General features: G+C 72.0%; 55 protein-coding genes and 2 pseudogenes (1 of these 57 cut by a window edge). 30 read left to right on the forward strand and 27 right to left on the reverse strand.

The genetic code is table 11. The features are described from left to right. The first annotated feature begins 493 nt into the window (after positions 1-493). Together ACZ5WK_RS33225 and ACZ5WK_RS33230 are read left to right on the forward strand one after the other, a co-directional pair. The gene (locus ACZ5WK_RS33225; RefSeq protein ID WP_465553106.1) at positions 494-928 is read left to right on the forward strand and encodes an FtsX-like permease family protein; all 435 of its coding nucleotides are present in this window, start codon (positions 494-496) and stop codon (positions 926-928) included. Continuing rightward, on the forward strand, positions 925-3,819 hold the full coding sequence (locus tag ACZ5WK_RS33230) for a hypothetical protein (protein WP_465553108.1): 2,895 nt from the start codon (positions 925-927) through the stop codon (positions 3,817-3,819). Before ACZ5WK_RS33225 ends, ACZ5WK_RS33230 begins: the two co-directional genes overlap by 4 nt. Here ACZ5WK_RS33230 and ACZ5WK_RS33235 read toward each other — a convergent pair. From ACZ5WK_RS33235 to ACZ5WK_RS33250, 4 genes are all read right to left on the reverse strand, one after another. Continuing rightward, the gene (locus ACZ5WK_RS33235) at positions 3,737-4,423 is read right to left on the reverse strand and encodes a DegT/DnrJ/EryC1/StrS family aminotransferase (protein ID WP_465553227.1); all 687 of its coding nucleotides are present in this window, start codon (positions 4,421-4,423) and stop codon (positions 3,737-3,739) included. The genes ACZ5WK_RS33230 and ACZ5WK_RS33235 overlap by 83 nt on opposite strands. After that, complete coding sequence (locus ACZ5WK_RS33240) at positions 4,420-4,641, reverse strand: hypothetical protein (RefSeq protein WP_465553110.1); 222 nt, start codon at positions 4,639-4,641, stop codon at positions 4,420-4,422. Before ACZ5WK_RS33240 ends, ACZ5WK_RS33235 begins: the two co-directional genes overlap by 4 nt. Further along, on the reverse strand, positions 4,641-5,039 hold the full coding sequence (locus ACZ5WK_RS33245; RefSeq protein ID WP_465553112.1) for a carboxymuconolactone decarboxylase family protein: 399 nt from the start codon (positions 5,037-5,039) through the stop codon (positions 4,641-4,643). Before ACZ5WK_RS33245 ends, ACZ5WK_RS33240 begins: the two co-directional genes overlap by 1 nt. An 812-nt stretch (positions 5,040-5,851) precedes the next feature. After that, the gene (locus tag ACZ5WK_RS33250; protein ID WP_465553114.1) at positions 5,852-7,000 is read right to left on the reverse strand and encodes a lactonase family protein; all 1,149 of its coding nucleotides are present in this window, start codon (positions 6,998-7,000) and stop codon (positions 5,852-5,854) included. A gap of 839 nt (positions 7,001-7,839) precedes the next feature. On the opposite strand from ACZ5WK_RS33250, the gene ACZ5WK_RS33255 reads away from it, so the two are divergent. Then, positions 7,840-9,030: an NAD(P)/FAD-dependent oxidoreductase gene (locus tag ACZ5WK_RS33255; protein ID WP_465553116.1), complete on the forward strand. Its 1,191-nt coding sequence runs from the start codon at positions 7,840-7,842 to the stop codon at positions 9,028-9,030. A 10-nt stretch (positions 9,031-9,040) separates the two neighbouring features. After that, on the forward strand, positions 9,041-9,979 hold the full coding sequence (locus tag ACZ5WK_RS33260) for a sigma-70 family RNA polymerase sigma factor (RefSeq protein ID WP_465553118.1): 939 nt from the start codon (positions 9,041-9,043) through the stop codon (positions 9,977-9,979). Positions 9,980-10,061: 82 nt separating this feature from the next. Here the strand turns inward: ACZ5WK_RS33260 and ACZ5WK_RS33265 are convergent, their stop codons facing one another. Both ACZ5WK_RS33265 and ACZ5WK_RS33270 read right to left on the reverse strand, forming a co-directional pair. Next, positions 10,062-11,282: an alpha/beta hydrolase family protein gene (locus ACZ5WK_RS33265; RefSeq protein WP_465553120.1), complete on the reverse strand. Its 1,221-nt coding sequence runs from the start codon at positions 11,280-11,282 to the stop codon at positions 10,062-10,064. A gap of 44 nt (positions 11,283-11,326) precedes the next feature. Continuing rightward, positions 11,327-11,731: a nuclear transport factor 2 family protein gene (locus ACZ5WK_RS33270; RefSeq protein WP_465553122.1), complete on the reverse strand. Its 405-nt coding sequence runs from the start codon at positions 11,729-11,731 to the stop codon at positions 11,327-11,329. Between the two features lie 118 nt (positions 11,732-11,849). On the opposite strand from ACZ5WK_RS33270, the gene ACZ5WK_RS33275 reads away from it, so the two are divergent. The 4 genes from ACZ5WK_RS33275 (at position 11,850) to ACZ5WK_RS33290 (ending at position 14,915) form a co-directional block, all read left to right on the forward strand. Continuing rightward, positions 11,850-12,305 carry a MarR family winged helix-turn-helix transcriptional regulator gene (locus ACZ5WK_RS33275; protein ID WP_465553124.1) on the forward strand — a complete coding sequence of 152 codons (456 nt, stop codon included), beginning with the start codon at positions 11,850-11,852 and terminating at the stop codon, positions 12,303-12,305. A gap of 310 nt (positions 12,306-12,615) precedes the next feature. Continuing rightward, entirely contained in the window at positions 12,616-12,873 is a 258-nt protein-coding gene (locus ACZ5WK_RS33280) for a hypothetical protein (RefSeq protein ID WP_465553126.1), read from the forward strand. Positions 12,874-13,390: 517 nt separating this feature from the next. Beyond that, positions 13,391-13,702 (forward strand): DUF1232 domain-containing protein, encoded by a 312-nt coding sequence (locus ACZ5WK_RS33285; RefSeq protein WP_465553128.1) that lies wholly within the window; start codon positions 13,391-13,393, stop codon positions 13,700-13,702. Positions 13,703-14,747: 1,045 nt separating this feature from the next. After that, the gene (locus ACZ5WK_RS33290; RefSeq protein WP_465553130.1) at positions 14,748-14,915 is read left to right on the forward strand and encodes a hypothetical protein; all 168 of its coding nucleotides are present in this window, start codon (positions 14,748-14,750) and stop codon (positions 14,913-14,915) included. Between the two features lie 239 nt (positions 14,916-15,154). Here the strand turns inward: ACZ5WK_RS33290 and ACZ5WK_RS33295 are convergent, their stop codons facing one another. Together ACZ5WK_RS33295 and ACZ5WK_RS33300 are read right to left on the reverse strand one after the other, a co-directional pair. Beyond that, complete coding sequence (locus ACZ5WK_RS33295) at positions 15,155-15,295, reverse strand: hypothetical protein (protein ID WP_354642928.1); 141 nt, start codon at positions 15,293-15,295, stop codon at positions 15,155-15,157. Positions 15,296-15,316: 21 nt separating this feature from the next. Next, on the reverse strand, positions 15,317-15,559 hold the full coding sequence (locus ACZ5WK_RS33300; RefSeq protein ID WP_465553132.1) for a hypothetical protein: 243 nt from the start codon (positions 15,557-15,559) through the stop codon (positions 15,317-15,319). Positions 15,560-16,278: 719 nt separating this feature from the next. On the opposite strand from ACZ5WK_RS33300, the gene ACZ5WK_RS33305 reads away from it, so the two are divergent. Both ACZ5WK_RS33305 and ACZ5WK_RS33310 read left to right on the forward strand, forming a co-directional pair. After that, positions 16,279-16,443 (forward strand): hypothetical protein, encoded by a 165-nt coding sequence (locus tag ACZ5WK_RS33305; protein WP_465553134.1) that lies wholly within the window; start codon positions 16,279-16,281, stop codon positions 16,441-16,443. Positions 16,444-16,495: 52 nt separating this feature from the next. Then, positions 16,496-17,731: an SPFH domain-containing protein gene (locus tag ACZ5WK_RS33310; RefSeq protein WP_465553136.1), complete on the forward strand. Its 1,236-nt coding sequence runs from the start codon at positions 16,496-16,498 to the stop codon at positions 17,729-17,731. Between the two features lie 460 nt (positions 17,732-18,191). On the opposite strand, the gene ACZ5WK_RS33315 is transcribed toward ACZ5WK_RS33310, so the two are convergent. Then, the gene (locus tag ACZ5WK_RS33315; protein WP_209415310.1) at positions 18,192-18,419 is read right to left on the reverse strand and encodes a hypothetical protein; all 228 of its coding nucleotides are present in this window, start codon (positions 18,417-18,419) and stop codon (positions 18,192-18,194) included. Between the two features lie 502 nt (positions 18,420-18,921). On the opposite strand from ACZ5WK_RS33315, the gene ACZ5WK_RS33320 reads away from it, so the two are divergent. The 3 genes from ACZ5WK_RS33320 to ACZ5WK_RS33330 all read left to right on the forward strand — a co-directional run bounded on the left by ACZ5WK_RS33320 (position 18,922) and on the right by ACZ5WK_RS33330 (position 21,557). Continuing rightward, a complete protein-coding gene (locus tag ACZ5WK_RS33320; protein WP_030918248.1) occupies positions 18,922-19,125 on the forward strand; it encodes a cold-shock protein in 204 nt (67 codons plus the stop codon). A gap of 365 nt (positions 19,126-19,490) precedes the next feature. Then, the gene (locus ACZ5WK_RS33325; protein WP_465553139.1) at positions 19,491-21,017 is read left to right on the forward strand and encodes a DEAD/DEAH box helicase; all 1,527 of its coding nucleotides are present in this window, start codon (positions 19,491-19,493) and stop codon (positions 21,015-21,017) included. Between the two features lie 159 nt (positions 21,018-21,176). Then, on the forward strand, positions 21,177-21,557 hold the full coding sequence (locus ACZ5WK_RS33330) for a CBS domain-containing protein (RefSeq protein WP_465553141.1): 381 nt from the start codon (positions 21,177-21,179) through the stop codon (positions 21,555-21,557). Positions 21,558-21,842: 285 nt separating this feature from the next. Here the strand turns inward: ACZ5WK_RS33330 and ACZ5WK_RS33335 are convergent, their stop codons facing one another. From ACZ5WK_RS33335 to ACZ5WK_RS33345, 3 genes are all read right to left on the reverse strand, one after another. Beyond that, the gene (locus ACZ5WK_RS33335) at positions 21,843-22,124 is read right to left on the reverse strand and encodes a helix-turn-helix domain-containing protein (protein WP_465553229.1); all 282 of its coding nucleotides are present in this window, start codon (positions 22,122-22,124) and stop codon (positions 21,843-21,845) included. 1,323 nt (positions 22,125-23,447) lie between these two features. Further along, the gene (locus ACZ5WK_RS33340) at positions 23,448-23,603 is read right to left on the reverse strand and encodes a hypothetical protein (RefSeq protein ID WP_465553143.1); all 156 of its coding nucleotides are present in this window, start codon (positions 23,601-23,603) and stop codon (positions 23,448-23,450) included. Positions 23,604-23,736: 133 nt separating this feature from the next. Next, complete coding sequence (locus ACZ5WK_RS33345; RefSeq protein WP_465553145.1) at positions 23,737-23,943, reverse strand: IS3 family transposase; 207 nt, start codon at positions 23,941-23,943, stop codon at positions 23,737-23,739. A 229-nt stretch (positions 23,944-24,172) separates the two neighbouring features. Here ACZ5WK_RS33345 and ACZ5WK_RS33350 point away from each other — a divergent pair, with 229 nt between their 5' ends. Further along, positions 24,173-24,496 (forward strand): hypothetical protein, encoded by a 324-nt coding sequence (locus ACZ5WK_RS33350; RefSeq protein WP_465553147.1) that lies wholly within the window; start codon positions 24,173-24,175, stop codon positions 24,494-24,496. Positions 24,497-24,619: 123 nt separating this feature from the next. Here ACZ5WK_RS33350 and ACZ5WK_RS33355 read toward each other — a convergent pair whose 3' ends face one another. Then, positions 24,620-25,429 carry a CAP domain-containing protein gene (locus ACZ5WK_RS33355; RefSeq protein WP_465553149.1) on the reverse strand — a complete coding sequence of 270 codons (810 nt, stop codon included), beginning with the start codon at positions 25,427-25,429 and terminating at the stop codon, positions 24,620-24,622. Between the two features lie 359 nt (positions 25,430-25,788). Here ACZ5WK_RS33355 and ACZ5WK_RS33360 point away from each other — a divergent pair. Both ACZ5WK_RS33360 and ACZ5WK_RS33365 read left to right on the forward strand, forming a co-directional pair. Next, a pseudogene (locus ACZ5WK_RS33360) lies at positions 25,789-25,869 on the forward strand (BBE domain-containing protein); the annotation flags it as partial. Between the two features lie 51 nt (positions 25,870-25,920). Further along, complete coding sequence (locus ACZ5WK_RS33365; RefSeq protein ID WP_465553151.1) at positions 25,921-26,745, forward strand: glutamate racemase; 825 nt, start codon at positions 25,921-25,923, stop codon at positions 26,743-26,745. A gap of 219 nt (positions 26,746-26,964) precedes the next feature. On the opposite strand, the gene ACZ5WK_RS33370 is transcribed toward ACZ5WK_RS33365, so the two are convergent. Together ACZ5WK_RS33370 and ACZ5WK_RS33375 are read right to left on the reverse strand one after the other, a co-directional pair. Next, the gene (locus ACZ5WK_RS33370) at positions 26,965-27,810 is read right to left on the reverse strand and encodes an alkaline phosphatase family protein (RefSeq protein WP_465553153.1); all 846 of its coding nucleotides are present in this window, start codon (positions 27,808-27,810) and stop codon (positions 26,965-26,967) included. Positions 27,811-27,894: 84 nt separating this feature from the next. After that, a complete protein-coding gene (locus tag ACZ5WK_RS33375; protein WP_465553155.1) occupies positions 27,895-30,012 on the reverse strand; it encodes an alpha-galactosidase in 2,118 nt (705 codons plus the stop codon). A 171-nt stretch (positions 30,013-30,183) separates the two neighbouring features. On the opposite strand from ACZ5WK_RS33375, the gene ACZ5WK_RS33380 reads away from it, so the two are divergent. From ACZ5WK_RS33380 to ACZ5WK_RS33415, 8 genes and pseudogenes are all read left to right on the forward strand, one after another. Next, entirely contained in the window at positions 30,184-31,341 is a 1,158-nt protein-coding gene (locus tag ACZ5WK_RS33380) for an ROK family protein (RefSeq protein ID WP_465553157.1), read from the forward strand. A gap of 182 nt (positions 31,342-31,523) precedes the next feature. Further along, complete coding sequence (locus ACZ5WK_RS33385; protein WP_465553159.1) at positions 31,524-32,792, forward strand: ABC transporter substrate-binding protein; 1,269 nt, start codon at positions 31,524-31,526, stop codon at positions 32,790-32,792. After that, positions 32,792-33,778 carry a carbohydrate ABC transporter permease gene (locus tag ACZ5WK_RS33390; RefSeq protein ID WP_465553161.1) on the forward strand — a complete coding sequence of 329 codons (987 nt, stop codon included), beginning with the start codon at positions 32,792-32,794 and terminating at the stop codon, positions 33,776-33,778. Before ACZ5WK_RS33385 ends, ACZ5WK_RS33390 begins: the two co-directional genes overlap by 1 nt. Positions 33,779-33,785: 7 nt before the next feature. Further along, positions 33,786-34,625: a carbohydrate ABC transporter permease gene (locus ACZ5WK_RS33395; RefSeq protein WP_465553163.1), complete on the forward strand. Its 840-nt coding sequence runs from the start codon at positions 33,786-33,788 to the stop codon at positions 34,623-34,625. Positions 34,626-34,807: 182 nt separating this feature from the next. Further along, positions 34,808-36,787: a glycoside hydrolase family 5 protein gene (locus ACZ5WK_RS33400; RefSeq protein WP_465553165.1), complete on the forward strand. Its 1,980-nt coding sequence runs from the start codon at positions 34,808-34,810 to the stop codon at positions 36,785-36,787. 37 nt (positions 36,788-36,824) lie between these two features. Then, positions 36,825-38,579 carry a glycoside hydrolase family 35 protein gene (locus ACZ5WK_RS33405; protein ID WP_465553167.1) on the forward strand — a complete coding sequence of 585 codons (1,755 nt, stop codon included), beginning with the start codon at positions 36,825-36,827 and terminating at the stop codon, positions 38,577-38,579. 118 nt (positions 38,580-38,697) lie between these two features. Continuing rightward, positions 38,698-38,871 (forward strand): annotated as a pseudogene (locus ACZ5WK_RS33410) (PHP domain-containing protein); the annotation flags it as partial. Positions 38,872-39,129: 258 nt separating this feature from the next. After that, entirely contained in the window at positions 39,130-39,663 is a 534-nt protein-coding gene (locus ACZ5WK_RS33415) for a hypothetical protein (protein WP_465553169.1), read from the forward strand. A 161-nt stretch (positions 39,664-39,824) separates the two neighbouring features. Here the strand turns inward: ACZ5WK_RS33415 and ACZ5WK_RS33420 are convergent, their stop codons facing one another. Then, positions 39,825-40,850, reverse strand: coding sequence for a YihY/virulence factor BrkB family protein (locus ACZ5WK_RS33420; RefSeq protein ID WP_465553171.1), 1,026 nt, complete (start codon positions 40,848-40,850; stop codon positions 39,825-39,827). A 395-nt stretch (positions 40,851-41,245) separates the two neighbouring features. On the opposite strand from ACZ5WK_RS33420, the gene ACZ5WK_RS33425 reads away from it, so the two are divergent. Then, positions 41,246-41,413 (forward strand): hypothetical protein, encoded by a 168-nt coding sequence (locus tag ACZ5WK_RS33425; RefSeq protein WP_465553173.1) that lies wholly within the window; start codon positions 41,246-41,248, stop codon positions 41,411-41,413. Between the two features lie 115 nt (positions 41,414-41,528). Here ACZ5WK_RS33425 and ACZ5WK_RS33430 read toward each other — a convergent pair whose 3' ends face one another. The 8 genes from ACZ5WK_RS33430 to ACZ5WK_RS33465 form a co-directional block, all read right to left on the reverse strand. Beyond that, positions 41,529-41,933: a gas vesicle protein K gene (locus tag ACZ5WK_RS33430; protein WP_465553175.1), complete on the reverse strand. Its 405-nt coding sequence runs from the start codon at positions 41,931-41,933 to the stop codon at positions 41,529-41,531. Next, entirely contained in the window at positions 41,930-42,172 is a 243-nt protein-coding gene (locus ACZ5WK_RS33435) for a gas vesicle protein (protein ID WP_465553177.1), read from the reverse strand. The genes ACZ5WK_RS33430 and ACZ5WK_RS33435 overlap by 4 nt, the downstream gene beginning before the upstream one ends. Beyond that, on the reverse strand, positions 42,169-42,969 hold the full coding sequence (locus tag ACZ5WK_RS33440) for a GvpL/GvpF family gas vesicle protein (RefSeq protein WP_465553179.1): 801 nt from the start codon (positions 42,967-42,969) through the stop codon (positions 42,169-42,171). Before ACZ5WK_RS33440 ends, ACZ5WK_RS33435 begins: the two co-directional genes overlap by 4 nt. Continuing rightward, complete coding sequence (locus tag ACZ5WK_RS33445) at positions 42,966-43,442, reverse strand: gas vesicle protein (protein ID WP_465553181.1); 477 nt, start codon at positions 43,440-43,442, stop codon at positions 42,966-42,968. The genes ACZ5WK_RS33440 and ACZ5WK_RS33445 overlap by 4 nt, the downstream gene beginning before the upstream one ends. 41 nt (positions 43,443-43,483) lie before the next feature. Continuing rightward, positions 43,484-43,735, reverse strand: a complete 252-nt coding sequence (locus ACZ5WK_RS33450; protein WP_465553183.1) for a gas vesicle protein GvpG — start codon at positions 43,733-43,735, stop codon at positions 43,484-43,486. A 12-nt stretch (positions 43,736-43,747) separates the two neighbouring features. Continuing rightward, positions 43,748-44,461, reverse strand: coding sequence for a GvpL/GvpF family gas vesicle protein (locus ACZ5WK_RS33455; RefSeq protein WP_465553185.1), 714 nt, complete (start codon positions 44,459-44,461; stop codon positions 43,748-43,750). Between the two features lies 1 nt (position 44,462). Continuing rightward, entirely contained in the window at positions 44,463-44,912 is a 450-nt protein-coding gene (locus tag ACZ5WK_RS33460) for a gas vesicle structural protein GvpA (RefSeq protein ID WP_465553187.1), read from the reverse strand. A 72-nt stretch (positions 44,913-44,984) separates the two neighbouring features. Beyond that, positions 44,985-45,383 (reverse strand): gas vesicle protein GvpO, encoded by a 399-nt coding sequence (locus ACZ5WK_RS33465; protein ID WP_465553189.1) that lies wholly within the window; start codon positions 45,381-45,383, stop codon positions 44,985-44,987. 542 nt (positions 45,384-45,925) lie between these two features. On the opposite strand from ACZ5WK_RS33465, the gene ACZ5WK_RS33470 reads away from it, so the two are divergent. The 4 genes from ACZ5WK_RS33470 (at position 45,926) to ACZ5WK_RS33485 (ending at position 49,335) form a co-directional block, all read left to right on the forward strand. Then, positions 45,926-46,765, forward strand: a complete 840-nt coding sequence (locus ACZ5WK_RS33470) for a histone protein (protein ID WP_465553191.1) — start codon at positions 45,926-45,928, stop codon at positions 46,763-46,765. A gap of 3 nt (positions 46,766-46,768) precedes the next feature. Next, entirely contained in the window at positions 46,769-47,803 is a 1,035-nt protein-coding gene (locus tag ACZ5WK_RS33475) for an SRPBCC family protein (RefSeq protein WP_465553193.1), read from the forward strand. Between the two features lie 212 nt (positions 47,804-48,015). Next, positions 48,016-48,189 (forward strand): CsbD family protein, encoded by a 174-nt coding sequence (locus ACZ5WK_RS33480; RefSeq protein ID WP_465553195.1) that lies wholly within the window; start codon positions 48,016-48,018, stop codon positions 48,187-48,189. A 297-nt stretch (positions 48,190-48,486) separates the two neighbouring features. Then, positions 48,487-49,335 carry an aldo/keto reductase gene (locus tag ACZ5WK_RS33485; protein WP_465553197.1) on the forward strand — a complete coding sequence of 283 codons (849 nt, stop codon included), beginning with the start codon at positions 48,487-48,489 and terminating at the stop codon, positions 49,333-49,335. 86 nt (positions 49,336-49,421) lie between these two features. On the opposite strand, the gene ACZ5WK_RS33490 is transcribed toward ACZ5WK_RS33485, so the two are convergent. From ACZ5WK_RS33490 to ACZ5WK_RS33500, 3 genes are all read right to left on the reverse strand, one after another. After that, on the reverse strand, positions 49,422-51,698 hold the full coding sequence (locus ACZ5WK_RS33490; RefSeq protein WP_465553199.1) for a S9 family peptidase: 2,277 nt from the start codon (positions 51,696-51,698) through the stop codon (positions 49,422-49,424). A gap of 171 nt (positions 51,699-51,869) precedes the next feature. Then, on the reverse strand, positions 51,870-53,090 hold the full coding sequence (locus ACZ5WK_RS33495; RefSeq protein ID WP_465553201.1) for a glycosyltransferase: 1,221 nt from the start codon (positions 53,088-53,090) through the stop codon (positions 51,870-51,872). 148 nt (positions 53,091-53,238) lie between these two features. Next, complete coding sequence (locus ACZ5WK_RS33500) at positions 53,239-54,240, reverse strand: GNAT family N-acetyltransferase (protein ID WP_465553203.1); 1,002 nt, start codon at positions 54,238-54,240, stop codon at positions 53,239-53,241. Between the two features lie 127 nt (positions 54,241-54,367). On the opposite strand from ACZ5WK_RS33500, the gene ACZ5WK_RS33505 reads away from it, so the two are divergent. Beyond that, a protein-coding gene (locus ACZ5WK_RS33505) for an AAA family ATPase (protein ID WP_465553205.1) crosses the window boundary here: on the forward strand, positions 54,368-55,543 show its 5' portion. Its footprint extends 1,539 nt past the window's final position; only the first 1,176 of its 2,715 coding nucleotides appear in the window; its start codon is at positions 54,368-54,370; the stop codon falls past the right edge of the window.

A 55,543-nucleotide genomic window follows, 5' to 3' on the forward strand; every position in this document is an offset into this window, starting at 1 on the left:
GTCATCCGGCACAAGATCAACAGGCACCCGGACAGCCTGCCGACCAAGATCGCCAGGCGCAAGAGTGCAGTTCAACTCATTCTGAAACGATCAGTTAAGCGGCTTCCCCTGCCACCCGTCGTCGTGCAGCGCCTGGGCCGGCACCTCGTCCTGGCCACGAAGTAACTGGTACACCACACCGCGTGCAGTACTTCGGTTCTTCGGCTCGGTGGTGCTGTGGTCAGGGATTGCCATTTGTGCTGTGTTCATGACTTACAGACGGTGTGTCACGTCAGCGAGAACGTTCAATGCGGAGAATTTGCTCACCAGTTACATGATTCGCGCAAGTCCCTTCCGTTCTGAGTACGGATCTGACAGCATCGTCCGCTATCCGGTGATCAAGCGCCGGTGATCACCACCTCGGCCCGTGACGGGTGTTCATCCCTGGCCGGCCCCTGATGGGGTGGCCTCGCAGGCGTACGGGGACCGGGGCGTCATCAGGGGGAGGAACGGGATGCTCGGCTTCGTCGTGCGCCGTCTGCGCGGGCGACTGCCGCTGGCCGGTGCCGTCCTGGCCGCGATCGGCTTCGCCGCCGCCGCGGCGGCCTCCGCCCGGGAGCGTGCCGCCGACTTCACCGCGCTGCTCGCCCTCGGCACCCCGCGGAGGCGGCTGGTCCGCACCGCCGCGGCCGAGCAGGCCGTGCTGGTCCTGCTCGGCAGTCTGGTCGGCCTCGGCCCGGGCTCCCTGATCATCCGGCTGATCGTGCCGCTCGTGGTGCACACCCCGGCGGCCCGCCGGCCGACGCCCGAGGCGCTGGTCGTCCTGCCGCTCGGCTGGTCCCTGCTGCTGGCGGCCGCGATCGCCGCCGTACCCCTGTTGTCGGTCTTCCTGATCGGACGCCGTCGTCGAGACGTGGCCGCCCGGCTACGGCACGTGGAGGAGATGTGACCACCCCGGCCGACACCCGCACCCCCCGCTCCGGCGGGGCCCGGCCGACCGCCGGGCTCCGGCCCGCGCCGTGGGTCCGCACCCGGCTGCGGTCGGCGCCGCTCGCCGCCCTGCTCATGGCGGCCCTCGCGTTCGGCACCGTCTTCCTGGCCGCCGCGTTCCCGCGCGCCCTCGACCGGGGGACGGACGACGCGCTGCACCGGTTCCTGAGGGACCGCGGACCCGCCTGGAACACCCTCGTCGCCACCTCCAACGACCGGTTCGACGCCGCCGACCTCGACGAGGTCGCCCGGAAGCTCGGTTCGCGGCACGGCAAGACGTTCCGGTACGCCGGGTCGGGCCCGGTCTACGGGGCGCGCGGCGACAAGTTCCGCGAGATCGCCAACCCCGGCTACGCCAGCCCCGACGGCCTGAAGCCGAGGGTCGGCCTGATGTACCTGCAGGGCATCACCGACCGGGTCACCCTGGTGGCCGGCAGCTGGCCGACGGGCCCCGGCGGCCAGGACGGCCCGGTGCCGATCGCGCTCAGCAAGGCTGCGGCCGACACCATCGGCATCCGGCTCGGCGACGTCCTGCGGGGCGGCGAGGGCCCGGGCCCGGAACTGGCCGAGGTGGTCGGCCTCTACACCGTCAAGGACCCGCACGACCCGTACTGGTACGACCTCGGCTGCCTCGACCGCGCCTGCGTGGAGGGGAACCCCCACGTCGCCCTCAAGGCCGATGGCCTCGTCGCCGCCGGCGCGCTGGAGCGGCTCGCCCAGTGGGGCGTCCACACCACCGACTTCTGGCGGCTGCCCGTCGACACCGGGGCGCTGCACGCCCGCGACCTGCCCGCGACCGGCCGGGAGCTCACCGGCTTCGTGGCCGGCCCCGGCGCCGTCGCGCTGGCCGCCTACACCGGCCGGGACGACCTCAGCCTCCGCTCCCAGCTGCCCATCGCGTTCAACCAGGCCATCGCCCGGCAGAACGCCGCCGCGCCGCTCGCCGCGATCGGCCCGGCCGGCCTGGCCGCGGTCGGCGCCGTGGTGCTCTTCCTGGCCGCCGGACTCACCACCGACCGGCGCACCGCCGAGCTGCGGCTCCTCCAGGCCCGCGGCGGCTCACGCGGCGGCGTCCTGCGGCGCCTGCTCGGCGAGGGCGCGGTGACCGTGCTGCCCGCGGCCGCGGCCGCGACCGCACTCGCCCTCGTGCTGGTGCCGACGCCGCGCTGGACCGAGGCCGTCCTGGCCGCCCTCGCCGCCACCCTGGTCGCGCTGCTGGGCTTCCCCGCCCGCGCGGCCCTGTTCTGGTCCCGGCCGCGCCGGCGGAACACCGGACGCCGGCTGGTCGGCGAACTCCTGGTGCTGGCCGTCACCGCCGCGGCCGTGCTTGAGGTCCGCCGGCGCGGCGTCGCACCGGCGGGCCAGGAGCCGGACCTGCTGCTCGTCGCGGCCCCGCTGCTGCTCGCCGTCACCGGCGGCCTCGTGCTCGCCCGGCTCCAGCCGGCCCTGGTCGGGGCACTCGCCCGCGCGGCCGGGCGGCGCCCCGGCCTGGTCGGCTTCCTCGGCCTGGCCCGCGCCGCTCGCGGCAGTAGCGGCCGGACCGGCCCCTCGCTGCTGCCGATGGTCGCACTCACCCTCGTCGTCACCACGGCCGGCTTCGGGGCCACCGTCCTGGACGCCGTCGACGGCGCCCGGCTGCGCGCCGCCCGGGCCGTCGTCGGCGGGGACGCGGCCGTCGCTGCCCCGACCGGCACCACGCTGCCGACCCGGTTCACCGAGGCGGCCGGCGCGATGCCCGGCGTCCGGCTCGCCACCAGCGTCTGGTGGGAGAGCGAGGCGTTCCTCCTCGGCAGCGGCGTCGCGCCGACCCGGGTGAGCGCCCTGGTCGTCGGCCCCGCGGCCTATGCCGAGCTCTCCCGGAGCGTCGGCCGTGGCGGGTTCGACCCGGGGCTGCTCGCCGGCGGCGCCGGCGGGGGCGGCGGGGGCGACGCGTCGGTGCCCGCCCTCTTCAGCACAGCGCTGGGCGACCAGCTCACCTCCGGCAGCTACCGCCTGCGACTGCCCAACGGCTGGGAGCTCAACGCCGCGGTCGCCGGCCGGATCGGCGCCACGCCCGCACTCGTCGGCGACGACCGCAAGTTCGTCGTGCTGCCCTCCGGCCCCGCCGTCGCCCCGCGGCCCGAGCTGGGCCGGCCCAACCTCTGGTTCGCGGTCGGCGACATCGACGAGCGGCAGCTGCAGGGGCTGGTGCGCGAGCTGGCGCCGCCGGTGGGATGGCGGGTCACGTTCGGCGAGCACCCCGGGACGGTCCTGCCGCCCGACGCGGCCGGGGTCGTGTCGCCGCAGCCGTCCGCGCCGTCCGCGCCGTCGGCGGCAGCGGCGGCCGGTGCCGACGGCGCGGACGACGACGCCCTGCTGAGCGGCTACCAGGTGCGCACCAGCAGGACGCTGGCCGCCGAGTTCGCCGACGACCCGCTCCAGCGCTCGGCCGGCCGCCTGTTCTGGGCCTCCGTGATCGGCGCCGGCGGGTTCTCCCTGCTCGCCATCCTGTTGACGCTGGTGCGGACCGCGCCGGAACGCGTCGCCCTGCTGGCCCGGCTGCGCACCATGGGCCTGCGCCCGCGGCAGGGCCTCGCCCTGATCCTGGCCGAGGCCGTCCCGCAGGCCATCGTCGCGGCGGTCGGCGGCGGACTGGTGGCCCTGGCCGCGACGGCGCTGCTCGGGCCGGCGTTCGACCTCTCCGTCCTGGTCGGTGCCGAGGTGCCGCCGGGGCTGGACCCCGCGGTGGCGCCGGTCCTGCGCCAGGTGCTCGGACTGGTGGCCCTGGTCACCGCGGGCGTGGTGGCCGAGGCGCTGATCTCCGGGCGGCGCCAGATCGCGACCGAACTCCGGGTGGGGGAGCAGCGTTGACGGACAGCGGGCGGGCCTGGCGGCACGAGCGGCACGAGCGGTACGGGAATCGGCTCGTGGCAACCGCGAGCAGGAGCGCACCCAGGCGCAGCGGTGACTGGAGATCAGTGGTGAACAGCGCCGCCAGAACAGTGGCCGCAGCTGCTGGCGGGCGATGACGGCGGACAGGGCGGGCATCGGGTACTTGTAGGCGGCCCCGGTGGTGGCGAACGGCTTCGGCTCGGGGTGACCTCGGCGGCGAGCCTGGCGCGGTGGTGGCCGAGGGCGAGGGCCCGCTCGTGACCTCCCGGTCCATGATGGTCAGGACGCCGCCTGCGCCGCCGGAGACGCCCTTGGACTCCTGGAGGCTGAAGCATCCGGCTACACCCCAGGAACCGGCCGACCGGCTCTGGTAGGGGGCTCCGTGGGCGTGCGAGCAGCCCTCGACGATCGGCAGCTCTGGTGTGGCCGATGTGATCCGTCCGACGGAGGTTACGTGAAGGCGACCTCTCCCGCTGCGCCCTCGCGGTGGCGTCGCGTGCGATGGGTCCGCGCAGACCGCGCCAGGTCGGCCAGGGGCGTCCTCGGTGGGCAGGCCAGCGCCAGGGTGAGGCGGAGCCGTCAGGGCCGCAGCCCGCCCGCAGTGCGGTCGGCTGGGGCGGTGAGGTGGCGGACCTGCTCGTCGTAGTCGGCGAGCAGGTGCTCCAGCTGTTCGAGCGACTCGGCGGGTATGTCGGCTGGCGCGGTCTCGACCACGTAGCGGGCGGCCGCGGTCAGGGCGGCGAGCTCGTAGGTGTGGAATGTGCCGCGCAGCACCGTCGCCCGCAGTCTCTCCAGTTCCATCACACGGCCTTGGACCGGACGTAGGCAGTGACCTGGTCGAGTTCGGCCTTGAACTGGTCGTAGTCCTCCTGCATCCCATTGATGTAGGCGCTCCAGCCCAGGCTGGCCTTGGCGTAGTGGACGGCCTCCTGGATCTCCTCGTCGGTCGCGCCGAACAGCTTTGCTGCCTCGGCGTGGAAGAGGGAGCAGTAGCGGCACTTGGTCTCGGCGTGCAGTCCGACGCCGATCAGTTCCTTGTACTTGTTCGGGATCAGCGTCTCACCGAGTTCGATGCGCTTGAAGATCTCCCATTCGGGGCCGAGGAGCTCGGTGGGGATGCTAGTGAAGAAGTGAGGGATGAGGCCCAGGGTCTCCTTGATGTCGGCCTCGATCTCGGCCCGGGTGACCGGGGTGGCCATGGCGTGACCTCCTTCTTGTGGGGGCCCGCGTGCGTCGGCCTGGTCCGCGTGGATCGTGGGCCTGAGGAGGCCGGCACCTGCCACAGCCAGTACCGCCGCTTCGAACGCAAGCCCCGGGGCCGTCGCAATCGGCGGCTGCGGGCGGTGACAGCAACGGGCCCTGTCTCCACCTTAGGCGGCCCGGCTCCACACCGGCCACCTGCCCGAAGGACGCCCGCCATGTCGCTCTGCGCCCCACAAATGACCCCGTACCGGCCGCTGAACCCGTACCGGCCGCGCGACCGGAAACGCACTCCCGACGCCAGGCCGACAGGGCGGCCGGCCTTCGGTGCGCTGAGTCGTCGGGTCGACGGCGTTGCCCTGCCGCTATTCGGTTGCCGCTGCAGCCGACGATCAGCGGCGGGCGGGCGGGCGGACCGGCCAGCCCTGCCCCGGCCGCTGGCGCACCGCTGACCTTGCACAGGACGGCGGCGCAAAAGGCGGGGGCAGGACAGGTGACCGTGGTCATGTTCGGCGTGACACCGAGCGACTTGTGCACTGCCGCCAGCAGGTCGGCGGTGGGGCCCTGAGCGTGGGCGGAACCAGGACGACCGGGCACTGACGCCTCGGCGGACGGAGGCAGTCCCAGGGTCTGCCGGGCGACAGGACAACACTCTTTCGGGGAGAGGACCTGTGCCTGTGCTGTGCTGTTCGCGAGGCCTGCCGTGGCTGTCCGTGACCGGTGATTGCCGGCCAAGGCGAACTACTGCGGGCAGCAGTCGGCCCGGGCCGCGTACCGGGGGCCCGCGCCGACTGCCGTGGGCGGTGGGCTGTCAGAAGGCGACGATGCCTTCGCCACCGGCGCCGCCGGGGACGGTCTGGGAGCCGATCCGGGTGAGGGAGCCGTCGTCGTTGATCGCGAACTCGTCGACGATGCCGTTGAGGCCGGTCTGGGCGTAGAGGTAGCGCCCGTTCGTGGAGACCGCGGCGTCCACGGTGCCGGGGTCGGTGGGCGTGTTGCCCAGCACGGTCAGTCGGCGGCCGCGGTCTGCGGTGCGCAAGCCGGTGAGGGTGGAACTGCCCGCGTTGGAGGCGTAGAGCAGATCGCGCACACCGACGATCCAGCAGGTGGCCGCCTGGCCGGTGGCTGCGAACGCCTCCTGCGTGGCGGTGCCGTCACGGTGGATCGTGAACGTCGCGACGGCGTTCGTGCCGGCCTCGGCCAGGAACAGGCCGTGCCGGCCGTTGGGCACGAACGCGAAGGGCACGGCCCCAGGCAGGCTGGTTGTCACGGGGGTGTCGGTGGGAGCGCCGAGGCGGTCGAGGTTGAACACCAGGAGGCTGCTGCCGTTCGCCTTGGTGGTGACCACGAGCTGGGAGCCCTCGCCGGTGAAGCCGACCTGCCCTGGTGTGTTGGTGAACTGGGGCGTGGCGTTCGGGTCGAGCCCCAGGTCGCGGTTCCAGCCGGCCTCTTCCCGGAGGCGTCCGTTGTGGACGGTGTAGCCCTGGATCGAGCCGCCATCGAGGGCGTTGAGCACGTACACAACGTCGTCGTGCACGGCGACGCTGACGGGGAAGCGGCCGCCGGAGCCCACCACCTGGCGCAGCGCGAGCCGGTCGCCGTTCACGGAGAAGACGGACACGGTGTCGCTTCCCGCATTCACCGCGTACAGGAGGGCGTGGCGGGGGTCATAGGTCAGGGAGCCCTGGGAGGCGAGGTGGTCGACGACCGATCCGGCCAGGACACCGCCGAGGCCGTTCGTGTCATAGCTGCCGGCCGGGGTGAGCTGCCCGTCGTCCGCCCGCCGGTAGGCGATGACCTGATTGCCCGCCGGATTGTCGGTCTGGACGAACACCGCGCGGTGTCCGCCGCGCGGGTGGCCGCCTTCGCTGCCGTATGCCGCTGCGGTCGACGGGGCGCCCGCGGCTGCCGCGGTGAGCGCGGTCGCGAGGGCCACGGCGAGCCGAGTGATCTTCTGCATGAGGTTCTGCCTCCTGGAGTCCGGGTCCGATCCCACCCAGTTCTTGCGCGTTATGGCCTGAGGCGGGGAGCGACATGTGCGAGGGCTGTGGCGGGAACCCCGTCGACGGTGACCGGCGCGAGAAAGCCCGCGACATTCCCACGTGGCACGGTATGTGACGTTCTGCCGGAAACCGCTGAAGGCAGCGATCCCGGCCGTGCCGGGGAGCGCGCGGCCGTTGTCCTGGACCGGGTTGGAGCCGCCGGCCGCCCAGCACGGCCGATGGCCCCAGCCGCGGGGTCTGTCCCAGGGCACCCACGCCTGGTGGACTGTGCAGGACCGTGCCCGCCCGGCAGCCGGAGGCGCACCCCTGCCGGACACCGCGACGTCCTGCACCGACCTGCGCGCCGGTGTGAGAGGCCGGTCGACGAGACGCGGCCGAGCGGGTGATCCCGCAGCCGGTGGAGCAGGTGGCCGCGTACGCCATGGACGGGCGGCACGATCACGAGTGACGCAAGGCATCAGCCTCCAGGCGGCCGCGTACGAACCCGGGCGGCTGCTCGACATGGTCTCCGTGGTCACCCGGCCTGGCGCCCGGCTGTTCGTTTCACCGGCCGTCCGATGACCGGCTGGATCACCGTGGCCCCCAGCTTCTTGGCCGAGGACGGCACCCTCGCGGAGTGGATCGACCGCGGGCTTGCCTTCGCGGCCGGGCTGCCGTCCAAGTGAGCCGGTGGAGCGCGACAGGCGCGGGCCCAGCCGCTCGTCCTGGCCGGGTGACCCGCGTCACATCCGGCTTCTGTCAGCAATCGGGGCGCCGTCTCGTTCAAAGGGCACGCGAACGAGACAGGAGCAACGCCATGAAGCACCGCATCGTCGTCCTCGGCGCCGGATACGCCGGGGCCTTCGCCGCCGGGAACCTGGCCCGCCGGCTCTCCCCCGCCGACACCGAGATCACCGTCGTCAACGCCGCGCCCGAGTTCGTCGAGCGGATGCGGCTCCACCAGCTCGCGGTCGGCGAGGACCTCGCGTTCCGCAAGCTCGCCGACGTGTTCGCGGGCACCGGGGTGCGGCTGCGCCTGGCGCGTGTCACCGGCGTCGACCCCGAGCGCAGGACCGTCGCCGTGGCCGGCGAGGACAGCGAGGGCGAGCTCGCGTACGACACGCTGCTCTACGCGCTCGGGAGCTCCGTGGCCGACCACGGCGTCCCCGGCGTGGCCGAGTACGCCTTCGACGTGACCGGCCTGTCCTCGGCGCTGCGGCTGCGTGAGCGCCTGGCCCAACTGGGCTCGGGCGGCACCGTGCTGGTCGTCGGCGAGGGGCTGACCGGCATCGAGACCGCCACCGAGCTCGCCGAGTCGCGGCCCGACTTCTCGGTCGCGCTCGTCGCCCGCGGCGAGCTGGGCGCCTGGCTCTCCCCGAAGGCCCGCCGTCACCTGCACCGGGCCTTCGACCGGCTGGGCGTTGTCGTGCACGAGCACACCACTGTCCAGGCCGTCGAGCCGGCCCGGGCGATCACCGCCGACGGTAGGTCCGTCCCGGCCGACGTGACCGTGTGGGCGGCCGGGTTCGCCGTGCACCCCATCGCGGCCGCCAGCGGCCTGGAGGTTGCCCCGACCGGCCAGATCGTCGTCGACCGCACCATGCGCTCGGTCTCGCACCCGGACGTCTACGCCGCCGGTGACTGCGCGTACGCGATCGGCGAGAACGGTCGGCCGCTGCCGATGTCCTGTGCCTCGGCCGGCTTCACCAACATCCAGGCGACCGCCGCGATCACCGCACGCCTGACGGGCAGTGAGGCCCCGACCACCGGGCTGAAGTACTACGGCAACCACATCAGCCTGGGGCGGCGGGACGCCATCTTCCAGATGGTGGACGGGGACGTCCGGTCGAAGTCCTGGTACCTGGGCGGCCGGACCGCCGCGCGGCTCAAGTCGGGTGTGCTCAAGGGGTCCGCCTGGAGCATCGCCCACCCGACCTTCGGCATGCCGACTCGCAGGCGCCGCCTGGCCACCGCGCCCGACCGGGTCGGTGCGAGCGTCACCGCATAGGTTGTTCCGCATGGACAGTGCAGCCATCGATCGCTTCGAGGCCGGCCGGAACCGGCTGGCCTCGCTGGCATACCGCCTGCTCGGCTCGGCGGCCGACGCCGAGGACGCCGTGCAGGACGCGTTCCTGCGCTGGCAGGCCGCGGACCGGGAACGCGTCGAGGTGCCGGAGGCATGGCTGGCCAAGGTCGTCACCAACCTCTGCCTCGACCGGCTCCGCTCGGCGCAGGCCCGCCATGAGCGCGCCGCCGGGGACTGGCAGCCCGAGCCCCTCCTCGAGGGCGACCCGATGCTCGGCCCCGCCGAGACCTTCGAGCAGCGCGAGTCGTTGTCCCTGGCCGTCCTGACCCTCATGGAGCGCCTCTCGCCGGTCGAGCGGGCCGCCTACGTCCTGCGCGAGGCCTTCTCCTACCCCCATGCCGAGATCGCCGGGATCCTCGGCATCACCGAGTCCGCGAGCCAGCAGCACGTCCACCGCGCCCGGCGCCGGGTCGCCGCCGAACGCCGCGGCGGCGACGAGGTGGACCGCGCGGCCGCGCGACGGGTCGTCGAGGAGTTCCTCGCCGCCGCCACGTCGGGGCGCACCGAGCGGCTGGTGGCGATGCTCACCGCCGACGTGACCATGGTCTCGGACGGCGCCGGACTGGCGAAGCGGCTGCTGCGGTACCGCACGCCCGAGCGCGTCGCCGCCCTCGTGCGGGCCGGCTTCAAGCCCACTCCGGCGAAGCGGCGGCTGGCCGGCGGCGCCCCCGCCTTCCACGTCGCGCTGGTCAACGGCTCCCCGGCCGTCCTCGCCGTGGTCGAGGGCCGGGTCGTGGGCGCCGTGGCGCTCGAGCTCAGCGGCGGCCGGGTCGCGTTCCTGCGCGGCATCGCCGCCGCCGACCGGCTGACGCGCCTCAACGAGGCCTGGCGGCAGCACCAACCTGACGCACCGGTCATCACCGCATGGTGATCACCGCCCAGTGCCTGCCGCTCGTCGACTTCCTTGCACCGCTGCCCGCCCGGTCACCGTCCCGGGCTGCGCCGCGCACCGGTCACGGGGTGGTGGTGAGGGTGTCGTCGAGCCAGTCGAGGATGCGGGCGAGGGTGTGGCGCATGGCGCCGGGGTGGCAGTGGGCGCCGGCTCCCTCCTCGGGGGTGAATGTCATCAGGGTCCTGGGGCAGGTGAGGTGGTCGTAGAGCTGCTGGGGCTGTCCGTTGAAGAACTCGTCCTCGGCGGCGTCGCACACGAGGGTGGGGCATTGGATCTGTTCGGCGATGCCGCCCTGGAGGGTGTAGTCGAGGTAGGCGGCGCTGAAGGCCCGGGGGGTGTCGACGCCCATCACGTACATGCCGTGGTTGATCGCCCACCGTGCGGTCGCGTCCTGGGCGGTGATCTGCTGGAAGCGGGCGTCGAGCTCGGGGTCGGAGCCGGCGCGCAGGCGCTGCTCGGCTTCCGCGCGGTCGCCGGGGATGTGCCGGGTGGATATCGCGCCGAGGTCATAGACGCCGTCGACGGCGATCAGGGCGGCCAGCCGGTGTTCGAATGCCGCCGCCCTCGGGGCGAGCAGGCCGCCCATGCTGGAACCCAGCAGCGCGATGCGGCTGTTGTCGACCTCCGGGAGGCGTTCGGCGAAGTCCACGGCGGGGGTGATGACGTTCTCCCAGTCGGCGCGGAAGGCGAGGCCCTGGTGGTGGCGCGGTCCCGGTTGCCCGGGTCCGTCGAAGGTGAGCACGGTGTAGCCGCGTTCGAGGGCCGCCAGCGCGCCGCTGAAGTGCAGTTCCTCGGCGGTGCCGTCGAAGCCGCTGTGCATGATCAGAGTGGGGCGGGGTGTTCCGGTGCCGTCGGCGCGGTAGAGGTAGCCGGGCAGGGTGGTGCCCTCGTAGGGGATGGAGACCGGTTCGATGCGGGGGGTGTACAGGGCTGCCGCCGCCCGGAAGCAGGCCACGCTGCGGTCGTAGGCGTGGTCGTGGCGGGGGTCGCAGGGACGGCCGTGGAGGAAGAACTCGGCGGAGCGGTAGTAGTTGGAGGCCCGCAGGAAGCCGTCCCGGGCGCTGATGGTGTGGCCGCCGTCCAGGGCCTGCTGGGCGTGGCCGGCCACCCGGTCGGCGGTGGCGAGCCATTCGTCGTGCCAGCTGTCGTAGTCGCCTTCCTTGATGCGCTCGCCGGTGGAGACCACCTCGCCGAAGTCGGCGCCGCCGTAGGCGATGTGGCTCATCGAGCGCAGAGTCTCGTACCAGAACTGGGGGTTCTCGGGGAACAGCAACTGCTTCACGGGAGGTCTCCTGGGGTGTGGGGGCGGGCCGGGTGGTGGGGGCTTCAGCGGGCGCTGCCGAGGTTTCGGTCGCTGTCGGCGCCTTCGAGCAGAAGGGTGGTCTCCTCGATGCGGCGGAAGCGACCGTCGGGGGCGAACTCGGCGAAGACGTAGACCTCCATGCGGACGGTGGACCCGTCGGTCTTGACGACCTCCATCGTGTGGCGGTCGGCGTACCGGTCGCCGGAGGTGAGTTCGTCGTGGACCTCGACCGAGCCGCCGGCCACGACCGTGCGCAGGTGGGCGATGTGGGCGAGGAACTCCGTGCGGTTCGCCCAGCTGCCGTCGGTGCGCTGGCGGTAGTCGGGGGCGAAGTGGCGGTCGGCGGCCTCGTCCAGGTCGAGACCGGGGGTGAGGAGCAGGTCGGTCAGGGCGGTGCGGATGTCGGTGTGGATGGCGGTCCGGTTCATGATGATTCCTTCGGCTTCGTGCGGGAGTGTCCCGCCCTGAGTGGAGCGGAGTTGCGTGCCTTGAGCACGCTTATGACTGTAGCGGATAAGCGTGCTCGGCGCACGCTAATCTGGAGGGGTGAAGCACTCGACAGGACACGACATCGCCGACGCCCTCGCACTGCTCCTGCGACGGAGCACCCGCGCACGCCTCTACACCCGGCTGACCGAGGGGCTGGGGGAGGCGGTCGACGACCTCACCTATCCGGTCCTCAGCGGCCTGGCCCGCACCGGCTCGTGCAGCGCCGCCGACCTGGGGCGCGAGGTCGGACTCGACCGCACCACCGTTACCCGCCGCGCCGACCGCCTCGAACGGGCCGGTCTCGTCGAGCGCCGGCCCGACCCGGCCGACGGCCGCGCCACCCTGCTCGCCCTCACCGACGACGGACGCACCGTCATCGCGGCGACCAGGCGGCAGCTGGCCATGGGCATCGAGCACGCGCTGGAGGCCTGGCCGGAGGCCGACGCCCGGGACTTCGCCCGCCTCCTGCGCCGCTTCGTCGACGAGGGGCCCTTCGCCGCCGGTCGCGACTGACCGTCACGGGCGGCAGGGCGGCAGGGCGGCAGGGCGGCAGGGCGGTACGGGCGGCAGGGCGGTTCGGGCGGGCGGGTCTACCAGTCGCCACCGCGGTGCCGGCCACCATCGGGGCCGTCGCCACCGATCGAGATCACGGTGCAGGGCGCCGGCAGGGACGCCGTGGTGCTGTCGGGCCTCAATGTCCGGATCGCCCGGATCGCGGCCCCCCTCGCCTGGAACGCCTACTCCATGGGGGAGGGCTGCGGCGGAGGCGTCGACGTCCACTCCCTACGACCTCGATCTGGACGCGGCCCGCCCGCGTCCGGTCGTGACCGAGCGCAGTACCGGCCTGCCGGTCAAGGTGAGCGAGGGCGACCCGGAGGTCATCGAGGTCACCGCCGAGACGGCCTCCCACAACGTGAGCTGGTACCTGGAACCGGAGTGGTCCGGCGGCAACCGGAAGGGGGTACTCCCCATCGGCCTCGGCCACGGTACGCCGTTCCGCACCAGCGCAGTGAAGGGGAGGCCGCTGTACGTCTACCCGATCGGCGGACAGGCCTGGGAGCCGAGCCCGTTCCAGCGGTGACGCGAAGCGGCGCCCGGCCCGGGCGTCCGGTGCCCAGCGCCCGGATCACCCCTCCGCCTCACGGTCGTATCAACGACTCGAACGATCGGCAGGGCTCTGCCCCAGGGGTGGAGCCGCCCGCGCCGGGTGGCGCGGGTGACGGCGTCGCCGGCTGCGGTGGTGTCGGGAGGTGATGGCCGACGACACGGCCGTCATGCACGGCGCGCACAGCCACCGGTTGCCGCGGTCGCCTCTCAGCAAGGGCGTCCTGAACGTTGCCAAGACAGTAGAGCTGCTCCCCGGCGTCGCGGAGCGGCTCACCGGCGAGATCGCCGAGATCGCCGAGATCGGGACGCGGTCGGGCGACTTCGGCCCGCAGCCGGGCCCGGCGGCGTGCCCCTGCCGCCGTGGGGCCGGGCACGGACCCGCGGTTCCCTGGCCACGGATGCGAAGCTTGAGTCTGTCCGGAGGTGTGCACGGTCTCCCGAGAACGGGGCAGGCTCCCGGGCAAGCACCGGTTCGAGCGGGAGGTGGTCACGTGGACGGCAGCGTGTTCTGGTGGGTGACCGCGGGAGTCGTCGCGGCCAGCCTGGCGGTTGCGGCCGTCCTGGTGGTCAAGCTGGTCCGGGCCAGGAAGCTGCTGGTGGCCTCCGGCATCCCGATGTCGAACAAGGTGCTGTTCTGGGCGTCCATCGTCTACCTGGTCAGTCCCGTGGACCTTCTGCCCGACCCGGTCCTGTTGGACGACATCGCGTTCCTCCTCGTGGCCCTGCGCTCGCTGACCAAGGCCGGCGCCAGGCTGGGCATCGGGCCCGCCGGGCACCGGACGGGTGGGCCCGAAGCCCCGTAGCGGCCGGAGCACGTGTGCAGTGCGGCACGTCGTCCATGACGGGCCCTCACTCCTGAACGGCCTGCCGGCGGCGGTGGAAGCCGCACTGAAGGGCTACGGACGAGAGCGCACCACACTGAAGATGCAGACGGGCCCGTCAACCGGCTCTGGTCGCAGCGGTCGGTGACGGTGACGGCGGCCGGTGTCAGCGGGGCACGGTGCTGGGCAGCACGTTCGGCTGCGGCGGGACGGTCATCGGGGGCATCGTGATCACCGGACCGAGGGGGTGGCAGGATCCGTCCCAGGTCGGCGGGAGGTATCCGGGCGGGCAGCCGGCCGGCCGTGGCGGCAGCGTCGGCTCGGGCCTGGGCGGAATGGTCGAGCCGTTCGGCAGATCCGGGCTGGCCTTCGCCGACGCACGAGGCGAAGGCTTGGCCGCGGCGGGCGAGTTGGTGGGCGCGGCGGAGGCTCGGCCCTGCGCGGCCGTCGCCCGCCCGGCCGCGGGAGGGGTGGGAACGGGCGGCGCCGGGCTCGAGGGAGCCCCGGTCGGCGACGCGTCCTCGACGGCGGACGCGGTGGGCGACGGCTCCTGCGGCAGAACGGACTCCGACGGCGAGGGGCTCGCCGGTACGGACGGGGCCGGGGCCGGTGGCGTAGGTGACGAGAGGCCGGCCGGGGCACCGCTCGGCGCGCTGTCGTGTCCGTACGTGAGGATCAGTCCACCGGTGCCCGCCAGCCCCAGCAGGCACGCCCCGGCGGCGATGCCGACGACGATCCTCCGGCGCCGTGCCGGCACCTGCGCCTGCTCCTCGGCTCCGCCGTGCTGCATCCTGCCCCGCCCCTGTCCGCCTTGATCAACTGTTCGAGCTCCGCGGATGCTAGCAGCGGGCCCGGCCGGGACCGGCGGCCGGGCCGGCCGACGGGCGGCCGCTCGACCGGGCCTCAGACAGAGTGGCGGTCCGTCACCGAGTGGAAGGCCGGCCACAGGGACCTCAGTGCCGGCTCACTGCGCCACCTCGACTCTCGGCTGGAGCACCATCTCTATCCGGCGTTCCGGAGCCGCCGGATGGGTACCTTCGACCACAAGGTCGTCGAGGCGATCTCGGCGGAGAACCGGCCCACTCAGGACACCTTCCACTGCGTCGCCTGCGACCACCGCGCGCACGCCGACACGGTGGGAGCCATCAACGTTCTACGGGCCGGGCTGGTCCGTCGCGAGGCCAACCCGGCTTAGCGAGAAGCCCCCCGGATTCATCCGGGGGAGGAGTCACGGCCATTACCGCCGCGGTCGGGCAGATCGCCAAGGTCTCCGGCGTCTGACCGGAGCAGCGGACGCCCACGCAGCTGCACACTGGTCGGCGCGGACGGCGTCGCAGGTCAGCTCAATGTGCCCGGTCCTGCGGGCACCAGCCCCGGCCCGACTGCCACCGGTCGACCACCACGACCGCGCAACCGCGCACGCCCTGGGGCCGCTCACCCCGGGCCGGCGCCGGACGAATGGCCGTGGCCGTCCTGCCAGGCGACCGCCCGCATCATCTGTTCCTCGTCGAGGCCGGTCATCACGACCACACGGTCGTACATCTCTTTCTCGTCCAGCGGGCCGAGCAGACGCACCGCCCGGGTGATCTGCCCCGCTCACAGCTCCTCAACCACGAACGGACGGCGCCGGTAACCGGCGGTGAGCCGCACCAGGTCCGGCTCACAGTACGCGCGCAGCAGCCGCTCGCCGTCGAAGCGCGGATCGGTGTCCACCGCGGAGGAGTCCGGCACCCGCAGCACCACCAGTTCCCGCGCTGGGGCCAGCAGCCCGCACTCGTCGCACAGCTCCGGCGCGTCGTCGCCGGAATCGGTTCTCGCGGTGCCGTCGGCGCGGGCCATGTGTCCGGTGTGCGCCCCCCGCCGCGACCCGCGCGAGCCGAGCCGTCGAGAGGCAGTGCGGCCGCCCCGGTCCACCCGGCGGGCAGTGCCGGGCAGGCCCGGTTCCGCGGCGGTCACAGTGAAGCCCAGCCACCCGGGGGAGGGCAGTTGGGCTGGGGCCGGGACCGGATCAGCGTGGACACCGGTCTGCGACCTCGACCGTACGACAGGCCCACTCGACTGGACCGCAGGCACACGCCATCGGCGCGCCGGGGCCGCCGGCGTCAGCAGCAGGGCCTGGCGCGGCCGGAGGTCACGCACCGAACGACGGGGGCAGCGTTGTGTAGCGCTCGCCCGCCGCCTTGACGACGGTGTCGACGTCATTCGGGTGGCCCGGAAATCCGCCGATCCGGGCGGTGGGTGGCCCAGCCTCCGAGTCGAGCCCGGTCGGCTCCGGGCCGGGCTCCCGGGTCGGAGATCCGGGCCGGGTGCCCGAGAAACGCCTCCCTGCTGCGGCCGGAGTACCGTGGGAGGGGTCGGGGCGGTCGCGCCGCGCGCGCTGCTCGCAGGCATTTTTCCGAAGGACTCGACCGGGGGCCCGGTGCCTCCAGGAGGGGTGCCGCCCGTGGCCGTTCGTGTTTCGGCCGCCCACTGCGCCGTCGTGTCGCACGGCACGGGGTGTCATGTACGCGGCCGATGAGTCCGGGCAGAGCCCGGTCGGAGCCGTCGGGAGGGTGACGGTGCCGATCCCGACGGACGGGCCGGGCGAGGTGCTGGTCGGCCTGCGCGGCGGGTCGGAGGTGTTCGCGGCTTGGTCCGCCGGGCCGATCGCGGTCAACACCCGGGTGGTCGTGACCGACACGATCTCCGCCCGGTCGGTGCTCGTCGAGCCGTTGCCGCCCTGAGTCCGGCGGCCCCGCGGCCCTCGTCGAGCTGTTGCAGGTCAGGTGGTTCGTCATGTTGTTCTGGCACGTGCCCGCGCCCAACGAGGCCATGCTCATCTCCGGTTCCAAGCGGCAGTCGCAGGACACCCAGTTCCGGATCGTCACGGGCCACGGGAGCTTTGTCGTTCCCGTCAAGCAGAAGGCCCGCATGCTGTCCCTGGCCCTGCAGGAGGCGGAGATCGCCGAGGACTGCGTCACCCAGCAGGGCATCCGGCTCACCGTCCGCGCGGTCTGTGTCTTCAAGGTCGGCGACGACGCCGTGTCGATCGCCAACGCGGCCCGGCGCTTCCTGTCCGAGCAGAACCAGATGCAGGAACTGGTCGGACGGATATTCGCAGGCCACCTGCGCTCCATCATCGGTGGGCTGACCGTGGAGCAGATCATCAGGGAACGCAGCCGGGTCGCCCAGGAAGTCATGGCGGGCAGTCACGGCGAGATGGAGAAGCTCGGCATCGTGGTGGACGCCCTGCAGATCCAGGAGATCGAGGACGCCACCGGCTACATCAACAACCTCGCCGCCCCGCACGCGGCGGCGGTGGCCAGTCAGGCCCGGATCGCCCAGGCCAAGGCCGACCAGGAGGCGAGCGAACGGGAGCAGCAGGCCGCCGCGCTCAAGGCCGAGTACGAGCGGGACACCGCGATCAAGCGGGCCGGCTTCCTCGCGGAGACCGAGCAGTCCAGGGCGCGCGCCGCCCAGGCCGGGCCGCTCGCCGAGGCACGGGCCACCCAGGAGGTCACCGAGGAACAGACCGCCCTCGCGCAGCGCAATGCGGCGCTCACGGCGCAGCGGCTGGAGGCGGAGGTACGGCGCCCCGCCGACGCCGAGGCCTACCGGAAGCGGACGCTGGCCGAGGCGGACCGCGACCGGGTGAAGTTCGAGGCCGACGCCGGCGCCTACACCGAACGGACCCTGGCCCAGGCCCAGGCGGACGCCAACGCCGCCCGCGCGGCGTCACTGCGGGACGGCAACCAGGAGCTGATCGCGGCCAACCGGATCGTGGAGGCCCTCCCAGCACTCGCCGACGCGGCGGCCCGGGGTATGGCGGGCGCCGATCTGACCGTCCTGAACGGCACCGATGGGGTGAACCAGATCGCGGCCGGCATCGCCAGCCAGGGGCTGGCCATCCTACGGTCCCTCCAGCACTCCGCGGCGCCCACAGCGACTTCGACGGCTTCGACGACCGGCGCACCGGTCGCAGACCCGAACGTCAACGGCCGCCCCACGCCCCGCCTCCCCGACCGGAGCTGACCCGGACACTCCGCCGAGAGAGTCGTCGAGGACAGCTCGCAGTGAGCCGGCCAGGCTGGGCACGGTCAGCGCGGCCGCCCCGATGCCCGCCCCGATGACGGTCTGTTCGTCGATGCGGTGAGGAGGTCCACGATGAGGCGCCCGAGCATGCGTGTGGATATAGGCCGGGCGACGCCGGGCGTCCGGCCTTCGCGCGGCGGGCAGAACGGGGGCGCCACCGAGCGGTGGCGCCCCCGTTCGCCTGCGGTCGGGACACAGACCGAAGCAGTGACGGTGGGTCCGGGCGGAAGCCGGCTGCGTCGTCCATGATGATGCCGGCCTGGTGGACCTGCGGGACGATCACCCCGGCCTGCGCGGGGGCGGACAAGAGGAGCGCGGCGCCGAGCTGCTGCTGCGCGCGGCGGTGTCTCCGCGCCATGCGTGGCGCGGCGCGCTCGGCCGAGAACGCGTGATTCCTGGGTCAGAGTTTGAACATGGCGGCGTAGGGCTGGGTGATGCGTTCCCGCCGCGATCCGAAGTCGACGAGTACCGCGATGTCGCTGTCGCCTTCCACGCCGATGGCCCGGCCGAGGCCGTACTGGTCATGAGTGACGCGGTCGCCGACGGCGAAGTGCTTGCGCGGTGCTTCGATCCGGGCCTTGAAGGGGCTGGTGGGCAGGACGCGGCGGACTGCTGCAGATTTCGTCATTCCCTGCAGTATGCACCGGAAATTGCGGGGGCGGGTCCTTCCGGCGCATTCCATTTCGGGGTTCGACAGGAATGCCGCGTGCGCTGTCCAACGGGCCCCCGGATGGCGCCGGCGGGCGTGGCGCCTCGCTGTTCGCGGTCAGGGCAGGCGCTCCGCGCCCGCGTCGGCCGCCCTTCCCTCCCTGGCGTCGGCGGCGCCGACAGGGCGGGAGGCATGTTCAACGAGGCTGCTCTCCATGTGTGTTGATGGTCCCGGTGCCTCGCGATCGGCGGCCCCGGGGAAGGGGCCTCGCGGAACCGGGAGTGAAATATCCGCCCGTGGCAGGCTGGGGCCTGCTAGAGTCGTTTTAGTTGCAGTAGTGGTTCCCATGAACTTTGTGTGCGCCTGCTGATGTTTCGCAGGCGCCTTTTTGTTTCCCGGCTTCCCCGGGTGGGTGCTCATCGCGGCGACTCGAAACGCGCGCTGTGCGGGTTTCGGACAGCCCCTTGAAGGAGATTTCTTTATGGCTAATGGCACTGTGAAGTGGTTCAACGCGGAAAAGGGCTTCGGCTTCATCGAGCAGGAGGGTGGCGGTCCTGACGTGTTCGCCCACTACTCGAACATCAACGCCAACGGCTTCCGCGAGCTGCTCGAGGGCCAGAAGGTCGAGTTCGACGTCACGCAGGGCCAGAAGGGCCCGCAGGCCGAGAACATTCGTCCGCTGTAGTTTCTGCCACGGCACCCGCCTGGTAGCGAGGGGCCCGCACCGCGTACATGATGCCCGGTGCGGGCCCCTCGGCATTGCTCCACCACGCATTCCCCGGCCGTTCAGGCCCCCTGGCTCCGCCACCGGCGGCCATCCCCACGCGAGACGCCCAGCGCCGCGTCCGGATCGGCGCCCTGCCGTGACATCCCACGGTTCGAGGATCTTCGCTCCCGCCCTCCGCGGTGAGCGTCGACCTGAGGTGACGTGCCGCACGGTTTCACCGTCCACGCCCCGCTCTTCACGCTTCGGCCCGTTCCTTGCGGCTTCCTGCCGGCGCCTCGCGCTGCGGAGCCTCCTTGCGACGCGCCGTCCCAGGAAGGTTTCACATGAACCGCTCCAGTCGCTCCTCGTACCAGAACGCCAACTCCCGCTCCTCGGCGTCCTCCCGCTCCGGCGGCAGCCCCTTCTACGGTGATCGGCCCGCCGGGAGCCGGATCTCCCGTCAGGGCTCGTCCGTTCAGGGCGAGTTCGCGATGCCGGTGAGCACCACCCCGGCTCTGCCGGCCGTCGAGGCGTTCGACGAGCTGGACATGCCGAAGGCGCTGCTGTCGGTGCTGACCCGGCAGGGCGTCACCGCGCCGTTCCCGATCCAGGCCGCGACGCTGCCGAACTCGCTGGCCGGCCGTGACGTCCTCGGACGTGGCCGTACCGGCTCCGGCAAGACCATCGCGTTCGGTCTCGCCGTGCTGGCCAGGACCGCCGGGCAGAAGGCCGAGCCGCGCCGGCCGCTGGCCCTGGTGCTGGTTCCCACCCGTGAGCTCGCACAGCAGGTCACCGATGCCCTCACCCCGTTCGCCCACGCGGTTCGGCTGCGGATGGCGACGGTGGTGGGCGGGGTGTCGATCGGCCGCCAGGCGCAGGCGCTGAACCGGGGTGCGGAGGTCGTGGTGGCCACCCCCGGCCGTCTCAAGGACCTGATCCAGCGGGGCGACTGCCAGCTGGACGGGGTCGGCATCACGGTGCTCGACGAGGCCGACCAGATGGCCGACATGGGCTTCCTGCCGCAGGTCACCGAACTCCTCGCCCAGGTCGCCGAGGGCTGCCAGACGATGCTGTTCTCCGCGACCCTGGACCGCAACGTCGACCGCCTGGTGCGGCGCTTCCTGAAGGATCCGGTCACGCACTCGGTCGACCCGTCGGCGGGCGCGGTCAGCACCATGGAGCACCACGTGCTGCACGTGCAGAACTTCGACAAGAACGCCACGATCGCCCACATCGCCTCCCGTGACGGCGGGGTGATCATGTTCATCGACACCAAGCACGGCGCGGACCGCCTGGTGGAGGACCTCCTCGCGAACGGGGTGAAGGCCGCGGCCCTGCACGGCGGCAAGTCCCAGCCGCAGCGCACCCGCACCCTGGAGCAGTTCCGCAACGGCCAGGTCACCGCGCTGATCGCGACCAACGTCGCCGCACGCGGCATCCACGTCGACGGGCTCGACCTGGTCGTCAACCTGGACCCGCCGGGCGACCACAAGGACTACCTGCACCGCGGCGGGCGCACCGCCCGCGCGGGGGAGTCCGGCACCGTCGTCACGCTGGTGCTGCCCAACCAGCGCCGCGAGATGGCCCGCATGATGACCACGGCCGCCATCACCCCCGTCACCACCCGGGTCAGCGCCGGCGACGAGGAACTGGCCCGCATCACCGGCGCCCGCGTGCCCACCGGCATCCCCACCGTGATCGCGGCCCCCGTCGTCGAACGCCCCCGCCGCAGCGCGTCCACGAGCCGCGGCCGCCGCAGCCGCCCCGCCTACGCGGGAGCCGACGCCCGCGCAACCGCCACGGGCCGCGACAACCAGGGCTCCTCCGGCCGCCGGCGCCGGGCACCCCGCCGCGTCGCCCTCGCCGCCTAGCGCGTACGTGGGGGACCGGACTGCCGCCGCAGTCCCGGGCCCCACCGCGCACCAAGCGCAGAGCAGTCTCGGCCCGATCCGGCGCACCAGCCGGCCGTTCCACCGCCAGTGCCCTGACTACCGCCGGTCCCGGCGGTGGATACGCGAAGGAGTCTGCCCATGACCATCACCCTCGAACGCCCCGCGACCACCGCCACGGTCGGCGACCTCATGAATTGCCCGGAGCTGCAGATCAGCGACGACGTCATGGTCGACATGGCGATGGACATCCTGCAGAGCTCCGGTGCCGACCACCTCCTGGTCCGCGACGACGACGGCCGCTGCGCGGGGCTGCTGACCCGCCTGCACCTGGCGCCGTTCCAGACCCGCTCCCCGTCCACCGAGCGCACCCCGGTGCGCGACATCGTCCTCGACCGGGCCCCGTTCGCCACCGCCGACATGCCCGCCGCCACTGCGGCCGCCGCCATGCGTTCCCGCGGCCTGGCCGTGTGGCCGGTGGTGGACCACGACGGCCACGCCATCGGCCTGCTCAGCTTCTAGGCCCGGCGCGTCGGCGCCGACGCGCCGGCCATCGCGGTATCCGCCCCCAGCGCGCTTCGCCCCTACCAGCGGATGCGCCGGGCCGGTGCGGCCTCAGGCGCACCTGGAATCCCCCTGCGCGGAAGCGGTCTGCGTGGTCCGCGCCGTGAAGCAGGGTGTCGGGCGGCCGGGCCGGTGGAGAACGGTCGGCCGGCGAACCGGAACCGAGGGGCTCGTGTCCCGGGCGGCCTGCGGTGAGCACCTGCTGCTCACCGCGGGCCGGTTTCGTCGGCCTGGATGGCTGGGTCAGGTGTCGGCGGCGGGTTCCTGGCCGTGTTGGGAGCGGCGGAGCTGCTCGTTGATGCGCAGGGCTTCCTCGAGTTGGTCTTCGAGGATGATGATGCGGCAGGCGGCGTCGATGGCGGTGCCCTGGTCGACGAGGTCGCGGGCGCGCATCGCGATCCGAAGCTGATAGCGGGAGTAGCGGCGGTGGCCGCCATCGGAGCGCAGGGGGGTGATGAGGCCCTGCTCGCCGAGCGAGCGCAGGAAGCCGGGGGTGGTGCCGGTCATCTCGGCGGCGCGGCCCATGGTGTAGGCGGGGTAGTCGTCATCGTCGAACGAGCTGACGGCGTCGGGGGTGTGGGGTCGGATGGTTGCCGTGGTCACTGCACCTCTTCTTGTTGTTGTGTCCGGGGACGCGCTGAGGGGCCCCGGGGCCGTTGCGGCTCCCGGGGCCCCGAAGGGTTTTACACCATCTGCCGGCCTGTGGCCGACTTCCTCATGTCCGCCTCGCCCCCGGGGGAGGGGGCGTGCGGGGATCGCGTATGCGTGACCGGAAACCACCGTCCTTGCCTTGGGGTCTTCGGAATCCGCCCGGGTGATGCCTCACGGGCCGGGCGATCCTGATGGCGCTCTGTCCCCTCCGTTCATCTTCTGTACTGACCGATTACTGCGAACTGCGGGTACTTCCAACTGCCGGGTACTGCGAACTGCTCGGAACTGCGGTGCTGCTGGTACTGCGAACTGCGTGGTAGTGCCAACTACCCGGTGCTGCTGTGGCGGTCCTGGTGGTCCGCCGGTTCCGGCAGCCAGCCCCGTCGCCCGTCCTGCTCAACCGCTCGGCTTGGAACCCCACTGCCGGACTCCCAGCACGCGCGCCCTCAGTCTTGGGCGCCTTCACTGGGATACCGCGTACTGCGACTGCCGGTACTGCGCAACTCAACTTCACCTGCTGGTAATGCACTTACCGAACTGCGGTACCGCTCGGTGGTGGCCCCTGATACCTGCGGGCCGCCCGGCCCGGTCGCTAGTCCCGTCGCCGTCCTGCACCTGCTGTGGCTCCGGAACTCCGCTACCGCGCCGTCTTTGCGTCACCTTCTTCACGCCCACCTGCCCGGCGCGTCTTTTGAACTGCGGTACTGCTGGGCGGCGGCCCCTGATACCTGCGGGCCGCCCGGCCCGGCCACCGGTCCTGTCGCCTTACTGCATCATCCGTGGCTTCAGGGCCCTGCAACCGCGCCGACCTGCGAACTTCTTTCCTGCTGCCCGCCAGTTCGTGTCTGGCGGGTACCGCTCGACCTCGTCTACGAGAGAAACACTAACCACGGTGTGCGGCAATGTCTACTCCGGCGGACATAGATTTTGCGATGTCGGTCGGGGAGATAGTCTTCGCCCCGGACAGGGCGGGGCGGCCCGTCGCCGCAGCCGCGCCAGGACGGAGGACGCCGCGCCCGGCGGCCAGGACGACGAGTGAGCGGGAGGCGAGCGGTGGAAGGGCCGCAGGTAGTGGGGCGGATGCGCACCCCCGAGCCCCATACCCAGGCGTCGCTGGCGGTGGCCATCGCCGAAGCTGTCCGCGACCGGTACGAGCGGGTCCTGTGAAGTTACCCCCTGATCTTGGACAGCGGGTTTCTACGCTGTGGGGGTGAAGTCGTGCTGCAGTCTGGCCCTGGTTTCGAGCGGGGTGACGTACCCGAGCTCGGGATGCCTGCGGAGCCTGATGCGGGTGTACTCGACTTCGATGAAACGGAAGACGTCGGCGCCAGCCTCGGCCCGGGTGGTCCACACGCTCGTGCCGATCTCGGCCTTGAGCAGGGCGAACCAACTCTCCGCTGCGGCGTTATCCCGGGCCTCGGCGCGGTGAAGTCCCGGCCGATGAGATCCGCGGCGAACACCGCCCGCGTCGCCTGGCGGGGTAGCCTCACCGTCGGCGCCGGGTGATCCCGCCGTTCACGCGCATCAGCCGCTCAACCCGCGTGCGATTGACCACGCGCCCGGCCCGGACGAGGGCCGCATGGATCCGGGGAGCGCCGTAGGCGCCGCGCGACCCCGCGTGCAGCACCCGGATCTCCCACACCAGCGCCTCCTCGGCCCGGTCGCGCCGTCGGCGGGCGGGCCGTGCGGCCACGTGAGCGTAGTAGGCGGACCGGGAGATGCCCCAGCGTGCGGCAGAGGAAGGCCACGCTGTACCCGCCCGGGTTCGTCTCGCCGGCCTTCTCCACGTCGATGAACGCGTAGCGCGCGGCTACCGGGTCCTGCGATTCGCGAAGAAGACGGTCGCTTTTCCCAGGACCTCCACGGTCTGCTCCAGCTCGCGGACCTGGCGGCGCAGTCGCGCCAGTTCCTCGCGCTCGGCCGTGGTCAGCGCACCGGCCGGCCCCTGTCCCCGGTCGGTCTTCTACCGGGACGGCAAGATCACCCGCCGTACCGGCGGCACCATGGGCAAGGACAAGCCGGTCGACCTCGCCCCGTACGACTGGAACGTCCTGCCCGACCTCCTGAAGGCGGCCGGTGACCTCCTCAACGTCCCTGACCCGACAAGCCGTTACCTGATCATCGGCCCCGACATGTTCGACGGGTCCCCGTCCATCCGGGTCTACCTCTCGGGCGACCACGGCCACTCCGGCTACTTCTGGGCCGACCCGAAGGGCAAGATCGGCCGCACCTACCCGGCCGACTGACCCCCCTGGCCAGGCGGGCCGCCGGTACCAGCCGCCCCGGGTTCTCGGTGGCCGTGCTGACCTGTCAGGTTCATCGTGCACCGTGGACGTCGCCCTCACCCCGGCCGGCCCGTCCCGGCGGCTTCAGCCAGCGAATTCGTGCACGCCCCACCAGCCGGTGGAGTCGTGGAAGAGGCCGACGCCGATCTCCTTGTACTTGGGGTTGATCTGTGCCGCGTGGTGCCCGGGCGACTCGGTCCACATCTTCTGGAACTGCTCGGCGGCCTGTTGCCCGGTCAGGGAGGCGCCGCTCCACATCACGATGCACTCCCCGGTCAGCGTCCGGCTGCCGGTGAGGCTGGGACCGGCACCCGAGGCGTTCGCCGAGTGGGCGAAACCGGTCTCGCGCATGTGCTGGGCCCACTTCACCGCGAAGTCCGTCAGGTCGGCCTTGACGACCAGGGCCGGGACGCCGTTGCGGGCGCGTTCCTCGTTGATCAGCCGCAGCGAGAGCGCCTCGGCGCTGCCGGCCGAGTAGTCCGACGCCGAGGTGTCGGGGCTCGGTACGGTCCTGGGCGGCGCCGTGGTGTCGGGTCGCGCTGTGCCGGCGGTCGGCGCCTTGGTGACGGGGCTCGGTGCGGCGCCGGCCGGCGGCTTGCCCGGGGCCTTCGCCGCGGTGGGGCTCGAAGGAGCCTTGGTGGCCGGCACGGTCGACGCGCCGGCGGTCGCCGTGCTCGCAGCCGGGGACGGGGTGGCCGAGGCCGTGGCGCCGGCCTGCTCGGGTGCCGAAGGCGACGCGACCGCCGCCGAGGAGACGGCTGCGGACGGCGAGTTGCCGGCGCCCGTCGCCGTTGCTGCCACGACACCGGCCCTGCCTGCGGCCGTCTCGTCGGCCTCCGGACCGCATGCGCTCAGCGCGGCTGCTATCACCCCGACGGTCACGACAACCGCCATTCCCTGCTTGCGACGTATGGATTGCATGAGCGGAGACGGACTTCCCTGGTTTCGCCCGGCGGCTGGGAGCGGCACCGCGGTTGTTGACACCGCACCTGCTGTCCCGCCGGTCGGCGCCTCGTGCGCCGACACCAGAGGAGACCGGTGGCCTCGGTGGCGATAACACTTAGTCGGATCGCTTCAGAATGAGCCAAGCCGGAGGCCGTGCGCTTGGCGATCTTGGTCGGCGAGGTGTCGGGGCGCCTGCTGATCTTGTTCCGGACGACCTGTGGGGGCGGGTGGCTCCGCTGCCGCCACCTCATGGTGCATGCCCCTGAGCCGGGCAGAAGCGTCGGCCTTCTGATGACGAGCAGAACCACGCGCGCCTGCAGAAGGCCAAGAAGGCCTGGGACGACCAGAACGCGTTCCACCACGCGCAGTCGATCACGCTGCCGACCTGACGGTCCTGGCCGCCACCTGTGCGGCGAGACCCGACTGGTACGTTGGCCCCCATGACGGTGGCGTTGATCGATTCGGGATTCGGCCTTCTCCATACGGCCGGCTGGCTTCGGCATCTTGCCCCGGACCTCGATCTGCTCCTGCTTCTGGATCCCGAGGGCGCCCCCTGGGGACCCAAATCCGCCTCCTTCGTCACGGACCGTCTGCTCACCGCCGCGGATCTGGCCACGGAGCGCGGCGCGGAGGCCATCGTGGTGCCCTGCAATACCGCCACCGTCACCGCGATCGACGCCCTGCGCGAGAGGTTCGAGCCCCGCATTCCCGTGATCGGGACCGTCCCCGCCGTGAAGCCGGCCGCGGCGACCGGTCGGAACCTCGCCGTATGGGCGACCGTTCGGACCACCGCGAGTGACTACCAGGAACGGCTGATCGCAGACTTCGCGAACGGCGTGCCAGTCGCACGGGTCGCGTGCCCCGGCCTGGCCGAAGCGATCGACCACGGTGACGTGGCCGCCGCAGCGGAGGCGATCGCCGACGCAGCCGAGCGAACCCCCCGGAACTGCGACGCCGTGGTGCTGGGATGCACGCACTACCCCTTGGTGGCTCCGGAGATTCTGCAGCGCCTGCCCGCCGGAACCATCCTGTACGACAGCGCGGAAGCAGTCGCCCGCCAAGTACTGCGACGACTGGACCGCACGAGGGAAGGGCGTAGCGTCCTGGGCTCCATCGACGTGGTACTCAGCGGTCGCCCCGGCCGCCTTCCGGCAGCCGCGCACGCCTATCCGGTGGGCCGTGCCCTGGCCGCCGCAGCGGGAGTACCTCGCGAAGCTCTCCTCTCCGCCACCACCCGAGCCTCGGTGTCTGCCCTGGTCGTCTGAGCGGACCCCCCGGTCCCTGTCCGCTGCACGCCTGTCTGCGCGAGCTCTCGGGTATGCGCGCATCTGTGCGGGTGGACTCGGGCCGATGCTGACCCTTGCCGGCCAGGGCTGATGAGACGTCAGGTGTGATCGGCGTCGGGGGAGGCTGTTCACGCAGCAGCCGCTCCGAGGATCCGGGCGAGGTCGGGAGGCCGCCGGGTTCGGCCCGCCTCGGTCGGGTCAGCGGGCGGCGAGAGCGGTTCCGTCCAGGGTCCAGTGGGGGTCGGCCGGGATGCCGAGGGCGGCGTAGGCGTGGGCGGCGACATCGGCGTGGCGGAGGCCTTCCGGCCGGCTGAGCGGGGTGATGCCGGGCCCGCAGGCGGCTATCCAGGCGGTGCGCTCCTGCTCGCTCCGGCCGCCGTGGCCGCCTTCCTCGCGGTGGCCGTGATCGGTCACCGCGATGACGGTCCACTCCTCGGAGTCGGCGTCGGGACGGCCCCGTACGGCGGCGAGGAGCTCTCCGAGCCGCCGGTCGGCGGCCTCGATGGCGCGCCGGTACTCGGTGCCGCAGCCGAGGAAGTGGGCGGTCTCGTCGACGGCGCCGAGGTAGACGAAGGACGCGGCGAGGTCCTCGCCGGAGCCGAGAATCCTGACGGCCTCGGCGGTCACGCTCTCGTCGCACTCCTCCCAGGCCTCCGGGGTGTCCTCACGCGGGGCGATGTAGGCGAGCCTGCTCGGCGCGGCGAAGACCGGACCGCCCTGTCGGGCCAGGAACAGGGGTTCCCAGCCGCCGACGGCGAAGGTCCGCAGCCCGCGCTCGGCGGCCAGCCGGGTGGTGAAGTCGGGGAAGACGTCGAGGCGGTGCCCGGAGAAGTTGTTGCCCCAGACGCCGTGCTTGGCCACGCCGACACCGGTGACGATCGTGGTCCAGCAGGGGCCCGACATGGTCGGCGTGTCGTCGTCGATGTGGACGGGCGCGAGGAAGCCGGCGTTCGCGAGGTCGTCGAGGTGGGGGGTGTCCAGCAGCGCCAGCAGGTCGAGGCGCACGCCGTCGATGCCGACGACCAGGACGCGGGGGGTGGCCAAGGTGCTCGAGTCCTTCCGGGGAGGGGGTCGGAGAAGGGGCTGGGGGGAGGTCCGGTCGGAGAAGGTAGTGAGGGAGGGCGGGGTTCAGCCAGTGCGGCGCAGCCGGATCAGGCGGCTGGCGTGGTCGCCGGCGGGCAGGCGCAGGTCGATGCCGCGGTCCACCAGCAGCGCGCCGCGGTGGATCAGCCCGGTGTCGAGGTCGAGGTAGTCGGCGCCGGTGTCGAGGGCGGGCAGACGCAGCGGGGCGGCCGGGTGCCCGAAGCGGGTCTGCGGGCGCCAGGCGAGGACGGTGTGTTCGGTGCCGTCCGTTGCGGCGTAGTGCACGGCCGTCACTCCGCCGGGGCCGGTCAGGCGGTGCTGGCGGCCGTGCTGGACCAGGGGGCGGATCTCCTTGTAGACGGTCACGAGGTCGGCGGCCTCGTCGAGCTCCGCGTCGGTCCAACCGGTCAGGTCGCCGCCGAGGCCGAGTGAGCCGGCCATGGCGACGTGGAAGCGGAACCGCAGGGGGGTGGTGCGCCCGGTGGCGACGTTGGGGCTGTCGGTCACCCACGCGGCCATCGCCTGGGCGGGGAAGAGCTGGCTGAAGCCGTGCTGGATGCCGATCCGGTCGACGGGGTCGGTGTTGTCGGAGGTCCAGGCCTGGTCGGTGTGGGCGAGGACGCCGAGGTCGACCCGGCCGCCGCCGCCCGCGCAGGCCTCGATGCGCAGACCGGGGCGGTCGGCGCGGAGGCGGTCCATGATCCGGTACACGGCGCGGGTGTGGTCGATCCACAGCCGGTCGGGGTCCGGGTGGCCGGGCCATCCGGCTTCGGTGACGACCCGGTTGGCGTCCCACTTGAGCCAGTCGACGTCGTGGTCGCGCACCAGCCGGTCCAGGGTCCGGTGGGCCCAGGCCTCGACCTCGGGGCGGGCGAGGTTCAGCATGAGCTGGTTGCGCAGCTCGGTGGCGTCCCGGGTGGGCGCGTGGACGACCCAGTCGGGGTGGGCCCGGTAGAGGTCGCTGTCGCGGTTGACCATCTCCGGCTCCACCCACAGCCCGAAGGCCATGCCCAGGCGGTGCACCTCGTCGGCCAGCGGGCGCAGCCCGTCGGGGAACGCCTCGGGCCGGGGCGTCCAGTCGCCGAGGCCGCTCCGGTCGCTGGTGCGGCCGCCGAACCATCCGTCGTCGAGGACGAAGAGCTCGGCGCCTACTCGTGCGGCCAGCCGGGCCAGGCGCAGCTGGCCGGGCTGGCCGACGTCGAAGCCGGTGGCCTCCCACGAGTTGTAGACGACGGGCCGGTCGCGGTCGGGGGCGGGCAGGACGTGGTCGCGGACGTGCGTGTGCCAGGCGCGGCTGGCGGCGCCGAAGCCGCCGGCGGAGTAGAGGCCGGCGAAGACGGGGGTGTGCAGGCTCTCGCCGGGCTGCAGGGTCCAGGTGAGCCCCTCGTGGCCGAAGCCTCCGGTCCAGGTGGTCCGGCCGACCGGGTCGCGGTGCACGGTGACGCGCCAGCTTCCGCTCCAGGCCAGGGCGGTGCTCCAGACCTCGCCGCGGTCCTCGTCGGCGGTGCCGTCGTCGAGGGCGAGCCAGGGGCCGGCGTGGTGGCTGGTGAGGCCGCGGCGGCTGGTGAGCACGGTCTCGGCGACGGGGAGCCGGTCACGGTGCAGCTGGAACTCACTGTTCCAGCCGCCCACCAGGTGGCTGAGCCGGTAGTCGGGCAGGGCCGGCACCGTCCAGGCGGCCGAGTCCAGCCGGTCGACGGCGATCGGGCCGGAGCCGTCGGCCCCGGTGTGGGTGAGCTCCACCCAGCGCTCGACGACGTCACTGCCGGGGCGGACGCGGTAGCACAGTGCGGCGGCCAGCGGGTAGCGGCGGTCGGCCAGGAGCAGGCGCAGTTCCCCGTCCCGGACGGTGTGCCCGGCGAAGGACCACTGGGCGCCGCGGGTGCCGTCGGCGAACCGCACCTGGAGGCCGGCCGGGCCGAACCGTGCACCGGTCTGCGGGGCCAGTTCGTCCGGCGCCGGGTCCGCCTCGAAGCTGCTCTCGGCGGGTGAGGCGGCTGCGGGCAGGCCGTCCAGGGCGTCGGTGTCGATCACCGCCCCCCAGTGGAGGTGGCGGGGGCTGCCGTCGGCGCCGATGCGGAGCGCGTACGAGCTGTTCGGGGTGCGGATGACGGCGAGACCGCGGGCGGCGTCGAAGGATACGGGCGGGTGTGTGGCGAGCACGGACGGTCCCAGGGGTGCGGAGCGGAGCACGGGCAGGAAGGAGGCCAGGAGCGGGCGCCGGCCTCGGAGTTGAGGAATCTCGGACAGGCACGGAGGTGGGGCGAGCGTAGGAGCGGGGCAGGCCAAAATCAATACTGGACGAAGTTATTTATTTGCCGGTACGTTGCACCCGTGTTTCCGAACCAGTCGCAGCCGTTGGTCACCGCACCAGCCGAAACCACGATCCTCGCCATGCTGTTGGCCGAGAGCCCGCTCAGCAGGGTCGAGCTGGCCCGCCGGACGGGTCTGTCCTCGACAGCCGTCACCAAGGCGGCCAGGCCTCTGATCGAGGACGGCTACCTCCACGAACTGCCCCCGGAACGGACCGCTCCGGGGGCCGGGCGCCCGGTCAACCCGCTGGCGGTCACCCCGGACCGCGAGTTCTTCCTCGGCGTGAAGATCAGCGCCGACATGCTCTACGGTTCGGTCTGCGACCTGCGGGCCCAGGTCCGGGCGACCGCCGGCCACCGGCTGGGCGACCGCCGGCCGGAGGCCGTGTGCGCGCTGCTCACCGAGATGGTCGCCGAGCTCCTCGACGGCGACCCCGCGTTCCGTGGCCGTACCCGGCATCTCGGAATCGCGGTCTCCGGGGACGTGGACCGCCCCCGGGGCCGGGTGCGGTACTCGGTCCTGCCCGACTGGCGCGACATCCCGCTCGCCGAGACGGTGGCCCGGTCGACCGGGCTGAGCGTGACGGTGGAGAACGACGTCAAGGCCCTGACCGTCGCCGAGTACTGGTTCGGGGAGGGTATCGGGACCGACTACTTCGCGCTGGTCACCATCGGCGCCGGCATCGGCTCCGGACTGGTCGTCAACGGCCGGCTGGTGACCGGGGCCTACGGTGTGGCCGGCGAGATCGGGCACATCTGCGTCGATCCGTCGGGCCCGCGCTGTCACTGCGGGGCGGTCGGCTGCGTCGAGGCCATCGCGTCGAGCGACGCGATCCGGGACGCCGTCCGGCGCGACACGGGCCGCCCCGACCTCGACTTCGACGGCGTCGTGGACCTCGCCCGCAGCGGAGACCCCGCCGCAGGTGCGGCGTTCGCCCGGGCAGGCCGCGCGATCGGTGTCGGCATCGCCACCCTGGTGAACCTGGTGGGCCCGGAGCGCGTCGTCGTCAGCGGGGAGGGGCTCGACACCTACGACCTCTTCGGAGTCCACATCAAGGACGCCTACACCAGCCACTGCTTCAAGGCGGCGGCGAAATGCCCGCTGACCCTGCGCCCGCTGCCCTGGGAGGAGTGGGCCCGCGGCGCCGCCATCGTGGGCATCCAGGCGCTGTTCCCGTAACGACTGCCCGGAGCCGCTTTTCCGGGCCGGCTTCCCGCAACCCCCGCGACGCCGACACCGACACCGACGCCACCACCACAGACCGGCCTGACCAGTGTCCTCGACTGCCTGCAAGCACTGATACCGGACACCGGCCAGACCCGAACACACCCATCTCCCACCCCCACCCACGAGGATGCGACATGAGCGCACACAGAGCAGAGCTTAGCCGAAGGGGATTCCTGGGCGGCTCGCTGCTGTTCACCGCCGGCGTAGCGGTCGGCTGCAGCACCAGCCCGACCGGCGGGGACTCCGGCGCGAAGACCACCTTGAACGTCTGGTCCCACGCCTACGGCGAGGCCGGCACCCAGCAGGCCCTCACCCGCTACGCCGCCGCCTTCACCAAGGCCCACCCGGGCATCGCGGTCAAGGTCACCTGGGTGCCCGGCGACTACACCAGCAAGCTCAACGCGACCCTGCTGACCGACGCCGCCCCCGACGTCTTCGAGATCGGCGAGCTCAGTGCCGCGATGGCCCGGCGCGGCCAGATCGCCGCACTGGACGACCTGTACGGAAGCGCCAAGGCCGACTTCAACCCGGGCGACCTCGACTACGTGACGATCGACGGCAAGCTTCACGGCATCAAGATGATCGACGACGTGATGATGCTCTACTACCGCAAGAGCGCCCTGGCCAAGGCCGGGATCACCCCGCCGGACAGCTTCGACGCGCTGGTCGCCGCCGCCAAGGCCCTCACCACCAAGAACACCAAGGGCCTGTTCCTCGGCAACGACGGCATCGGCGACAGCGCCGTCCTCGCCGTGTTCTCCAACGGCGGCGACCTGGTGACCGACGGCAGGGTGGCGTACGCCTCCCCGCAGGCGGTCGAGGCGGTCGCCGGACTCAAGCGCCTGCACGACGACCAGTCCCTGCTGCTCGGCTTCACCACCGACTGGTGGGACCCGTCCGCGTTCACCCAGGACGTCGTCCCCATGCAGTGGTGCGGCCTGTGGGCGATGCCCGCGATCAGCACGGCGCTCGGCGACGACTTCGGGGTGCTGCCCTGGCCCGCCTTCAAGCCGGGTGGCACCCCGGCGGTGCGGGTGGGCGGCTGGACCAGCTGCGTCAACGCCAAGGGCAAGAACGTGGACGCGGCCAAGAAGTTCGTCCAGTGGCTCTGGGTCGAGCAGACCGAGCTGCAGAAGGACTGGTCGGAGAGCTACGGCTTCCACATCCCGCCCCGGAAGTCGGTGACCGCGGGCGCCGACAAGCTCACCCGCGGGACCGCCAAGGAGACCGTCGAGCTCGCCGCCAAGTACGGCCGGTCCACCCCGAACACCTGGGAGACCGCGGTCAGCACGCCGCTGAACGCCGCTGCCACCAAGATCGCCGCCGGGCAGGGCGACCCCGCGCAGCTCCTGGCGGACGCGGCCGGGCAGGCCCAGACCGCCGTGGACAAGCAGCGTCCGTGATGAACAGTCCCTCGGACACCACCGTGCGCTCCGAGCGTGCCGGACGCCCGCCAGCCCGGCCACGGAGCCCCGCCCCGACCCGCCGGCGCGGCGCCGACCGCCGGGCCTGGGGAGCGTTCGCCCTGCTCACCGCACCGATGCTGCTCGGCCTCGGGATCTTCAAGTACGTCGCGATCGGCTGGAGCTTCCTGCTCAGCCTCAGCGACGCCCGCGGCACCATCGCCCTCGGCCACTGGGTCGGCCTGGACAACTACCGGGAACTGCTCTCCGACGCCGGGTTCCGGACCTCGCTGGTGCAGATCCTGCTGTTCACCGTCGCCATCGTCCCGGTCACCTTCGCCGCCTCGCTCGGCCTCGCCCTGCTGGTCCACCGCGTCCGGCGCGGCCGGGCCCTGGTGCGGACCGCGTTCCTGATCCCCGCCGCCGTCTCCTACGTCGCGGCCTCGCTGCTGTGGAAGATGTGCCTGTTCAACGGACTGCCGGCGGGCATCGCCAACACGATCGGCGGCTGGTTCGGGATGTCCGCGGTCCCGTGGCTGCAGACCACCTCGCCCCCGCTGTACTGGATCGTCCTGGTGACCGTCCGGCTGTGGCTCCAGGTCGGCTTCTACATGGTGCTCTTCCTGGCCGGCCTGCAGGCGATCCCGCAGGAGATCAACGAGGCCGCCGCGCTGGACGGTGCGACCGGATGGCGGCGGCTGCGCCGGATCACCCTGCCGATGCTGCGCAACACCTCCGTCGCCGTGCTGATGCTGCAGTTCATCGCCGCCTTCCAGGCCTTCGACGAGTTCTACAACCTGTTCAACAGCGGCCTCTCCGGGACGGGCACCGCCCCCGTACAGACTCCGCTGGTCTACCTCTACAACACCGCGATGAGTGCTCAGAACTACGGCCTCGGATCGGCCGGGGCGTTCGTCCTCACCGCGCTGATCGTCGGCGTGACCCTGATCCAGGGGCGCGTCACCGGATTCGGGAAGGGAGAGTGAGCCTGCCGTGACGACGCCACTCGGCAGCAGTCTGCGCCAGGTCGTGCGCGCCGCGCTGGTGGGCCTGCTGACGCTGGTCTTCCTGGCCCCGTTCTACCTGATGCTGCGCAACGCGCTCATGGACTCCCGGGGCCTCACCTCCCCGCACTGGACGTGGTGGCCCACCACCATGCACTGGGAGAACTTCACCGCGCTCTTCGACGACCCCACCCTCCACATGGGCCAGGCGCTCGGGAACTCCCTGCTGATCGCCTCGATCACCGCCCCGGTCTCCACGCTCCTCGCCTCCGCCGCCGGATACGCCCTCGCGCGGATCCCGGTGCCCGGCCGCGGCGTGCTGCTGGCCCTGGTGGTGGCCACGCTGATGATCCCCGGCTCGGTGACCTTCGTGCCGACCTTCGTCGTGGTCGGCTCGATGGGCGGGGTCAACACCCTGTGGGGCGTCATCGCACCCGGGCTGTTCAACCCGTTCGCGGTACTGCTGTTCCGCAACTTCTACCTGCAGTTCCCCGCCGAGATCGAGGAGGCCGGACGGCTGGACGGGCTCGGCTGGCTCGGCATCTACCGCAGGATCGCGCTCCCGTCCTCGGGCGCCATGCTCGCCTCCCTCGGCGCGCTGGCCTTCATCGACAGCTGGAACTCCTTCCTGTGGCCCCTGGTCATCGGCCAGGACCCGTCCGCCTGGACCGCTCAGATCGCGCTGTCGACGTTCCTCACTTCGCAGACCATCAACCTGCCCGGCCTGTTCGCCGGTGCCGTCGTGACCATCGCACCGCTGGTGGCCATGTTCCTCGTCGCCCAGCGCCACATCGTCGAAGGCATCGCCACCAGCGGCCTCAAGGGCTGACCGCACCCGCCCGGACCATCCTGCCCAGACCATCCCTGCCGAGGCCGTCCCCGCCCAGACCGCACCCCGCCCCGACCGCACCCGCCCAGGCCGCACCCGGACGCCGGAGAGCCACCACAGACCGGCCCTCCCCACCCCGCTCGACCCGCACCCTTCACCCCACCCCAATGGAGGGACCACCCATGAGATCCGACAGCCCGGCGCTCACGGCCCGAGGATTCGTCACCCGCCTCGTTCCCGTCGTGCTCGCCACGGCCGGGCTCCTGACCGGGGGGAGCCCCGGCACCGTCGCGGCGCCCCTTGCGGCCACCGCCGCCACGGTCGCCGCACCCACCCCGATGACGGGCGCTCAGCTCGCCGCGTCCTGGACCGGCCCGCTCAGCACCCGGGGCCGGTACATCGTGGACGCGAACGGCGACCGCTTCAAGCTGAAGGCCGGCAACTGGGCCGGTGCCCAGGGCACCTGGGAGGGCAGCGGGGACGTCAACGACCCGGCCGACAACCAGGCGCGGCAGGTGTCGCACAACATCCCGCTCGGCCTGGACCGGGCGCCGATGGCGAAGCTCCTCGCTGACTTCCACGCGCTGGGCCTCAACAGCATCCGCCTTCCGTACGCGAACGCCCTGATCCACGACACCACCGTCGTGCCCGACTCCGCCGTCGCGGCCAACCCGCAGCTCAAGGGCAAGACCCCGCTGCAGGTGTTCGACGCGGTGGTCGCGGCGCTCACCGCCGACGGCTTCGCCGTCATCCTGAACAACCACACCACCAGCTACCGCTTCTGCTGCGGCCTGGACGGCAACGAGCGCTGGAACAGCGGTCAGTCGACCCAGCAGTGGCAGGACGACTGGCTGTTCCTCGTCAAGCGCTACCAGGGCAACAAGCGGGTCGTCGGCGCCGACCTGCGCAACGAGGTCCGCCGCGACACCTGGAACGACCCGAACTGGGGCTGGGGCAACGACCACGACGAGTACGCCGCCTTCGAGGACGCCGGGAACAAGATCCTCCAAGCCGACCCCGACATGCTCATCGTCATGGAGGGCATCAACTGGTACGGCATCCCGGCCGACCCCGGAGCGCTGTTCCCCCACGGCCGGCCGATGCTGACCCCGGTCCGCAACCTGTCCAACACGCTGATCGCCTCGGACAAGCTGGTCTACTCGGCCCACTTCTACGGCTACACGGGCCCGAATTACACCGGTGCGGCCAGCGGTGCCGGCCACACCAACGACTGGCCGTACGAGAGGTTCCCGCTCGACCAGCTCAAGCAACTCGTCAACGACGAGGCGCTGTTCGTCACGGAAGCCGGCCAGCACTTCACCGCGCCCGTGTGGATCAGCGAGTTCGGCGCGGCCGGACGCGACGAGAGCGACCCGCTGGAGCCGGCCTGGTGGAAAAACTTCACCGACATCATGGTGGCCCACGACACCGACTTCGCGGTCTGGCCGCTGGTCGGCTGGACCGGAGCCGACGGCAGACCGCAGGACAGCTGGGCCCTGAACTCCTACGACTCCACCGGCAGGCGGCTGGGCCTGGAGGACCCGGGCGACTGGCGCGCCGCCGACTGGAACAAGCTGGTCACCGCCCCCGGCAAGACCGGCCAGGTCGCCCAGGTCAACCACTGGAACATGCTCGACCTCGACTTCGGCGACCAGAACGTCTCACGCCGTATGCTCGCCCAGCCCGACTGGTCCAACGGCAACCGCAAGGGCAACTGCCCCGACACCGAGCGCCTGATCGGCCTCGGCCGCAGCGACAGCCGCGGCCTGTGCACCGACGCCGGCCAACCCGCTGGGGGAACCGGCGCCTGGGTCACCGTCACCGACGAACGCTACGTCACCCACGGTGACTGGGCCGGGGGCTACAACAAGCTCCAGTGCCCCGACAACACCTTCGCCGTCGGCTACGGCGTCAACGGCAACGCGATGGCCGCCCTGCTGTGCGCGCCCTCCGCCACGCCGCTGCCGACCACCGGCCATGACAACTGGTTCGACAAGGGCGACAACCGGCCCACCTCCGGCGGCGCCACCGCCAACGACTGGGCACCCGGCTACTACAAGGGCCAGTGCGCCGACAACGAGTACGTCGCCGGCGTCGCCTACACCTGGGCCTGGAGGCAGGGCGGCGTCCCCGACGCCCTGCTCTGCCGCCCGCTGAGCTGACCCGACCACCGCCTCTCCAGCAAGGAGCACCACAGCCATGCCACGAATGGAGATCGCCGAAGACGGCTTCCGTCTCGACGACCGACCGCTGCGCATCATCTCCGGCGGACTGCACTACTTCCGCGTCCACCCGGAGCAGTGGGCCGATCGGCTCCGCAAGGCACGGCTGATGGGGCTCAACACGGTCGAGACCTACGTCCCGTGGAACCTCCACGCGCCCCACCCGGGTGAGTTCCGGCTGGACGCAGGTCTCGACCTGCCCCGCTTCCTCGACCTCGCGGCCGCCGAGGGCCTGCACGTCCTGCTCCGCCCCGGCCCGTACATCTGCGCCGAGTGGGAGGGCGGGGGCCTGCCCGCCTGGCTGCTCGCCGACGAGAACATCGAACTGCGCAGCCGCGACCCGCGCTACCTGAAGGCCGTCGACGACTACCTCGCCGCCCTCCTGCCGCCCGTCCTCCGCCACCTCTCCACCCGCGGCGGCCCGATCCTCGCCGTCCAGCTGGAGAACGAGTACGGCGCGTACGGCGACGACTCCGGCTACCTGGAGGACCTGGCGGCGCTCTTGCACCGGCACGGCGTCGACGTGCCGCTGTTCACCTGCGACCAGCCCACCGACCTGGCGCGCGGCGGCCTCGACGGGGTCCTGCGCACCGTCAACCTCGGCAGCAGGGTGGACGCCGGGCTCGCCGAACTGCGCACGCGGCAGCCCTCCGGTCCGCTGATGTGCAGCGAGTTCTGGATCGGCTGGTTCGACCGCTGGGGCGGCACCCATGTCACCCGCAGCGCCGCCGATGCGGCGGCGGACCTCGACCGGCTGCTCGCGGCCGGGGCCTCCGTCAACATCTACATGTTCCACGGCGGCACCAACTTCGGCTTCACCAACGGCGCCAACGACAAGGGCACCTACCGCCCCACCGTCACCTCCTACGACTACGACGCACCGCTGGACGAGGCCGGTGACCCCACCCCCAAGTACGCCGCCTTCCGCGAGGTCATCGCCAGGTACGGGCCGGTCCCCGAGGAGCCGGTACCGGACCCGGCCCCCAAGCTCGCCCCGGCCGTCGCCGAACTCACCGCCTCCGCCGGCCTCCTGGACCAGCGCGAGCGGCTCGGCAGCGCGGTGCACGCCGACCGGCCGCAGACCATGGAACAGCTCGGCCAGTCCTTCGGCTTCGTCCTGTACGAGACGCCGCTCCCGGCGGCCGGACCGGCCACCCTGCGCATCGCCGGGGTACGGGACCGCGCCCAGGTCTTCGTCGACGGCCAGCCGGTCGGCGTCCTGGAACGCGAGAACCACGAGCACACCCTGTCCTTCCACGTCCCCCGGCGCGGCGCGCAGCTGGCCGTCCTGGTGGAGAACCAGGGCCGGGTCAACTACGGGCAGGGCGTGCACGACCGCAAGGGGCTGCTCGGCGAGGTCACCGTCAACGGGCGGGCCCCGGAGGGCTGGGACAGCCGGCCGCTGCCGCTCGACGAGCTGGGCGGACTGTCCTTCGTCGCGTTCGAGCCCGCCGCGCCCCCGGTCGGCCCCGCCTTCCACCGCGGACACCTGGACATCGACCGGCCGGCCGACGGCTTCGTCTCCCTGGACGGCTGGACCAAGGGCCACGTCTGGATCAACGGCTTCGCACTCGGCCGGTACTGGTCCCGGGGCCCGCAGAGCACGCTCCACGTCCCCGCACCGGTCCTGAAGGCCGGCCGGAACGAGATCACCGTGCTCGAACTGCACGGCTCCACCACGCGCACGGTCGAACTGCGCGGCACGCCCGACCTGGGCCCGACCGAGGACTGACGCCGGCATCAGCGGTCTCCGCACCAGGATCACCGTTCTCCGCAGAACCGGAGAGGAACTCTGCTGGCGGCCCGGCGGAGCCTCGGACGAAACCGGTGGCACGGATCCGGTCGAAGCGCTGCGGCGGACCGCGTTCCTCCTCGAACGGCGCGGGGCGTCCCCGTATCGGATCCGGGCCTTCCACACGGCGGCCGACGCGGCCCGCGAACTGCCCGCCGGTCCGGTGGACGCGGTATCGGCACGGCGGCTGCGCGGGGTCGGCCCGGTCACCGCGGAGGTGATCGCCCAGGCATCCGCGGGCGGGACGCCGCCCTACCTGGCCCGACTGCAGGCCGACGCCGGGTCGGCCGCCCGGGCCGGCTGGGATACCGGTGGCCGCGAGTACGAGTCCGGACCTTGGGCCGCCCGGGGCCGGCAGCCGAGGAGCGGGGTGTCGCGGCCCGGGGCACGATGGAATCGCCTGGACAACCCCGCTCCTACCAGGACGGGGACCGCCGGGGTTCCCTTGCCCGGCCACTCCGAGCCGGTCTCCTCACCGGGAGGATCCGCGATGTCTCCCCAACCCTTGGCCGAGCCGCTCCACATCTACCTGAACGACCACTTGACCGGCGCGTTCGGCGGTGCCGCGCTCGCCGACCGCATGGCCCGCACCCACCGCGACAGCCCTCGCGCGACCGACCTGCGCCGCCTGGCGCGTGACATCGAAGAGGACCGCGACGACCTCGTCCGGATCATGAACCGACTCGGGGTGCCCGTACGGCACTACCGGACATGGCTCGGCCTCGCCGGTGAACGCCTCGGCCGCCTCAAGCCCAACGGAACCCTCGTGCGCCGCTCGCCGCTCAGCGACCTGATTGAACTGGAAACGCTGCGCACCGGCGTCGAGGGCAAGGCCGCGCTGTGGCGCGCGCTGCGCGCCATCGCCGACACCGACTCGCGCCTCGACCAGGCGGAGCTGGACCGCCTGGTCGAGCGGGCCGCCGACCAGGCCAGCATGCTGAACGGGTGGCACCGCGCGGTGAGCGCGGCGGTCCTCGCACCCGGGGACGGCGGGGGACGGCCGAGCGCCGGCGCCGCTCTGTGAGCAGAACCTGTGCGTGACCCAGGCCCCACTCGTGCCGTGACCCCCTGGGGTCCACCGGCGGGTCACGGCTTCGCGGGTTCCCGCGCCGCCGGCCGGGGCCGTCGGCTGCCGCGCCGGGAGTCCGCGCGGAGGGCATGGCCGAGCAGTCGGTGGCGGGCAGATCACCGGTTCGGCGGCGCGTCGTCGTCCGTGCCGGGGGGATCGTGGCGGGCCGTTCGGGAGGTGTCCTCGGGCTCGCCGGTGAAGACGACGTCGACATGCTGCTCGGGCCGGCGCTCCTCCTGCCGGGCGACCGCTTCCAGGACCTCCTCGTCGGCCCCGGTCAGCGGCGGCTGCAGCAGGCTGCGCGGCCACAGCCGGCGGTGCAGCACCACATTGGTCTCCGCTGCGAACAGGGTGATCTGTGCGGCCAGGTACAGCCAGAACAGCAAACCGATCACGGTCGCGAAGAACCCGTACACCGCGCTGGCGTGGCGCAGCTCGTGGGTGACCAGGACAGCGCCGAACGCCTGCAGGACGGTGAACAGCGGTCCGGCGACCGCGCAGCCGGGCACCAGCGCCCGGGTGGGGACCTGGGCCGGCGTGAGCACGCGGAAGCAGCCCAGGCACAGGGCGGTGTTGACCAGGGCGGACAGCACCAGCGCGCCGATCCGAGCGGGCAGTCCGGCCAGGGTGGTGCCGATCAGGGTGGCCGCGGCGGTGGCCACCAGCAGACCGACGGTCAGGGTGGTGAAGAGCAGCAGGCTGCGGGCCAGGCGCGGCCAGTAGCCCGGGCGCTGTCTGCCGGGGATGTTCCAGACCTCGGCCATGGCGTGCTGGAGGACCTGGGCGATGCCCAGCGCCCCGTACAGCAGGCCGAGCACGCCGACGGCCAGCGCGAGCCCGCTGCCCTGCACGGAGTGGACGTTCTGGCGCAGTTGATCGCCGATGATCGGGAAGTCGGCGAGCGCGGAGTCGACCACGGCCTTCTGCGCGCCGGGGTGGCCGTGCAGGACGAACCCCAGCACGGTGGAGAGCAGGAGCAGCAGCGGGATCAGTGCGACGAACCCGTAGTAGGTGATCAGCGCGGCGAGCAGGCCGCCGCGGTCGTCGCCGTACTTCTTGACCACGCCGACCACCACCCCTGGCGGTGTGCGGTGCTGCTGGGCACGGTCGGCTGCCCGCAGCGCCCGTTCGACGATATTCATTGTCACGGCTCCCTTACCCGACGGCTCCGTCCCGGCTTGCGGCCTGTGGTGGAGCGTGTGCCCGGGAATCGGCCCGCCCACCGCCCTGGACACGTCCTGAAGCAGGTGTTCTCGCTGCGGCTGCCCGCCCTGAGCGCGAGCGGTTGCCGGCCGGGGGCACCGGTAAGAACCTGGTCCTGGCGGGGCCTCGCCCCGGGGCAGGCGATCGCTCGGCCCGACCGACACCGCGGACCTGTTCACCCGGCACGGACATCGCCGCCAGGCCAGGTGCTTGCCCGGACTGCCCGGGCGGGTACGCGGCGCAGGACCGGCGCCCCGATGTGCCGGCCCCTCCGGCCGGGAACCCGTGCGCGAGCGCGGTCCCGGCCTCCGAACCGGATGAGAGGACGACTGCCGTGAGCACTCCGGAGGAGAACGACACCCCGCAGGTCGACGACGAGACGCGGGAGCAGTCCGCAGAGCAGCGGAACATCACCGCGCCCACCCCGGCGGACGTCCGGGCCAAGGCCGATGACGACGACAAGGACGGCGAGCCGCCGGCGGCCGACACGCGGGCCCCGTGACCACTCGGCCGAGGGCTGTGCGGCCACCCGCCCTGCCGACCCCCTCTCGAACCCGGGCGGCCGGCACGTCTCATGGGGCGTGCGGGCCGGGCCTGTCGTGGCTTGGATCCGCCTTCTAGTCGGAGGGCGGCAGCAGGCTCCCCAGGGGGCCGAGATCCAGGTTGAGATCCTGCATGGTCAGGCCGTAACGGGCACAGAGCTCGCTCATGCGGTCGTGGAGAGCCATCAGTGTCGCTCCGAGCGTCTCTTCCTGCTCCTCGCTGAGATCTCCGGCCTCGACGCGGTGGACGGCCTGGCGTTCCATGAGCTGGCGCAGTAGTTCGACGACGGTGAGGACCAGCTTCATCAGGTCCCGTTCGACCGTTTCCGGATTGGTGGAGATCCTGTGCGCCCGCCCCGGTGCCGTGCCGGGGGTTGGGGGCGGACCGTAGGACGTCTCGGGCAGAAGACGGAAGGCACGGGCGGCTGCTTCAGCGACTTCGTCGTATCGGCTGGGTGGCCGACGGGCGTCGCCGGTCATGGCTGTTCCCGCTGCGGCGGGGTGCTGATCGTGAAGGGGGAGGGGGTCTGTCCGCCGACGGAGACGATGAGTGCGCGCAGGGAGACCCGCACGAGGTCGATGTCCGCGATGGACAGGACGAGGTCGCCGGTGAGGACCACGCCTCCGCTGAGTAGCCGGTCCAGCAGGTCGATGAGGGCGGCCTGGCGCGGCGGCACGGCCGCGTGCGAGCTGGACGGCCTGTCGGCGGGCGCGTTCATGGCGTGCTCTCTTCCGCCGGGCCGGGGGCGGCGAAGGAGTAGGGGGCCCATGGGCCGGTGACGACGACGCGCACGCCGGGCAGGGAGTCCGTCGAGTGCAGTACGTCGGCCCGGAAGGCGTCGGCGTGGTCCAGCGGGAGGAGATAGGCGTCGTTCAGGACGTTCACGCCTGATTCGACCGCCAGCTCGCCTTCCTGGACGCGGTGCCGGACGCGGTCCGCGGCATGGGCACGGGCTGCTGCCTCGATCCGCTCGGCGGCTCGCCCGGCGGAGCGGAAGGCGTCGTGCTGCGACTCCTGTTCGGCCCGGCGCCGGTGCAGGTACGCACGTCCGGGGCTGAGGTCCGGCGTTTGCGAGGGCGGGGTCTGCGGGGCGGCCGGGGCATCGACGTACAGCTTGACGCCCCATTCCACGTGCTCGGAGAGGTGGGACAGCTGGTCGCGGAACGCACCCAGCCGGTCATCGAGCATGGTCCGTACCCGATCGTTGTCGAGGTACACCGTTGCCAGGCGCAGGGGAAGGACGGTGGTGCACGCGGCGACGGCCTCGACCACACCGTGGTGGGAACGGGCGAGTCTCTCGAGCCATCGGAGGTCCTCGAGGTGACCGGGGAGCGCGGCCTCGTCGAAGTCCTCCCTCGGTACGGGGCTCACGGCGGCCACGACGTCCTCGCCGCGGCTGGAGCCCACGAGGTGAACCGACGCGCCGACGACTCCGGAGAGACCGTCCACGGTCTGCTGCAGGCCGGCCGCGTGCCGTGCCACGGCGTAGGTGTAGGCGAGCGACCCGGAGGTCATGCTTCACCCCGCGTGGCGGCTCGGGTCCCGGGCTCCGATCGCTTCGGGCGGGGTGGACGGCGGGGGGCCGCGGGCTCGTCGTCGAGGGTCTCGGTCGGCGGCAGCGCAGCGGGATCGGCGCGCAAGGCGCTGATCTGCTCGCGCAGTCGCCGGTTCTCCTCGATCTGCTCGCGCAGGAGTCGGTTCTCCTCCTCCAAGGAGGGGCCGCTGCTCGCTCGGGAGGACAGGGAGGGGTCGTGCTCCCACCAGTCGATGCCCATCTCCTTCGCCTTGTCCACCGACGCGATCAGCAGGCGCAGCTTGATGGTGAGAAGTTCGATGTCGAGGAGGTTGATCTGGATGTCGCCGGCGATGACGATGCCCTTGTCGAGGACGCGTTCCAGGATGTCGGCGAGATTGGCGGAGGACTGGCCGTAGGGCGGCGCGGACCTGGAGGGGAGGGAGCCGAGGCGGTTGGCAAGGGGCTCTGTCACGGCTCGACCTCGTTTCGCTGACGGGTGCGTGCGGTGTGGGGTCAGATGTCGTTGCGTTGCCGGTGGGCTCTGATCTCGTCGAGGCGGTCGAGGAGTTCGTCCTCGCGGCGGTCGAAGGCCTCCTCGTCGATGTGTCCCGCCAGGAGCTCTCTCTCGAGCGCGGCGAGTTCCTGTTCGACGGGTGCGGGGTCGTAGTACTCGTCCTCCGCGGCCTCCACCACGCGTTCCAGAACCCACACGGTGCCGCGCAGGGGCGCGAGCGGGAGGGTGATGATCTGGGTGAGCAGGCCCACGGGGTGCCTCCTCTAGACGAAGCTGTAAGCGGGAAGCGGGCCGTACAGCCGGAAGTCGAACTCCTGGCCGAGCTCGTGGCTGAGGCCCTTCTCCGCGGCGAGAAACCGCTCCCGGTGTTCGTCGTCCACGAGGAAGGAGATGTTCAGGAAGTCCTTCCCGGTCGGCTCGGAAGCCCGCTCTTGCCGGCTGTGGGGGTGCAGCGCCTCGATGATTCCCGTGGCCAGGGCCTGATGGCGGGCCAGGACTTCCTGGGCGGCGAGTTCGCCGAGTGCCAGCGGTAGGTCCGGGGTGGTGTCGCCGGCTTTGATGGCGTCGTTGAGGTGCCGGGCCTCCGGCGACTCCTGGAGGATCTGGCGCAGCAGGACGTCCTCGTCGATGGCCGCCTTGAGGTGGTACTCCGAGCATCCCGCCAGTGCCGTCAGGCGCTGCGTGTACTCCTCCCGGCGCTCCTCGAGAACGGTGCGTACGGCGTCGTCGTCGGGCGCGGTGAAGCCGAAGCGCAGCGGGAGGACGGTGCCGCCGCTCATGAGACGCTCCTGGACGGCTTGGTGCGCCATGAGGTCGCGTCGTTTGGGCCGCAGGTCCTCTGGGGCGTCGCCGACGACCGCACACAGTGGTCCGGAGCACACGGTACGTAGCTCCGCCGGGGTTTCCCCCACCCCGGCCAGGCCGTCGAGATCACGGGGGTGCGTGGCAGCGGTGATGGAGTAGACGTAGACGGCCATGTCATTCCTCCCGTCGCCTGGTGGGTCGGCGGGTGGGCCGTGCCCGTTTCGGCTCGGGCTCCTTCTCGTCCTCGTCGTCCTTGTCGTCCTTGTCGCGTCCCAGGTGGAGGGAGTCGGTGACGGCTTCGACGGCGCCGGTGAGCGCCCCCTTGCTCTTGCCCCGTGCTCCGCCCTCGGTCGCTTCTCCGACGATGTCGGTGAGCTGTGCCGGCGCCTTGCGTCCGGATTCCAGGTCCAGACGGTTGCATGCCTCGGCGAACCGGAGGTAGGTGTCCACGCTGGCCACGACGATACGGATGTCGATCTTGAGGATCTCGATGCCGATCAGGGACACCCGGATGAAGACGTCGATGACCAGACCGCGGTCCAGGATCAGTTCGAGGATGTCGTAGAGGTTCCCGGTGTTCCCGCTGCGGGAAACGCCGGCTGTGCTTTGCGGCACCACAGTCACGGTGCCTCCCTTCGCCGGCCCGCCCTCGCGGTACGAGAGCGGTTGGTTCCGCTTCGTCGTGGCGCCGGGGTCTCAGGTGGGGCGGTCAAACTGTCCGCGGGTGTAGCGGCGGATCCGCTCGTACGCCACCAGTTGGCCCTCCTCGTCGAGCGACACCCGGTAGCTGGCCATCACGCTGGTCGTCTCGGGGATGCGTTCCAGTTCCACCACCTCCACATCGGCCTGCCATCCCTCGTCGGCGGGCTTGAGGGCCGAGACCGACTCGGGTGCGCGTCCCAGGAGTTCCGCGAGCTGCTCGGCGGCGTAGCGCATGGCCTGCGGAGCCGAGACACGTCGTCGAGGACGTCGTCTCGCCACGCCCTCCTCGCCCGCCGCCCGGCGGGTTCCAGTGGTGCCGGCGCGAGCAGAGGGCGGATCTGCATGGGCGGGCCTTCGGGGCTCGACGCCGTCCTCTCTCTTCTCTGGGGCCATGTTTCCTCGCCGGGATCGGAGGTAACGCGCCGGTTTGCATGCATGCACGGCTTATTTCATGATATACGGCCTTCTTCCTCGGGATCGGCAGGAGGCGACCTCGGTCGGCGGGCAGCCGCTCGTGTCCAGAACTCGGGGCGGCTGTATGTCCGTTGAGGTCGCGAGTCGCTAGGGAACGGTGGTGCGTGGAAGCCGGCATCACCTTCAGGTGGGTCGGTGCCCACGTGGCGCACGGCCGCGTGTCTGACCAGACTGGTGGTATGGAGTGCTGGTACGGACATCGGGCCGGGGCTCTCGGTCGTAGGCGGGCCGCTGCATGCCGGGTACCGACAACGGGAATGTGCCGCGCGCGACAGTCGAAGCCTCCCTCTCGGCTCTGCCGAGGGCGGTCGCGGCCGGCGTCGAAGGGCGCTCCCGTGTCGTGCGCTCGGTGCCGGCTGCCGCGGGAGCGCCAGTGATTTCGCGGGCGGTGCTGCGTGCAGAGCATGCCTCCGCGTCGTGCCGGTCCACGTAGTCACGACGGGCGCCGGAAAGGAAGACCCATGAAGGACACCACCAAAGTGGCTCTGGCGGCTGCGGTCGCCGGCGGGTACGTGCTGGGCCGCGCGAAGAAGGGGCGGCTCGCATTCGCCGCCGCGACGTACCTCGCGGGCCGGCGGTTCGGACTGGATCCGCGCCAGCTCGCCACCGAGGGGCTGCGGAGACTCAACGAGATGCCGCAGGTGGCCGAGTTGAACGAGCAGGTCCGCGGAGAACTTCTCGAGGCCGGCAAACGTGCGGTGGCCGCTGCGGCGGACCGCCAGATCGGGGAGTTCGCGGACTCTCTCCGGGAGCGAGCCCTGAGCGTGGGCAAGCCCAAGGAGGCGAAGGAGGAGCCGGAGGAGGAAGAGCCGTACGAGGAGGAGGAATCCGAGGACGAAGAGCCGTACGACGAGGAAGAGGAAGAGCCGGAGGAGGAGCCGGAGGAAGCGGAGGATGACGGCGCAGGGAACGGCGAAGCCGAGGCCGAGGAAACACCGCGCCGCGAGCGCGCACCCCGGCGCCGGCGAGCTGCCGCTGAGGCCGATGAGCGGCCGAGCCCGCGCTCCTCGCGGGCGGCACCCAAGGACGAGTCGAAGTCCTCGGCTGCGCGCAAGCCCGCGAAGAAGGCTGCCGGCCCGGCGAAGAAGACCGCTCCGGCCGCAAAGAAGGCCACCGCGAAGACGGCAACGCCCGCCAAGCGGTCGTCCACCCGCTCTACTCCGTCGAAGACTGCCGCTGCCAGGGCTCCGGGCAAGAAGGCGGCTGCGGCCCCGGGCAAGAAAGCGGCTGCGCCCGCGAAGAAGGCAGCGGCGAAGAAAACCGCCGCCAAACCCTCCACACGGTCCACCCGGCGGAGGTAGGTCATGGCCAGGACGCAGGAGAGTCCCCCCGAGGTATCGGGTGTCGACCGGCTGAAGGAAGAGGTCGTCCACTACCTGGGCGCCCAGTTGGAGCACCTGGTCGAGAAGGCCGGTGACAAGGTCGCCGATGTCACGGACCAGCTGGGGGAGGTCGCGGAGAACGGGGGGGTGCTTCCCAACGTGGGCGCCCGCGTTCTGCAGGGCGACTCACCGGTGAAGGCGTTCCTCGGCGAGAAGGCGAAGAGCATCAAGGACGACGTCGTCGACAAGGCCAAAGGTGCCTTCGGCGGTGGCAAGGCCGGCCGTAAAGCCGGCAAGAAGGTCATGAACATCGTCGAGACGCTCGACGTAGGCGTGCCCCTACGGACCGCGTACGACCACTGGACCCAGTACGAGGACTTCAGTGGCTTCGCCAAGGGCGTGCAAGACGTCTCGAAGGGCGACGAGGTGACCACCGATTGGAAGGTGAAGGTCGGGCCCTCGAAGCGAAGCTTCAAGGCGACGGTCCAGGAGCAGATCCCGGACGAGCGGATCGTGTGGACCTCGACGGGGGCGAAGGGCAGCACCCGCGGGGCCGTGAGCTTCCACGAGATCACTCCGAACCTGACGCGCATCGTCCTGGTCGTCGAGTACTACCCCTCGGGCCTGTTCGAGAAGACCGGGAACATATGGCGCGCCCAGGGCAGACGTTTGCGCCTGGACTTCAAGAACTTCCAGAGGCACGTCTCCCTCACCAACGACGAGGCCGAAGGATGGCGCGGCGAGATCCGCGACGGTGAGGTCGTCCGCACCCACGACGAAGCCATGGAAGAGGAACAGGCCGCCGAGAACGACCAGGAAACGGATGAGTACGACGAGGAGGAAGCCGAGGACCAGGCCGACGAGGCGGAACCGGAGGACGAGGAGGAGTACGAGGAGGGGGAACCCGAGGACGAGGAGTACGACGACGACGAGTACGAGGACGAGTACGAGGAGGAGGAGCCCGACGAGGGCGAGTCCGGGGACGACGAGGGGCGCTACGAAGAGGACGAGGAGTGAGTGCGGCGCGCCACGGCTGACGGTACGGCCCCGGTCGACGGGCACGGGAATTGGCTGCACGGCGCGATCCCGGCTGCGCCCCTCCGCTCATGCCGTTCGACGTTCACCCCCCTCGGGGTTCAGGCTCCGCGCCAGGTGGGTCAAAAATCAGAATGAATGACGAAAACCTGGGCACACGCGGGATGAATCAGTGATCCGCGGAGGAGGACGGCATGAGCGCGGGAAAGAAGATCAAGCACACTACAGAGACGGCCAAGGGCAAGGCCAAAGAAGCAACCGGGAAGGCCGTGGGCAACGAAAGCCTTGTCGTCAAGGGAAAGGCCGAACAGGTCAAGGGTGATGCGGCCCAGGCCGGCCAGAAGATGAAGGATGCCCTGAAGCACTAGTCGGTGGTTTCTCCGCACCAGGCTCAGGCAGTGGCACAAGCCCACGGCCTGAGCCCAGGCGTGGTGCGACCGCCAGGCGAACTGCCAGGAGCGGCCACGGCGTTCCTCGTGTCCGGGCCGCACCCCGGCCCGGACACGGGACCCGGAGAGCCAGTCCAGCAGTTGCCGTCCGCCGGTCATGTCCGTTCTCGCCGCTGCGGCTGGGGCCGGCGCGTTCCTGGACACCGTCGCAGCGTGCCCCGCCGCAGTGCCCGCCACCGGCTAACGTGCCCGTGAACGCACCGCGTAAGGAGAGACGTGCAGACCGTTACGCTCAACAATGGCGTGGAGATGCCGATCCTCGGCTTCGGCGTCTACCAGATTCCGCCCGAGCGGACCGGGCAGGCCGTCAGCGACGCGCTCGCCGCAGGATACCGCTCGCTGGACACCGCGGCCGCCTACGGCAACGAGGCGGCCGTCGGCAGGGCGATCAAGAACAGCGGTGTTCCGCGCCGCGACCTGTTCCTCACGACCAAACTGTGGATCTCCGACGCAGGCCAGGACAAGGCCAGGCGGGCCTTCGACACCTCGCTGCGCAAGCTCGGCCTGGACCACCTCGACCTCTACCTGATCCACCAGCCCTACGGCGACGTCTACGGCTCCTGGCGAGCCATGGAGGGCCTTCACCGCGAGGGTCTCGTGCGGGCCATCGGGGTCTCGAACTTCCACGCCGACCGGCTCGTGGACCTGATCGACCACAACGAGACGACACCGGCGGTCAATCAGATCGAGACCCATCCCTTCCACCAGCGCACCGCCGACCAGGAACTCATGCGTGAGCGCGGTGTCCAGATCGAGTCATGGGGCCCGTTCGCCGAGGGCCGCAACGACCTGTTCACCCACCCCGTGCTCACCGAGATCGCCACCGCGCACGGCAAGTCCGTCGCGCAGGTCGTGCTGCGGTGGCTCATCCAGCGCGATGTCGTCGTGATCCCCAAGTCCGTGCGCGCCGATCGGATGGCGGAGAACATCGACGTCTTCGACTTCGAACTCACCACGGGCCAGATGACGGCCATCGCCGCCCTGGACACCGGGGAGTCCCTGTTCTTCGACCACCGAGACCCCGCTATGGTCAGCCGGCTCGGCAACGTCACCCTGAACCCCTGAACCCTCGTTCCCTCGAACCTTGACGGAGAGTCCAATCGGGGCGGAACCCGGAATCTCAAGGCCTGGCTCCCCGTCCGTGCTGGCGCTCAGGAGAACAGTTCGCCGAGCAGCTCGGGGCCGATGGCGATGGGGGCGGGGCGGTAGGCAGGCGGCTGCGTGCCCATCAGCTCGCGCACCAGGAAGTCCCAGCAGCGCTTGCGGACGTAGGCCAGGCAGTCGAGGAGCGTGTGCTCGGCCCCGGGCACGATCAGCAGCTCGAAGTCCTTGTCGGCGGCGATGAGCCGGTCGGCCAGCCGCAGCGTGTGGTGCGGGTGGACTTGGTCGTCCATTTCGCCGTGGACGAGCAGCAGCTTGCCCGCCAGCCGGTCCGCGAGGTCCACGTTGGAAGTGCGGGCCCAGGCCTCGGGGTCGTCCGCGCCGTCGTAGGTCTCCACGAAGCCCGCGTTGAAGTGGCGGGCGTCGTGCGAGCCGGAGAGGGCGACTGCGGCCTTGAAGACCTCGGGGAAGTCCAGCATCGCCCGCGCTGCGGCGAACCCGCCTCCGGAGTGGCCGAACGCGCCCACCCGGTCCAGGTCCATCCACGGCCGGGTCCGGGCCAGCTGCTGCAGCGCCGCGACGTGGTCGGCCAGGCAGCCCGCGTCGGCCAGGCGGCCGTACGAGGCGTCGTGGAAGGACTTGCTCCGCCCGGGGGTGCCTCGCCCGTCCAGCGCCACCACCACGAAGCCCAGCGCCGCGATGGGTTCCGCGTCGAGCCCCATCCCTCCGGGGTCGAAGCACGGGGCGACCCGGTTGACCTGCGGGCCGGGGTAGACGTTGTCCACCACCGGGTAGCGCCGGGCGGGGTCGAACCCGTGCGGCCGGTACAGCACTCCGTAGATGTCCGTCACCCCGTCGGCGGCCTTGACGCGGAACCGTTCCGGCGGCGTCCAGCCGGTGGCGGTGAGCTTGCTGATGTCGGCGTGCTCCAGCTCGACCAGCACCCGCCCGGTCCAGTCGCGGACGCGGGACACCGGCGGGGTGTCGACCGTGGACGCGGAGTCGATGAAGTACTCCATGGTGTCGGGCAGGGTGACGACGTGGTCCAGCTCGTCGTCGGTGACCTTGGCGAAGCCGGAGCCGTCCAGACCGACCCGGCACACCGTGCGCCGGTACGGGTCCTCGTCGACCAGCCCGGAGGCGGTCAGGTACACCACCCGCTCGGCCTCGTCGACGTGCAGGATCTGTCGCACCGCCCACGGCCCGGAGGTGACCTGCCCGAGCAGCGCGCCGGTGCGCAGGTCGTACCGGTACAGGTGGCCCCAGCCGTCGCGCTGCGAGTACCAGAGCACCTCGTCGGCCAGCACCCGCACGATCGGCGGCTCGTAGATCCACTGGTTGGGTTCGACGCGGGTGGCCCCGGTCTCGCTCAGCACGGTGGTGACCTCGCCGGTGGCCGCGTCCAGCCGGTGCAGGGTGAGCGTGCGCAGGTCGCGGGGCCGGTCGAGGTAGAACACCGCCGATCCGTCCGGGGCCCACCACGCCCACGTGGTCGTGATCGGCGACATCTGCGGCATGAGCAGCGGCTCGGCCTGCGCGCGGACCACCGTGCCCTCGACGACGTCCAGTACGACCAGCTCGGCCCGCGGCACGTGCTCGTCGCCGGGGTGGGCGTAGCGCTGGGCGTGCAGGACGGGTGCGCCGCCGTCGGCGGGCCCGGCCTCCACCAGGTGGGTCTGCCGGACGCTGCGCTCGTCGGTCCGGTGCGCCAGCACCTTCGTCGAGTCGGGCGACCAGGCCACCGCGGGCGGCAGGTGCGGCAGGCCGATCTTGCGCAGCAGGGTGGCGTTGCCCGTGCAGTCCGGGCCGGTGCCGTACTGGTGGTCGGGCTCGCCGTCGGTGGTCAGCGCCCACTCGCGGCCGTCGGACAGCGAGCGCGCCCACAGGTCGTGGCCCCGCCGGGACACCGCGACCTTCCCGTCGGGCGACGGCACCTCCAGCGGGCCGGCCGGCGGTGTGAACGCGGCCCGCTCGCAGGAGTAGCCGTCCAGGCGGCAGCGCCAGTACTCACCGAACGCGGCGAACTCCACGGCGTCCCCGGTCAGTTCGATGGCCATGAACGGCAACGCCTCGGGGTCGGCCGGCTGCCCGGAGGCGGCGGCCAGCGCGGCGGCGAGCCGGGCGTGGTCGAAGGCCGGCTCGCGGGTGCCCGCCGCCGGGTCGGCCAGCACGAACCGCCTGCCGGCTCCCGTGCTCACCGAGTACCAGAAGCGGGCGCCCGCGTCGATCCACTGCGGCCTGACCTTGTCGCCGACGACGAGCTCGCCGGGGCGGGCGGGTCGGCGGAGGAGCTGCTCCGCGGCCTGGTAGTGCTGAGCGGTGCTCATTCTTTTCGTCCTTCTTCGGTGTCGGTTGTGGGCATGGTGATGCCAAAGTGGTGCCGTCACGGCAGGGGTGATGAGGGGATGGGAGGGCTCGCGCGAGGGCGCCGGCCGGCTCGCGAGCCGGGTGAGGCGTCGCGGGAGGCGCCGGGGGAGAGGCTCTGGAGGCGGCGGTCTCTACCGGCCGGCGGTGTCCAGCAGGAGGTGTGCGGCGACCGTCGCCCCGTCGGTGCGGAAGGAGGCGGCCACGGCGGCTGCTCGTGTGAGGGTCTCGGGGGTGAGGGCCGTCCGGAGTGCGGCCGACAGGGATTCGACGCTCGGGGTCGGGCCGTCGTGGGCCGCGCCGATGCCCAGGGCGGCCACCCGGCCGGCGAAGTAGGGCTGGTCCGCCCCCTGGGGGACGACGACCTGGGGAACGCCGGCCCAGGTGGCCGTCGTCGTGGTGCCCGCGCCGCCGTGGTGCACGACGGCGGCCGCCCGGCGGAACAGGGCCTGGTGGTTGACCTCGCCGACGGCGAAGCAGTCGCCCCGGCCGTCGATCACGTCCAGGTCGGCCCAGCCCCGGGAGACGACCGCGCGCCGGCCCTGCGCGCGGATCGCCTCGATGGTCACCCGGGCGACGTCCTTCGGGTCGCGCATGGGAATGCTGCCGAAGCCCACGTACACCGGCGCTTCGCCGGCGTCCAGGAACGCCACCAGATCGGCGGGGAGCGGGCGTTCGTCGGGAATGACCCACGCACCGGTCTGCACGACGTCGAGGTCCGCCGGCCGCTGCCACGGGGCCAGGACCGGGTCCGTGGCCAGCCACGGCCGGTCGGTGAAGACATGGTCGCGGACGTTGTCCAACGGCGCCAGGCCGATCGACGCGCGGTGGGTGTTGACCGCCTCACCGAACACCTCCAGCGCGTCCCGGGCGTCCTGCTCCCACAAGACCCGGTTGTCGGTCACGTCCGGCGGGAGCGGCCGGCCCGGCCGCGGCATCGGCGGGTGGTGCGGCGACGGCAGGCTGACCGGCTGGTAACTCACGTACACGTAGCGGACGCCCAGCTTCTCGGCCGCCGACCTCACACCCGCCACGGCCGGCACGAGGCCGGTCGCCACCAGCACGTCACACCCTTCGCCCGCCGCCATGGCCCTGTCGTGGAACGCGGCGACCAACTCGGCCGCGCGCCGGGGCACGCCCCCCGGCGACGGCGGCGTCTTCCCGGTCACCAGATCGCGCACCGACCGGCCCGTCGGCACCATCTCCACGCCCACCACGGCCAGCCGCTTCGCGAACTCCTCGTCAGGCGGCGCGCACACCCGCACTTCCGCACCGAGTTCCCGCAACCGCACCGCGAGTCCCACCAGCGGCTCGACGCCCCCGCGCGAATCATAGGCCGACAACAACACACGCATTTCGTACTCCCAATTTCCGCGGATTCCGGGCTCGGCCGGAGAATCCGCACGGTCAAGGTGTGACGTCCTGGACAGGACCGAAGGTTCGGGGTCGCACCGCGCTCAGGAGGTCGGCGTGCGCGGGCGGACGTTCGTCTCTGCGAACGGATCAGACGGTGGGCAGGTCGAGCTGGTATTCGTGCGTGCGTCGGTAGGGGCGGAAACCGAGCCGCCGGTTGACCGCGAGCATGTGCACGTTGTCCTCGGCGTTGTCGGTCTCGATCTCGGCGATTCCGGGGTGCTCGGCGCGCAGTCGGCACAGCATGGCGGCCTTGACCCACAGGCCCAGGCCATGGCCGCGGTGCGCGGGCACGACCGCGGTGTCGTACTGCAGGGCCTTCGGTGGCGTGCCCTGGGGGAGCACGATCTCGGTGTAGCCGGCCATGGTGCCGTCGTCGTGGACGGCGGCGAGCGTGAGCAGTGTGTCGCCGCGGTCGGCCACGACCTTCGCCATGGTGCGGACGCGGTCGGCGTCCCAGCGCAGGGTCCCGTAGTCCAGATCCCCGACGGGCATGTCGTTCATCGCGGTCTTGGCCGCGGCGAAGGCGTCGGCGAGGTCGTCGGGGACCGTACCGGTCCAGCCGGTCAGCCGGTAGCCGGGGTGCGAGGCCTCGCTGATCTCGCCGATCCAGGCCTCGTCCAGCTGGTCCAGGCGCAGCATCAGGTGATCGAGCGTCAGAGCGCGACGGAAACCCCACCGTTCACAGAAGGCCTCGCCCGGGCCGTCGGCCGCGGCCTCGACGATCAGGCTGCGCCGGCTCTCGGTACGACAGGCCGCCACGACCGCCGACAGCAGGCGTGAGCCGGTTCCCCGGCGGCGGTGCACGGGATCGACGTGGAGCTGGAGTTCGGCCAGGTGGTCCCTGCCGGGAGCGGTGAACAGGCGCAGGGCCCCGACGCCGACCACGGCACCGTCCGGTCCGCCGGCCAGCCAGGTGAGCCGGTGGCTGTCGAGGCCGGGCTTGGTGAGCTGGGCGTGGATCTGTCCGGGCGCGGGGGGCGGCACACCGGGCAGATCGTGGGTCATGGAGGCGGCGATGACGCGATGCCAGGCGGCGGCGTCGGTGACCGAGATGCGGTGCAGCGGGGTGAGGTGGACCTGCTCGGGCACGGCGGCGGCTCCTGGAGTCGAGTGGATCGAACAGGTGCAACGCTAGGGAGTCCGGCGGTCGGTCACATCGGTCGGTGCGACTTAACGCGAAGATCGGAAGATCGAAAAAGTTAGGTACGGTTACCCCATGCTGTACGGGCGTGTGGGGGAGCAGGACCAGATCGACCGGATGCTTTCGAGCGCCCGTGCGGGGGCGAGCGGCGCGCTGGTGATCCATGGTGAGGCCGGGATCGGCAAAACGGCGCTGCTGGAGCACGCCGCCGAGGCCGCAGGTGCCGGGCGGGTGCTGCGGACCGTCGGCATCGAGTCGGAGATGGAGCTGGCCTTCGGCGGCCTGCACCAGCTGTTGCGGCCCCTCACCGACCACCTCGACCGGCTGCCCGAACCCCAGGCGGCCGCGCTCAGGTCGGCGTTCGGCCTGACCGGCGAGGCGGTGCGCAACCGGTTCACCGTGGGCCTGGCGGTGCTCACGACGCTGTCGGAGGCCGCGGGCGACGAACCGCTGCTGTGCCTGGTCGACGACGCCCAGTGGCTGGACCAGGCATCCCTGGACGCGTTGACGTTCGCCGCCCGCAGGCTCCATGCCGAGGGCGTGGTGATGCTGTTCGCGGTCCGCGACGGCGCCCGCGGAACGCAGATCACCGGCCTGCCGAGGCTGCGGCTGGAAGGCCTCGCCCCCGCCGCCGTCGACGCGCTGCTCACCGCTCGCATCGCGGACCTGTCCCCGTACGCCAGGGACCAGATCATCGAGCAGGCGTGCGGCAACCCGCTGGCCCTCCTGGAACTGCCCGCAGCGCTGACCCCGGAGCAGCGCGCCGGCCAGCTGAATCCGGTGACGCTCCCGACGGGCCTGTCCTCACCCTCCAACCGGATCCAGGAGGCCTTCCAGGAGCAGATCCGCCGCCTGCCCGACGCCACGCGCGCCATGCTGCTGGTGGCGGCCGCCGACGACAGCGGCGACCTCGGCCTCGTCCTGCGGGCATCGGCCGGCTCGGGCGCCGTACTGGAGGACCTGGAACCGGCCGAACGCGCCACCCTCGTCCGGCTCACCGAGAACACCCTGTCCTTCCGGCACCCGCTGATCAGATCGGCCACCTACCAGGACGCCGCCCTGGCCCGGCGCTTCGCCGCCCACCGGGCGCTGGCCGCCGAGCTGGCAGGCGAGCAGCACGCGGACCGGCGGGCCTGGCACCTGGCCGCCGCCACGACCGGCGTCGACGAGCAGGTCGCCGACGAGATGGACGACGTCGCGCAGCGGGCCGGAGGACGGGAGGGCACGGCCTCCGCCTCGGCCGCCTTCGAA

The sequence above is a fragment of the Kitasatospora sp. NPDC032757 genome (genome assembly GCF_055579305.1).

Bases quoted from the DNA above. Each gene is read 5' to 3' on its own strand.
- ACZ5WK_RS33415 (WP_465553169.1), top strand. From the start codon at position 39,130: ATGTCTCCCCAACCCTTGGCCGAGCCGCTCCACATCTACCTGAACGAC.
- ACZ5WK_RS33255 (WP_465553116.1), top strand. From the start codon at position 7,840: ATGAAGCACCGCATCGTCGTCCTCGGCGCCGGATACGCCGGGGCCTTC.
- ACZ5WK_RS33480 (WP_465553195.1), top strand. From the start codon at position 48,016: ATGAGCGCGGGAAAGAAGATCAAGCACACTACAGAGACGGCCAAGGGC.
- ACZ5WK_RS33325 (WP_465553139.1), top strand. From the start codon at position 19,491: ATGAACCGCTCCAGTCGCTCCTCGTACCAGAACGCCAACTCCCGCTCC.
- ACZ5WK_RS33355 (WP_465553149.1), bottom strand. From the start codon at position 25,429: ATGGCGGTTGTCGTGACCGTCGGGGTGATAGCAGCCGCGCTGAGCGCA.
- ACZ5WK_RS33490 (WP_465553199.1), bottom strand. From the start codon at position 51,698: ATGAGCACCGCTCAGCACTACCAGGCCGCGGAGCAGCTCCTCCGCCGA.
- ACZ5WK_RS33420 (WP_465553171.1), bottom strand. From the start codon at position 40,850: ATGAATATCGTCGAACGGGCGCTGCGGGCAGCCGACCGTGCCCAGCAG.
- ACZ5WK_RS33440 (WP_465553179.1), bottom strand. From the start codon at position 42,969: ATGACCTCCGGGTCGCTCGCCTACACCTACGCCGTGGCACGGCACGCG.
- ACZ5WK_RS33245 (WP_465553112.1), bottom strand. From the start codon at position 5,039: ATGGCCACCCCGGTCACCCGGGCCGAGATCGAGGCCGACATCAAGGAG.
- ACZ5WK_RS33300 (WP_465553132.1), bottom strand. From the start codon at position 15,559: ATGGCCCGCGCCGACGGCACCGCGAGAACCGATTCCGGCGACGACGCG.
- ACZ5WK_RS33435 (WP_465553177.1), bottom strand. From the start codon at position 42,172: ATGAACGCGCCCGCCGACAGGCCGTCCAGCTCGCACGCGGCCGTGCCG.
- ACZ5WK_RS33240 (WP_465553110.1), bottom strand. From the start codon at position 4,641: ATGGAACTGGAGAGACTGCGGGCGACGGTGCTGCGCGGCACATTCCAC.
- ACZ5WK_RS33330 (WP_465553141.1), top strand. From the start codon at position 21,177: ATGACCATCACCCTCGAACGCCCCGCGACCACCGCCACGGTCGGCGAC.
- ACZ5WK_RS33390 (WP_465553161.1), top strand. From the start codon at position 32,792: ATGAACAGTCCCTCGGACACCACCGTGCGCTCCGAGCGTGCCGGACGC.
- ACZ5WK_RS33405 (WP_465553167.1), top strand. From the start codon at position 36,825: ATGCCACGAATGGAGATCGCCGAAGACGGCTTCCGTCTCGACGACCGA.
- ACZ5WK_RS33315 (WP_209415310.1), bottom strand. From the start codon at position 18,419: ATGACGAAATCTGCAGCAGTCCGCCGCGTCCTGCCCACCAGCCCCTTC.
- ACZ5WK_RS33400 (WP_465553165.1), top strand. From the start codon at position 34,808: ATGAGATCCGACAGCCCGGCGCTCACGGCCCGAGGATTCGTCACCCGC.
- ACZ5WK_RS33310 (WP_465553136.1), top strand. From the start codon at position 16,496: ATGTTGTTCTGGCACGTGCCCGCGCCCAACGAGGCCATGCTCATCTCC.
- ACZ5WK_RS33290 (WP_465553130.1), top strand. From the start codon at position 14,748: ATGGGTACCTTCGACCACAAGGTCGTCGAGGCGATCTCGGCGGAGAAC.
- ACZ5WK_RS33495 (WP_465553201.1), bottom strand. From the start codon at position 53,090: ATGCGTGTGTTGTTGTCGGCCTATGATTCGCGCGGGGGCGTCGAGCCG.
- ACZ5WK_RS33455 (WP_465553185.1), bottom strand. From the start codon at position 44,461: ATGGCCGTCTACGTCTACTCCATCACCGCTGCCACGCACCCCCGTGAT.
- ACZ5WK_RS33475 (WP_465553193.1), top strand. From the start codon at position 46,769: ATGGCCAGGACGCAGGAGAGTCCCCCCGAGGTATCGGGTGTCGACCGG.
- ACZ5WK_RS33250 (WP_465553114.1), bottom strand. From the start codon at position 7,000: ATGCAGAAGATCACTCGGCTCGCCGTGGCCCTCGCGACCGCGCTCACC.
- ACZ5WK_RS33470 (WP_465553191.1), top strand. From the start codon at position 45,926: ATGAAGGACACCACCAAAGTGGCTCTGGCGGCTGCGGTCGCCGGCGGG.
- ACZ5WK_RS33430 (WP_465553175.1), bottom strand. From the start codon at position 41,933: ATGACCGGCGACGCCCGTCGGCCACCCAGCCGATACGACGAAGTCGCT.
- ACZ5WK_RS33260 (WP_465553118.1), top strand. From the start codon at position 9,041: ATGGACAGTGCAGCCATCGATCGCTTCGAGGCCGGCCGGAACCGGCTG.
- ACZ5WK_RS33320 (WP_030918248.1), top strand. From the start codon at position 18,922: ATGGCTAATGGCACTGTGAAGTGGTTCAACGCGGAAAAGGGCTTCGGC.
- ACZ5WK_RS33225 (WP_465553106.1), top strand. From the start codon at position 494: ATGCTCGGCTTCGTCGTGCGCCGTCTGCGCGGGCGACTGCCGCTGGCC.
- ACZ5WK_RS33270 (WP_465553122.1), bottom strand. From the start codon at position 11,731: ATGAACCGGACCGCCATCCACACCGACATCCGCACCGCCCTGACCGAC.
- ACZ5WK_RS33335 (WP_465553229.1), bottom strand. From the start codon at position 22,124: ATGGGCCGCGCCGCCGAGATGACCGGCACCACCCCCGGCTTCCTGCGC.
- ACZ5WK_RS33465 (WP_465553189.1), bottom strand. From the start codon at position 45,383: ATGGCCCCAGAGAAGAGAGAGGACGGCGTCGAGCCCCGAAGGCCCGCC.
- ACZ5WK_RS33385 (WP_465553159.1), top strand. From the start codon at position 31,524: ATGAGCGCACACAGAGCAGAGCTTAGCCGAAGGGGATTCCTGGGCGGC.
- ACZ5WK_RS33365 (WP_465553151.1), top strand. From the start codon at position 25,921: ATGACGGTGGCGTTGATCGATTCGGGATTCGGCCTTCTCCATACGGCC.